This is a genomic window from Actinomadura sp. NPDC048021 (assembly GCF_040653135.1).
GTDB lineage: Bacteria > Actinomycetota > Actinomycetes > Streptosporangiales > Streptosporangiaceae > Spirillospora > Spirillospora verrucosospora.
Window position 1 is genome coordinate 73,136 of sequence record NZ_JBEZJQ010000022.1, and the last position, 54,788, is coordinate 127,923.

Here is a 54,788-nt window from a genome sequence, read left to right on the forward strand (position 1 = left end):
GCGGCGCCTGCTTCGAGCTGGCGATCCGGACCCGCCCCGAGTTCGGGGTGTGGGCCGGTTTCACCGCCGCCGAACTCGTTATCCTCGCTGACCTGATCGACGGCACCGACTTCAACCTGGCCGACCTCGACCTGAACGAGGTGGCCTGACCATGACGACCAGCACCCTGACCACAACGCGCTCCGGCCCGGTGGCCCTGTCGATCTACCTGCCCGCGGGCGACATCCGCGTCATCGCCGACCCGTCCCGCACGCTAGCCGAGATCACCGTGACCGCCCACGGCCAAGACCCCGCTGTTCACGACGCCGTCCGAGACGCTGACCTGCGGTCGGAGGACTCGACCGGTGCCCTGACCGTCGCGGTTCACCCGCCCGCCGGTGGCGCCATCATCGTGGGCGGCACTCAGACCATCACCGGCAACACCGCGTCCACCATCGTCCAGTCGTTCGGAGACATCCCCGCTGGCGTGACCGTGACCGGTGCCGTGCTCAACGGCAACGGCATGGTCAGCATTGGTGGCGGGCGCGTCACCGTCAACGGTGTGGAGGTCACCGGCGGCACGGTGCCGGGTGGCCGTGTCCAGATCACCGCCCGCGTCCCCGAGGGGACCACGGTGGCCGCGCACACCCGATCGGCGTCGCTGGAGTGCGCTGGCGAGGTCGCCGCGGTCGACTTCACCTCGACGTCCGGTGACCTGTACGTCGGTGGCGTCGGCGCGTTGCGTGCCACCACGACCTCCGGCGACATCCGTGCCGCTGTCGTGGACGGCGCCGCGGTGGCGCGGTCGGTGTCGGGAGACGTCTACCTCGGCCGCGCCGACGACGTCACCGCCTCGACCACGTCCGGTGACGTGACGGTGAACGACTTCGCCGGCCGCGCCGAGGTGGCGACCGTGTCGGGTGACGTGCGGGTGCGCGCCGCCGAGGGCGGCGCCGTCACGGCCCGGTCGGTGTCCGGAGACGTCACGGTGACCGCGACCGGTACGGCGCTGGCCGAGGGACTGGCCGTCAGCGCCACCTCGCGCGCCGGGCGCGTCACCACGCCCACCGACAACCCGCTCGGTACCGCGCCCGCGGCCCGCGCCCGCCGGCCGCGCCGCACGAACGGGGTTGCGTGATGACCGCCGTGATTCTCGTCCTGGCCGTACTCGCCGTGGCGGGGTGGCTGTGTCTGTCCCCGGTCCGCCTCGCCGTCGCCGGCGCGGTGCTGCTGATCACGCACCCCGTGCCGACGGTCGCCCTCACCGCGGTGGCGGCGCTTGGGGTGACGGTGGCCGGCGTGCGGCTGGTCTACCGGTCGCTGAGTGAGGGCGGTTGGTACCTGGTCACCGTGCAGCGGCCCGCCTACGCGACGAGCCGTGCGGGGGGTATCGCGTCATGACCCGCCGCCGTAGCTCCGCACGGTTCTTCGACCCGACCGGCGCCCGGTACGGGATCCCCACGTGGCCGTGGCAGATGGCGCCGCGGCACCTGCTGACCCTCCGCCAGCTCGCCGCCGAGGGACTGCGCCCGGGCGGTCAGCCGGTGGTCGGTCAGGTGCTGTGGAACTCGCGCCGGTACAACGCGCCCGGTGGGGTGCGGGCCGCTTACCTGTACGACGTGCGCCTGGCGCTGCCCAAGCGCGTCCCGACCGACCGGCAGCGCGCCGCCCTCGGCAAGGCACTGGCGGCCCGCCGGCAGTGCCCCGATTGCGAGCGGGACGCCGGTTACGTCCTGCCTCGCCACCTCGGCACCTGTCTGGACTGTGCCGACGGCGTGACCTCGACCCGTACCGCCCTGGAAGGAAGGCACGCAGCATGACCGCTACGCCGCTTCACATCCCGGCGGCCCTCGGCGCACAGGCCACCAACCCGCACGCCGCCGAGTCGACCGCCGTGCTCCGACCGATCACGAACCCCAACGACATCCCACCCACTACGCAGACGACCGCGCCCGACCGCGCCGAGGGCGCCGAGAGCCGCACGTCGCAGGGGCGTGCGCTCTCCAGCAACGAGTTCACCGCGGTTGCAGTGGTCGCCGCGCTGGTGGGCGTGCTCGGACTGCTCGGTTTCGTCAACAGCTTCGCCGCGGTCGCCGACGCCGCCCGCCCGTCGTTTGGCGGGTTGGCGTGGTCGGTGCCGCTCGGTATCGACCTGGGCATTGGCATCTTCGCCGCGCTCGACATCGTTCTTGCTCGGCTGGACATGCGGGTTCGGTGGCTGCGGTTCATCCCGTGGGCGTTGACCGCCGCGACCGTCTATCTGAACGTGGCCGAGGAGTCGACGGTGTTCGGCCGAATCGCGCACGCGGTGCTGCCGGCGCTGTGGGTGTGCGCGGTGGAGATTGCCGCGCACGTGATCCGGATCCGCGCTGGCATCGCCGCCGGAACCCGCATGGACGGGATCCGCGCCTCGCGGTGGATCCTCGCCCCTTGGCCCACCATGAAGCTGTGGCGCCGGATGGTGCTGTGGGAGATCCGCTCCTACCCCGACGCCCTGAGCCGCGAGCGCGCCCGCGTGCTCGCCCTGACCGACCTACAGGACACCTACGGCCGGTGGGCATGGCGCCGCAACGCACCCCGCCGCGTCCGCGCCCTGTACCGCCTCGGCGACCTCGCCCCCGCCCCCGAGACGAGTGGACCGGCCGCCGAGGTGACCGCCGCCCCGTCCGCCGGACCGGCGGCGGACCGTCCGGGAGTCGCCGAGGTGGACCGCCCGGCGCTGGAGTCCGGACCGCGCACCCCGCCGACCGCCGGACCGTCCAACGCGCCGTCCACGCCGCGCAAGCGGACCCGCGCGGCCCGGTCCACCACCGAAAAGGGTGGACGGTCCCGCGCCCGTAAGGCCGCCAAGACCCCGCCGTCGGACGTGGACGACCTCATGCCGCTGGGCTGGCGCATTGCCGCCGACCTCGACGCCGCTGACGAACCCCTGACCCGCAACACCCTGGCCGCTCGACTGCGCGCCGCCGGACAGACCGCCGGCAATGCCCGCGTCGGCGCCCTGCTGGCCCGCCTCAAGACCGAAGCCCCCACCGACAGTCCGCCCGCCGCGACGCCGTCCGCCGAGGGAGAGAACGCATCATGAGCTTCACCAAGGCCATGGGCGAGGTCGTCCGCCTGCCCGTCCAGCACGCCGACCACACCGCCGACCTGGCGCCCGCCCTCGACACCCCGCCCACCGCGCCCGGCGGCACCGGCGCCGGTGTCCCGCCGACCGACCCGCCGCGCCCCATGCCGTTCGGCGACCCCGGCGACGGGGACGGGGACGACGGCGAGGCGATCGAGGGCCGCGTGCTTGTCGACAGTTCGGACACCTACCGCCCGGACGCGCGCGCCCGCCGGCTGGCCGGCGAGAGCGCCAAGCGTCGCCCGATCATCGCGCCGTGGCTGCGTGACCGTGGCGAGGCTGAGGCGACGATCCGGTGGGCGGTCGGGTACGCCGGTCACATCACCAGCTACCACGCCGCCCGGATCCCGCTGTACTCGCTGCGGCTGGCGCTGCGGTCGCCGCGTGGGCTGTACCGAGTGGCGGCGGGCACGTGGCGGTGGACCTACGACATTGAGTCGCGCCCGCTGCGCACGCACGCCATCGACCGCAACAAGGACGAGATGTTCCTGAAGTTGATGAGCGAGCGCAACGACCGCGTCCGGTCCCGGCTGTTCGTCACCGGCGCTGGTTTGGCCGGTACGGGGTTGGCCGCCGCCGCGGTATCGGCCGCCGGTGGGCTGACGCAAACCGTGGTGCTGGCCGCGCTGGTGGCGGTGCTGGGGTGGATCGGTACCCCCAAGGACAAGCGCATCCTCGACACCGCGGTGACAGCGAACAAGGCCCCCAAGCTCACGAGCGAGGTGGTCGTGCGGGCGCTGGCGTCGCTGGGCATCGCCGAGATCAACCGCGCGATCGGCAAGGGTGGCGAGGGCATCGCTTTCCCGGCGCCGATCACCCGCGACGGCCCCGGCTGGCGCTCCGACATCGACCTTCCGCACGGCGTCACCGCCGACGCCATCATGGAGAAGCGCAAGGAACTGGCGTCTGGGCTGCGGCGCCCGATCGGGTGCGTGTGGCCGGAAGCCGGCGAGGAGGAAGAGCACGCCGGCCGCCTGGTGCTGTGGGTCGGTGACCGACCCATGGCCAAGGCCAAGCAACCCGCGTGGCCGCTGGCCAAAGCCGGCAAGGTCGACCTGTTCGCCCCCGCCCCGTTCGGCACCGACCAGCGCGGCCGGTTCATGGACGTCACCCTGATGTTCGTTTCGGTGATCATTGGCGCGATCCCGCGCATGGGCAAGACGTTCATCCTCCGGCTGCTGGCCCTGATCGCCGCCCTTGACGTACGCGCCGAACTGCACCTGTACGACCTGAAGGGCACCGGCGACCTGTCGGCCCTGGAACCGGTGGCGCACGCCTACCGCGCCGGCGACGACGACGAAGACATCACCTATGCGCTGACCGACATGCGCGGGTTGCGCAAGGAGATGCGGCGCCGCACCAAGGTCATTCGGGAGCTGCCCAAGGACCGCTGCCCGGAAAACAAGGTCACCACCGAACTGGCGTCGGACAAGTCACTTGGGCTGCACCCGATCGTCATCGCGGTGGACGAGTGCCAAGTGTGGTTCGAGCACAAGAAGCACGGCGCCGAGTTCGAGGAGATCTGCACCGACCTGGCCAAGCGCGGCCCGGCGACCGGCATCGTGCTGATCCTGGCCACCCAGCGGCCCGACAAGGCCGCCATCCCCACCCCCATCTCCGGCGTCGCTGGCATGCGGATCTGCCTGAAGGTCATGGACCACACCGCCAACGACCTGATCCTGGGCACCTCGGCGCACAAGACGGGGTTGAAGGCCACCATGTTCAGCCTCAACGACAAGGGCATCTGCTACCTACGCGGCGAGGGCGACGCCGCCCGCATCGTCCGGTCGATGTACATCGACGCGCCCGCCGCCGAGACCATCGCGCTTCGCGCCCGCGCGATGCGCACCGCGACCGGCTACCTGACCGGCTACGCCGCCGGCGTCGACCTCGACACCGCCGACACCACTGACGACGGCGCCACTCTGCTGACCGACATCGCCAGTGTCACGACCGACGCCGAAGACAAGATCTGGTCCCACGTCATCGTGGATCGCCTCGCCGAGCTGCGTCCTGCGGCGTACGGCCCGTGGGCCGCCCGGCCCGAGGGCGCCAGCGACGCCGAACACAAGACCGCCAAGGCCACCACGCTGGCCGCCGCGCTCAAGCCGCACGGCATCCGCACCGTCCAAGTGAATCGGACAGCACCAAACGGCGAGCGTGAGAACAGCCGCGGCATCGTCCGCGCACACATCCTCGACGCCCTCGACAACGCCGCCGACCCCGGCCGCTGACCGCCCGCCGGCGCCGCCGAACCCGGTCTACGGGTAGCCGGTCACCCCGCTACCCGTAGACCCCCCTTGTAGACCCTCAAACCGATCATGACCAGCGCCGTAGCGCGTAGACCCCGCACGCCCTAAACCCGCAGCACAGTGCCCTAGGAGGGCTGTCGTGCCCCTGCTGACCGCCGCTGCTACCCACACCGCCAACCCGTCCGGCATGTGGCTGCTGCTCGCCATCCTCGCCGCCGTCGGCTACCTGCTCCACTGCGTGATCTGGCCGTATCGGGCGTGCCGCAAATGCGACGGCGCCGGCCGGTTCCGCTCCCCGTCCGGCCGCGCCTGGCGCTACTGCAACCGCTGCGGAGGCCGCGGTGCGCAACTACGCGCCGGCCGCCGTATCTGGACCCACCTCAAGAACATCGACCGCAACCGCAAATAGTCAGCCAGCTCATCAGGAGGGCGCAAAGCGGCCCCCGGCGCACAAGCCACCAAGCACGCCGCCGAGGGCCGCCCCTCCGACCGATCACGGACCTCAACGAGGTCCCTAGAAGGAGGTAGAACCATCATGACGCACGCGGCGCCGGGCGTCCTGCCACCGCCCAACCCGGCCACACTGTTCTATCTCGGTGCTCACCAGCCGCATTTGGCTGTGGAACGTGCGATTCCCCCTGTTTGTCTCCCACCGCCAGCTCGCACGCAAGGCCCGGTTGCGTCGCGCGGTGTGCCGGTGGGCGCTGGACTCGGGCGGATTCACCGAACTGTCGCTCAACGGCCGATGGACCATCACGCCCAGCCAGTACGCCGAGGCCGCCGCCCGCTACGCAGAGCACCTCGGCGTGCCCGACTTCCTGTCGCAACAGGACTGGATGTGCGAGCCGTTCATGATCGAGCGGACCGGCCTGAGCGTCCGCGAGCATCAGGAACGCACCGTGGCGAACTACCTCGACCTGCGGGCGCTCGCGCCGGCGCTGCCGTGGCTGCCGGTCGTGCAGGGCTGGACGCTGCCGGACTACCTGCGGTGCGTCGAGCTGTACGCCGCCGCCGGCGTGGACCTGGCCGCGCTGCCGCGGGTTGGGCTCGGGTCGGTGTGCCGCCGCCAGTCGACCGGCGAGATCGGCCACATCGTGGCCACGCTCGCCGGACTCGGCCTCAAGATCCACGGGTTCGGCGTCAAGACCGGCGGGTTGCAGCGCTACGGCCAGCACCTCGCATCCGCCGACTCCATGGCATGGAGCTACAACGCCCGCCGACTCCCGCCCCTGCTCGGCTGCCAAGGGCACAAGAACTGCGCCAACTGCCTCACCTACGCCACCCAGTGGCGCACCCGTCTACTGGGAAGCCTCGCCGCCCGCGGTCACCAAACCACCCTGTTCAACCCGCTCCCACTTCAGACAGGAGAGGCCGCATGACCGACGCACCTGGACTGATGGTGACTGCGCTCGCCCACGCTGGCCGCGGCTGGCGAGTGTTCCCGCTGCGGGCCGGCGATAAGCGGCCCGCGCTCCGCAACGACTGGGAAGGCCGCGCCACCTCGACCGACCGCGCACGCATCTGGCAGTGCTGGCACCACGCCCCCTACAACATCGGGATTGCGTGCGGCCCGTCGAATCTGGTCGTGGTCGACCTCGACCAGCCCAAGCCCGGCGAGACCCCGCCGCCCGATTGGGACATGCCAGGGATCAACGACGGCGCCGACGTGCTCGCCGCGCTCTGCGAGCGGCACGGCCAGCCCTTCCCATGGGAGACGCACACCGTGCGTACGGCGTCCGGCGGGATGCATCTGTACTTCACCGCCCCGCCCGGCGTCCGGCTGCGCAACACCGCCGGCCGGTTGGGATGGCTGGTCGACACCCGCGCGCACGGTGGCTACGTGGTGGCCGCGGGCAGCACCCTCGCCGCCGGCGGCGCCTACGTGACGGTGTACGACACGGCGCCGGCGCCATTGCCCGGATGGCTGGCCGACGTGCTCACCGTGCCCGACCGCCCTGCCGCGCCGGTGCCGAAGATGCCCGACCTCGACCACCGGCACGCCGCCGGATACGTCGGCGCCGCTCTGCGCGCCGAGGTGCAACACGTCCTCGACTCCCGCCCCGGTGCCCGCAACCACACACTCAACGCCGCCGCGTTCGCCCTCGGCCAGCTCGCCGCCGGCGGGATGCTGCCCTCCACGCTTGTGGTCGACTGCCTGACCGCCGCGGGACTCACGGTCGGACTGACCGCGCACGAGTGCGAGGCGACCATTGCCAGCGGGATGCGCGCCGGCGCCCACACACCCCGCGGGAGGGCCGCGTGACCGCCGCTGACAGCATCCTCGCCGCCGCGGGCGCCGGCGCCCGGCTGGCCGAACTCCACGGCCAGCCCTCCACGCCCGAGTGGGAGGCACCCGTGCCCCTCGGCGCCCGGCAACGCCTGCCCACCTTCCCCGCCGACACGCTTCCCGACTGGGTCGGTGCACAGGCGACCGCGGTCGCCGAGTTCACCCAAACCCCCATCGACCTCGCCGGCTGCCTCGCGCTGGCCGCGCTGTCGACCGCCGCCGGTGGCCGCGCCATCGTCAACGTCCGCGGCACCTGGGTCGAGCCGGTGAACATCTTCACCGTGGTGGCGATGCCGCCCGGATCCCGCAAATCCGCTGTCTTTCGCGCCATGACCCAACCCCTACTCAACGCCGAACGCCACCTGGCCGAACGCACCCAACCCCGGATCGTTGAAGCTGAGCTGGCGCGACGCGTGGCCAAGGCCGCTGCGGAGAAGGCCGCCGGCGTCGCCGCCGGATCGGGCACGCCCGGCGGCGACCCGGACAAGCTCGCCGACGCCACCGACGCCGCCATGGCGGTAGAGGCCATCAAGGTGCCGGTCCTGCCGCGCCTCGTCGCCGACGACATCACCCCGGAAAAGGCCGCGTCCCTGCTGGCCGAACAGGGCGGCCGGCTGGCCGTGCTGTCCGCCGAGGGCGGCATCTTCGCCACCGTCGCCGGCCGCTACTCCTCGACCCCCAACATGGAGGTGTTCCTCAAAGGCCACGCCGGCGACATGCTGCGAGTCGACCGGCAAGGCCGCCCGACCGAACACGTCGAACACGCCGCCCTCACCCTCGGACTAGCCATCCAGCCCGAGGTCATCACCGACATCGCCAAGATGCCGGGATTCCGCGGCAAGGGCCTGCTCGGACGGCTGCTGTACGCCCTCCCAGAAAGCAACATCGGCCGCCGCCGCATCAACCCGCCCGCCCCGTCCGCCGAGGTCGTCTCCCGCTACGACACCCAGCTGCAGAACCTCGTTAACGCCTTGTACGACTGGGACGACCCCGCCCGGCTGCAACTCACCCCGGACGCCCACGCCGAATTCCTCGCCCTCGAAACCCGCACCGAACCCCGGCTGCACCCTGAGACCGGCGACCTCGGCCACCTCGGCGACTGGGCCGGCAAATACGTCGGCGCCGTCGCCCGCATCGCTGGACTCCTCCACCTCGCCGCGCACGTTGACGACGGATGGCGGACCCCGATCGAGGCCGACACCATGCGCGCCGCCATCCGACTGGGGGAGTACTTCACCGCCCACGCCGTCGCCACATTCGACGCCATGGGCAGCGACCCCGACCAGCACGCCGCCCGCGACATTCACGCCTGGATCGAACGCACCAAGCCCGAACGATTCACCGTCCGCCAACTGTTCAGCAAACTGCCCCGCACCAAGTTCCCCAAAGTCGCCGACCTGGAGACACCCCTAGACCTCCTGGAACAACACGGCTGGATCCGCCGCCTACCCGCCCCCGAACGCACTGGCCCCGGCCGCCGCCCCTCACCCACCTACCTCGTGCACCCCGACCTTTGTGGGACCGGCGCATAGCCACCAAGCACGCCGCTGGAAACCCACTGACTGTCCGACCGATCATCCATCAAAATGAGGTCGCATGATGAGCACAGTTACCCGTACCGATGAAAAGCTCACTGTTCGGGAAATCTGTACCGAACTGCGAATCAGTCGACGCACCTTCTACGAATGGCGTGCCAAGGGGCGGGCGCCCCGCTGCATCCCCCTGCCCAACGGTGCTCTTCTCGTCCGCCGCAGCGAGCTCGACCGCTGGCTCGCCGAGCGAGAGGACGCCGCCTGATGGAGCAAATGACCTACAGTGTGCGCGTCTTCAAGACCGAAGTACGGCGGAACAAGGCCGGCGAAGCCACGTCCTACCGGGTGCTTTGGAAGACGGCCAACAAGGCGCCGTGGAAGCGGTCCTTTAAACGAGAAGCGCAAGCGGACGCCTATCGGAGCGCTCTCGTGACCGCCGCGCGCAACGGCGAGGCGTTCAGCCTCACTACCGGCGAACCCGTTTCCTGGAGCCGGGCCGCCAGCTCAGAAATGAGCTGGTACGACTTCGCATGCACGTACGTCGATATGAAATGGAAGGGTGCCGCGGCGAAGTACCGGCAAGACATCGCCCGCGCTCTAACCGCCGCGACCCCGGCCATGTTCGCCAGCGAACGCGGGAAGCCCACTGATCGCGAGTTGCGGTCCGCCATGCATCGATGGGGCTTCAACAGCAAAGACAGGGACAACGCCCCGGAACACGTCGCCTGCGCTCTCCGATGGCTCGCCCAGAACACAAAGCCCGTCTCGGCGCTGGCCGAGCCCGCAAATGTCCGCGCGCTGGTCGACTCCGGAACCTCGCTCTTGAACGGAAAGAGGGCCGCAGCCAGCACAGTGAGGAAGCATCGAATGCTGCTGTCCAATGCCATGGACTACGCAGTCGAAATGAACCTCCTAGCAGAGAATCCGATCCGAACGCTCAAGTGGCCAAAGATTCTCAGCACAGCCGAGGTCGACCGGCGTAGCGTAGTCAACCACGCCCAAGCCCGCGCCCTGCTGGCTGCAATCGCTGAACAGGAACCCAGCGGAAGACGACTCGTGGCGTTCTTCGGCCTCATGTACTACGCCGCGCTCCGTCCCGAGGAAGCGAACAACATTCGGGCAAATAACGTAACGCTGCCCGATCTCGACTGGAACCAGGAGGACGAAGAATCGGAGGAGCCAGCTGAAGAGTGGGGAGAACTCCACCTCGGCAAAGCAGCTCCCTACGCTGGCCGGGCATGGACGGACGATGGCTCTCTTTACGAGGAACGAGCCCTAAAACATCGCGCCAACGGCCACACTCGCACAGTGCCCTGTCCGCCCGCACTGGTTAGCATCCTGCGCGTTCATCTCACCGAGTTCACGGAGGGGCTCGACGGCAGGCTGTTCTATGGCGTCCGCGGTGGCGAGCTGCCCAGTATCACTTACCGGCGCGCCTGGAGGGCTGCCCGCAAACGAGCTCTTACCGCGAGCGAGTTGGCTTCGCCGCTGGCCGCACGCCCGTACGATCTCAGGCATGCATGTGTTTCAACCTGGCTCAACGCCGGGGTTCCCGCTCCTCAGGTCGCTGAGTGGGCAGGCCACAGCGTCGAAGTACTCTTGAGGGTCTACGCCAAATGCATCGTCGGGCAGGACGAAGCGGCGAGACGCCGTATCTCTGACGCTCTTCGTCTGGACTGAGACAGAAGGGCGCCTGTCGCCAGATGCTCCCGCCTCCGCCTACGGGAGGCGGGAGCATCTTTTCGTTACCTAAGATTCAACTGATATTTATCATCTAGGAAATAAATTCCGACATCAACAATATTAACGAAATATCAAAATAGTGAATTAGAAAATTATCATCAGAACGTAAATGACGAATGAAATTTCATAAGCTATATGAAGTAATCGCATGACGTCCATCACCTCCTTTCTTTGGACAAGTCTAAGCGTATCACGAGATCATCACGGCCGCACCCTCTTTGGAAGGGCGGTCAATCTTGTTCCGTAGGACAGGTGTCGGCGAGTACCGGCGACCGCGGGAGTGGGAGGTGTGGCCGCACGCCTCTTACTTCCGTCGCAGGAGGCTTCGTCGTCTGGGCCCGTGGGAACGCACTGGGAACAGTCAGCCGCATAGGGGCGTACGCGGCCGCACACAACCGCACATTGGGTGAAGCCTCTGACCGGCGTTGATGCTGGTCAGAGGCTTGTTCTTGCTGGTCAGGAGAGCGCCTCCGGCAGGATTCGAACCTGCGGCACCCGCTTTAGGAGAGCGGTGCTCTATCCCCTGAGCTACGGAGGCGTGTCGTCGCTCGCGGTAGAGCGTAGCGGACGGCACCTACAGGGTAGGGGAAGGGGAGTGGTGGGCGCTCCCTGTTATGCGCCGGACCCTAGGCCGCGCGGGGGCGGTGTGGGTACGCTTCCGTTCCGTGACGGGACGGCATCGAGGGCAGCCGAAGGACCTGGACGCCCGGGAATCGGCGGGCGAGGAGTCGCCGCGCGGTAGGCGGATCACGGTCGTCGCCGCGGCATTCGCGGTGCCCGTGCTGGTGGCGTCGGCGATCGCGTTCGGGCTGCGGGACGAGCCCGCGCGGGAGAGGCCGGAGTCGGCGGGCGGGCCCGCGCGGAGCGTGGCGCCGGCGCCTGAGGGCGAGCCGACGTTCGGGACGTACGTGCCGCCGGAGACGGAGCCGCAGGTGGCGACCAAGCCGCCGAGGCGGGCGCCCAGGCCGGCGGTGACGCCGCGGAGGGCGAGCCCCGCGCCCGCGCCCACCCCCTCCCCGTCCGCGCGTGGGCGGCGGCCGTGCCCTGCCGGCTGGGAGGACGTCTGGTGGATGCGCCGGTGGTGCGAACATCACCGAAGTCGCTGAACCGATTACGGACAGGTCATCGTAGATCCTGTAGTAGCGTTCTGGCGCTGTTCCGCTTTTGGGCATCAGGAGGAAAACCACCGTGCCGAACCCCCGGTCGGCGGCGCTGACCGCGGTCTTCCTGGTGATGGCGACGCTCTCACCGCACGGCGCCGCGAACGCGGCCGCGGGGGCCGACTCGCTCGAGTCGCTGCGCCGCGAGGCGACGAAGGCGCGCACCGAGCTAGAGAAGGCCACGAAGCAGATGGAGACCCGGAAGAAGGACCTTGCCGGGTCCCAGGTGAAGCTGCGCGCCACGCTGAAGGACCTCGCCGGGGCCGAGGCCGAGCTGAACCGGATACGCGAGCCGCTGGCCCGGCTCGCGAACACCTCCTACCAGCAGAGCGGCGCGGCCGGTTCCATGGCGATCTTCGGGGGCGGTGATCCGAGCACGGCGCTGCGCTCGACGGCGGACGTGACGCTCATGGCGAGGTCGCAGCAGGCGCTCGTGGACCGTGCCGACGAGCTGCAGGACCGGCGGCAGCGGCTCGCCTCCACGGCGCAGGAGCTGCAGTCGCGCAACGCGGTCGAGCAGACCCGCCTCCAGCAGGAGGTGGAGGGGTTGAAGAACCGGTCGGCGCAGTTGACCAAGCAGCTCAACGCGATGCTCGACAAGCTGGCGGTGACGCGGCAGAAGCGGCTCGAACTCGGGTGCGACAAGTCCCTGGCGAGGGATGCGAGGAAGTTCCCCAACGGGCTCATCCCGTCGAAGTACCTGTGCCCTCTGCCGCAGAAGAACGGGCACATGCTGCGGGCGGACGCGGCGCTCGCCTTCTACAAGCTGAACGAGGCGTACAAGCGCAGTTTCGGGCGCGACATGTGCGTGACGGACGCCTACCGCAGCCTGGCGGACCAGCACCGTGTCTACGCGCAGCGGCCCGGCTTCGCGGCCGTTCCCGGGACGAGCAACCACGGCAAGGGGCAGGCGCTCGACCTGTGCGGTGGTGTGCAGAGCTCGGGTTCCGTCCAGTTCAACTGGATGGAGGCCCACGCCGGGAAGTACGGATGGATCCACCCGGCCTGGGCCTACAGCAACCCGTTCGAGCCCTGGCACTGGGAGTTCGGGACGGAGAACGGATGAGCCGGGCCGCCCGGCGTCAGCGGGGGGACGGCACCTCGTCGGCGGGGACGACCTCCGCCGTGCAGTAGCGGCAGCGGCGCGCCTTCACCGGGATGTCGCTGAGGCACTGCGGGCACTCGCGCTCGGTGGCCTCCTTGCCGCGGTCCATCCGCTCGATCAGCTTGGTCGTCGGGAGCACGACCAGGAAGTAGACGATCAGGGCCGTGATGAAGAACGCGATCGCCGATGTCACGAAGACCCCGTAGGGGAACGTGGTGCCGTCGATGCTGACGGCCAGGCGCGTGTAGTCGGGCTTGCCGCCGAGAAGGGCGATCAGCGGGGTGATGAAGGAGTTCGCGAAGTCCTTCACGAGCCCGGCGAACGCCGCTCCGACGACGAACGCCACCGCGAGTTCGACAAGGTTCCCGCGGAAGAGGAACTTCTTGAATCCGCTCATGTCGGCTCCAGGGGTTGTGGGGGTCGCGCCCCCGGCTGGCGGGGCGCGTGAAACGGCTACGGATCGTAATGAAGTCATGCCTGATTCGCCAAGTCGACCCCTCTCACCTGCGCGGGGTCAGGGGGCGGTGATCGTCAGGGCGAGGGGGCCGGCGGCGCCGGCCAGGGCGACGGCCTGGGGGCGGTCGGTCGCCAGGACGACCAGGGCGCCCTCCTCGGGGCCGTTCTCGTCCGGGGGCGGGATCGCTATGACCGGCACTTCTGACACCACCACGCGGGCGGCGGGCCAGCGGGGGCGCGGGCCGTTCGCGGGGGCGCCCTCGGACGGGACGGTCAGGACGTCCACGCGGTCGCCGGGGCGGACGAGGCGGGCGGCGCCCGCGTCGGCCAGGCGGACCGGTGCGGCGACCGTGCCGGGGCCGTAGCCGCGCAGGAGCCCGGCGCCGACGACGCGGGCGTCGGTGAGGGGTTCGCCGCGGCGCATGGGGCCGGCGAGGACGCGGCCGGCGCCGCCCGCGCGGAGCGCGCCCGCCGGGACGGCGGACGGCGGCAGGTCGAGGGGGCGGAGGTCGGCCGGGGCGAGGGGCGTTCCGGCGGGCAGATCGCGGGCGGCGCCGAGGACGCGGACGGACGCCGGCGGGCCGGGGCGCAGCGCCGGCAGCGCCAGGCCCGCGGCGGCCGCGGCGAACAGCGCCGCCAGCGGCCGCCGCAGGCGGGATAAGCGGGGGCTCACGGCAGTTCCAGGGGGAGCTTGATGCCGTCGAGGGCGGTGGCGCAGGCGCAGGTGCGCTCGGCGGGCAGCGCCTTGACGACGTCGGCGACGACGCCGCGGAGCCGGTCGATGTTCTCGCCGAAGACACGCAGGACCTCGTCCATCGTGACGCCCTCGCCCTCCTCGATGCCCGCGTCGAGGTCGGTCACCAGGCAGAGCGAGGTGTAGCAGAGCGCCAGCTCGCGGGCGAGGACGGCCTCCGGGTGGCCGGTCATCCCGATCAGCGTCCACCCCTGCGAGGCGAACCACCGGGACTCGGCCCGGGTCGAGAAGCGGGGGCCCTCGATGACGACGAGCGTGCCGCGGTCGACCGGGGGCCATCCCGAGGCCCGCGCGGACTCGACGGCGGCGCGGCGGCCGGTCGGGCAGTACGGGTCGGAGAACGAGACGTGGACGGCGGCGCCGTGCTCGTAGTAGGTCTGGTCGCGCCCCGACGTCCGGTCGGCGAGCTGGTCGGGGACGGCCAGGGTGCCGGGCCCGAGGTCGGGGGTGAGGGAGCCGACCGCGCACGGCGCCAGCACCTGGCGGACGCCGAGGGACCGCAGCGCCCACAGGTTGGCCCGGTAGGGGATCTTGTGCGGGGGGAAGCGGTGGTCGCGGCCGTGCCGGGGGACGAAGGCGACGCGGCGGCCCGCCAGCTCGCCGATCGCGATGGGGTCGCTGGGCGGGCCGTAGGGGGTGTCGACCCGCACCTCCTCGATGTCGTCGAGGAACGAGTAGAAGCCGGAGCCGCCGATGACCCCGATCTCGGCGACGGGCTGGGACGCGGAAGCCTGAGTGGACATGCCGCCGACCCTAGCCACCCGGCCGCCGTCCCCGGCAGGCCGTCCGCCGATTGTGGATAACTCAGCCGCCGCGCGACGAAGGGCCCGGCCGAAGCCGGGCCCTTGCGCGTTCCCCGGGACGTCAGCCGACCGGGTCCAGGACCTTGCTCTCGGGGGCGGGCGCCTCCTTGGCGAGCCGTCCCGGCGTCCAGATCCGGCGCCCGATGTCGTAGGACAGGGCGGGCAGCAGCAGCGACCGGACGACGAGGGTGTCGAGCAGGACGCCGAACGCCACCGCGAAGCCCATCTCGACCATGAACACCAGCGGCAGCGTGACCATGGACGCGAACGTGGCCGCGAGGACGAGCCCGGCCGAGGTGATCACACCGCCGGTGACGGTGAGGCCCCGCTGGATGCCGCGCCGCGTGCCGAGGGCCTGCGACTCCTCCCGGACGCGGTGCATCAGGAAGATGTTGTAGTCGACCCCCAGCGCGACCAGGAAGATGAAGGCCAGCAGCGGGAAGCCGGAGTCGGTCCCCTCGAACCCGAAGACGTGCTCGAAGACGACCGCGCAGGCGCCGAGCGAGGCGAGGAACGACAGCACCACGGTGCCCATCATCAGCAGCGGCGCGACGACGGCGCGCAGCAATGCGATGAGGATGAGCAGCACCACGGCCAGCACGATCGGGATGATGACCTTGTTGTCGCGGGTGGAGGCGCGCTTGATGTCCAGGTACGTCGCGGTCGTCCCGCCGACCTTGGCGTCCGCGGACGGGACGGCGTGCACCGCGGTCCGCAGCCGGTCGATGGTCGCGCGGGCGGCCGGGCTGTCGGCGGCGTCCTTCAGCGTCGCCTCGTACCTGACCAGGCCGCCCGTGGTGACGGGGGCGCCGACTTCGGCGACGCCCGGCGTCCCGCGCACGGCCTCGGCGATCCGGTCGGAGGCCGGGGCCTTGCCGATCACGAGGGCGGGGGAGCCCGACCCGGCGGCGTAGTGCCGCGCGACGGCCTCCGAGCCCTTCACCGAGTCGGGCTTGCCGGTGAACTGGCCGGCGTCCGACAGGCCGTCCGCCTTGAGCGAGCCCAGCCCGAGCGTGAGGACGATGAGGCCGAGCATGGTCACGGCCCAGAGCGCGCGCGGGCGCTTGCCCACGATCCCCGCGACGCGGCTCCAGACGCCGTGCTCGGCCTCGTACGCCTCGGGCTTGAGGTACTTGGCGTCGTAGCGGGGGATCAGCGGCCAGAACAGCCAGCGGCCGCAGATCACCAGGAGGGCGGGCAGGAGGGTCGTCATGGCGGCGAGCGCGGTGAGGACGCCCGCGGCGGCCACGGGGCCCATGCCGGCGGTGGAGTTCATGTCGGCGAGCAGCAGGCACAGCAGGCCGACGGCCACGGTGGCGGCGGAGGCGATGACGGCGGGCGCGGCGCGGTGCAGGGCGTACGCCATGGCCTCGTGCCGGTCCTCGTGCCGGTGCAGTTCCTCCCTGTAGCGGGCGACGAGCAGCAAGGCGTAGTCGGTGGCGACGCCGAAGACGAGGACGGTGAGGATGCCGGCGCTCTGGCCGTTGACGGTGAGGTCCGCGTACTTGGCGAGCAGGTAGACGGTCGACTGGGCGAGCCCCAGGGCGAAGACGGCGCTCAGCACGGGGACGAACCACAGGACGGGGCTGCGGTAGATGAACAGCAGCAGGACGATGACGACGAGACCGGCGGCCATGAGCAGGAAGCCGTCCAGGCTCTGGAAGACCTCGAACTGGTCGGCGCCGCCGCCGGCGGGGCCGGTGACGTGCGAGGCCAGTCCGGGCGGCCCGCGCTCGGCGAGTTCGCGCGCCTGGTCGACGGCGGCGGTGAGGTCCTCGTCCGTGAGGGGCACGAGGGTCTGCAGGGCCTTGCCGTCCTTGGACGGGAACGGCCCCTGCGCCTTCTGCGCTCCGGGCAGCTTCTGGAACGCGGCGACGTCGGACTCGGCCTTGGCCTTGTCGGCCGCGGTGATTCCGCCGGACCGCTCGTAGACGATGACGGCGAGCATCGTCTCGTCCTTGCGGAACCGGTCCTCCAGCTCCACGACCCGGGTGGACTCGGCCCCGGCGGGCAGCCAGGACGCGGCGTCGTTCTTCTCGACGTCGCCGAGCTTGCCGGCGAGGGGGCCGAGAGCGGCCAGCAGGACGACCCACAGGGCCAGGACGGCCCATTTGGTGCGCCTTCCGGCGATCAGTCCGGCCAGGCGGTGGGTCCGCGGCCTCGGGGGTGCCGGGCTAGGTGCGCTCATGGTTCCTCTCCTGTGTGCACCGGGCGAATCAAGATATGTCGCGTTAGCGGCAAGAGTCTCTCGTTGAGCGAGAGAAGTCAAGTAATAACTCGAAAATCGGAGGCGTCGCGGAACCGCTAGCCTCTCGACCCAAGAGTCTCTCTAAAAAAGAGCTAAGTCAAACCGTGCGACGGGGAGGCCTCGCAGGGCCGGAATCGCGGGGTCGCGGGGGTGCTCCCTGTCTTCTCCATGGTCGCGAAGGGCGGGGGGATGCGCCTCCGGCGTCAGTACCGACTTGAGGTACGTCGCCCGGCGCAAAGGAAAGCCGCCGCCTACCTCTGAAGGTGTAGGCGGCGGCTTCCGGACACGGCGAAGACCGGGGGATCCGGCCGGATCCCCCGGTGCGAGCGGAGATGCTTAGGAGGTCAGGCGACCTTTTCGGACGACGACTTGCCGGTCGACGAGGACGACGACGAGTCGGAGGACGACGTGGACGAACTCGTCTTGGCGGAGTCGCCCGAGGAGCCGCCCGAGTCGCCGGAGGAGCCGTTGGACGACCCGCTGGACGAGCCGTTCGACGAGGCCCCCGCGGTGGAGGGCGACTTGCCGGAGCCGCGGCTGTCGGTGCGGTAGAAGCCCGAGCCCTTGAAGATGATCCCCGCGGCGGAGAAGACCTTGCGGAGCCTGCCGGTGCACGCCGGGCACTCGGTCAGCGCGTCGTCGCTGAACTTCTGCACGACCTCTAGAGGCTCGCCGCACTCGGTGCAAACGTACTGATACGTCGGCACGGTTCCTCCTCGCTGACTCAGACCGGCGCTGGCCGGACTGGCACTCACTCTAGACGACTGCTAATGGTACCCATGCGTGGAACAGGATTCGCCCCCGGGATGTTCCCCGGCGGCGCGTCGCGCGCCAAGGGAGCGCCGTGGAGCCCCGCCGCCGCGGGGCCCCAGGTCACTGGCCCTTCTCGCCGAACCAGCCCGCCAGCCTGCCCTTGCGGCTGACCGCGCGGAGCCTGCGCTCGGTGGCCTCGCGCACCTCGGCGGTGGTCACGACCAGCAGGGTGTCGCCCGCCTGGAGGGGCGTGGTGGGCTCGGGCACGAAGCTCGCGCCGTCCCGCACGACGAGGGTGATGGACGCGCCGGGCGGCAGCCGCAGCTCGAAGATCTCCACGCCGCTCATCAGCGAGTCGCCGGGGATCCGCACCTCCAGCAGGTCGGCGTGCAGTTCCTCCAGGGGCGCGGCCTCGACGTCCAGCTCGCGGGTCTGCTCGTCGCTCCTGAGGCGGCACAGCCGCGAGGCCAGCGGCAGCGTCGGCCCCTGGAGCAGGGTGAACAGGACGACGATGTTGAACACGATCGCGAAGAGCCGGTCGGCGTGCTCCACCTCCGCGACCATCGGGATGGTGGCCAGGACGATCGGGACGGCGCCCCGCAGTCCCGCCCAGGACGCGAACACCTTCTCGCCCCACGACAGCCGGAACCCGATCGTGGAGAGCACGACCGACAGGGGACGGGCCACCAGCAGCAGGACGAAGCCGATGACGAGCGCCGGCAGGATCTGGCCGGGGAGGTCGCCGGGATCGGCCAGCAGGCCGAGCATCACGAACAGCCCGATCTGGGCGAGCCAGCCGACGCCCTCGGCGAAGCCCCGCGTGGCGGGCCGGTGCGGCAGCCGCGCGTTCCCGAGGACGAGGGCGCTGACGTAGACGGCGAGGAACCCGCTGGCGTGCATCAGTGAGGCGGCCCCGTAGGAGCCGATGGAAAGCGACAGCACGGCGATGGGGTAGAGGCCGGACGCGGGCAGCGCGACGCGGCGCAGCGCCTGGGCGCCCAGCCAGCCGATGGCGACGCCGACGATGCCGCCCGCGACCAGCTCGTAGACCATGACGCCGAGCAGTTCGGCCATGTTGGGGACGGCGGTGTGGGCGCTCAGCGTGACCACGATGATCACGACCGGGGCGTCGTTGAAGCCGGACTCGGCCTCCAGCAGGCCGGTCAGCCGGGACGGCAGGGGCAGCCGCCGCAGCACCGAGAACACCGCGGCCGCGTCGGTGGGGGCGAGCACGGCGGCCAGCAGGAACGCCGGGCGCCACTCCAGGCCGACGAGCCACATGGCGGCGAGCGCGACGACGACGATGCTGATCAGGGTGCCGAGGGTGGAGACGCTGAGCGCGGCCGGCACCGAGGGCCGCACGCGCCGCCAGCTGGTGGTGATTCCGCCCTCGGCGAGGATGAGCACGAGGGCGGCGAGGCCGAGCGTCTCGGCCAGTTCCGCGTTGTCGAACCGGATGTGGAGGGGGCCGGACTCGCCGATGAGAAGGCCGAGGCCCATGTACGCCAGCAGCGTGGGAAGGCCCGCCTGGTGCGACAGCCGGACCGCGATGATGGCGCTGAGTACGAGCGTGGCCCCGAGGAGTAGCCAGATGTCGAGGTGCACATCCCACCCTTCGGGGTCGTCAAAGTTGATCGTTTAGGAATCCTACAGATTCGCGGACGAATCGCATATTTACGATTGAGGGATGGCGTGTCCGGCGTGGCCGCTATCGCCGGTTGACCTGTGGTTTGATCCCGTTCACCACGTTCAGTACGTCTCGTCCCTGAACGGCCGCGGTGACGTTGTCGCGCACCATGCCCAGCAGGTTCAGCTGCGACTGGACGGACGCCCCCGCCGCGTGCGGCGAGAGCAGGACGTCCTCACGGGAACGCAGCGGATGCCCCTGCGGAAGCGGCTCCTGCTCGAACACGTCCAGGGCCGCCCCGGCCAGACGTCCCGACTCCAGCGCGGCGAGGACGGCGTCGTCCGGCGCGATGCCCCCGCGCGCCACGTTCACCAGCAGCGCCTTGTCCGGGAGCAGGGCGAGACGCTCCGGGCCGATCAGCCCCTTGGTCTCCTCGGTCAGCGGCAGGGCGATGACGAGGACGTCGGACATCGCCATGAGCTCGTCCAGCTCCCGGTACGTCGCCGCGGCCTGGGGACGCCGCCGCCTCGTCCAGTACGACACCGTGCAGCCCAGGGCCGCGAACAGCCGCGCGGCCTCGGCGCCGATCGCGCCGAACCCGACGATGCCGACCCGCTGCGTGTGGATCTCGCGCGGGCCGAGCGCCGCCATCTCCATCTGCGGCCATCCGCCCGCGCGGACGGCCCGGTCGCCCCTCGCGAGGTTGCGGCACAGCGCGAACGCCGCGCCGACCGCCCACTCGGCGACCCCGCGCGCGTTGAAGCCCGCCGCGTTCGCCACCGGCACGCCCGCGGCCGCCCACGCCGCGACGTCGATGCTGTCGGTCCCGACCGCGGGCATCTGGACGAACGACACCCGCGGCGCCGCCGCCGCGGCCTCGGCGTCCAGCGCCAGCCGGCCGGTGAAGTCGCCGATCACCACGTCGGCGCCGGCGAGCGCGGCGAGCAGGCCCGCCCGGTCTCTGGCCTGCGGGAACGCCACCTCGGCGGCGTCTCCCAGCGGCGCGAACAACCCTCGGACGATCTCGTCCGCGATCGGGGGCAGGGAAAGGATCCGCCACGGCGCCGTCATCTCTTACCTCCCGTCAGGCCGTGCCCGACCGCGTCCCCCGTCCGCGATCTCGGCCCTCTCACTCTACGAGCAGGGCGCCGCCGCCGAGCAGGTCAGCCCAGGCGGACCAGCCCCCGCGCCGGGGTCACCACGGCCCGGACGCGCTGGTCGTGCGGCTCGGCGGGCACGCTTTCCACCAGCTCGCCGTCGTACAGCAGCGCGGCGGTGAGGATCGCCGGGCCCACGCGCGCGAGCGCCCGGTCGTAGGAGCCGCCGCCGCGGCCGAGGCGCACGCCCGACCGGTCGACCGCCACCGCGGGCACCAGCACGACGTCCGCGCTGGCCACGGCGCCGGGGCCGCGCGGCGGCTCGGACGACTCCAGGCACCCGCGGGCCCCCGGGACGAGCGAGTCGGGCCCCTCGTAGGACGCCCAGTCGAGGTCGCCGTCCGGGAGCAGCCGGGGGACGAGCACGTACGTCCCGCGCTTCCACAGCGCGAACAGCAGGCTCCGCGTGTCCGGCTCGTCGCCTATGGAGACGTAGGCCGCGATCGTCCCGGCCATCTCCACCTCCGGGACCGACAGCAGCGCGTCCCGGATCGGGCGCGCCGCGCCGGAGCGCGTCTCGGGCGGCATCGCCGCACGTCGTGCGAGTAGTTCGGCCCGGAGGCCGGTCTTCGTGGCGGTGGGGTGCACGCTGTGGTCCTCGCGGATGGCTAGGGTCGTGTATATGGCCGACATTGCACCAGTGCTCAAAGCGGTCGTCCCGGCGGCCGGCCTCGGTACCCGATTCTTGCCCGCGACCAAGGCGACTCCCAAGGAAATGCTGCCCATCGTCGACAAACCGGCGATCCAGTATGTCGTCGAGGAGGCGGTCGACGCCGGGCTGTCCGACGTCCTCATGATCACCGGGCGCAGCAAACGGTCCATCGAGGACCACTTCGACCGAGCCTACGAGCTGGAGGAGGCGCTGCGCGCCAAGGGCGACGACGAGCGCCTGGAGGCCGTGCACGAGTCCAGCGACCTGGCGATCATGCACTACGTCCGGCAGGGCGAGCCGCGCGGCCTCGGGCACGCGGTGCACTGCGCCCGCCAGCACGTCGGCCGCGAGCCGTTCGCGGTGCTGCTCGGCGACGACATGATCGACGCCCGCGACAAGCTGCTGCAGCGGATGATCGAGGTGCGCGGCCAGTACGGCGGCAGCGTCATCGCGCTGATGGAGGTCGAGCCCGACCAGGTGTCGGCGTACGGGTGCGCGGCCATCGAGGCGACGGACGAGGACGACGTCGTCCGCATCTCCGACCTCGTGGAGAAGCCCGCCGCCGAGGAGGCCCCCAGCAACTGGATCATCATCGGCCGCTACGTCTGCGACCCCGCGGTGTTCGACGTCCTGGAGAAGACCCCGCCCGGCCGCGGCGGCGAGATCCAGCTGACCGACGCGCTGCGCACCCTCGCCGACATGCCCGCCGACCAGGGCGGCGGCGTCTACGGCGTCAAGTTCCGCGGCCGCCGCTACGACACCGGCAACAAGCTGGAGTACCTCCGGACGGTCGTCCAGTTCGCGGCGGACCGTCCGGATCTGGCGCCGGAGTTCCTGCCGTGGCTGCGGGAATTCGTCCGGACGCAGGACGGCGTGGGCGACACCTCGGATTCGTGACGAGGCGTCAGACTGGGGCCGTGGCTATGAGAACGGTCGACGAGCATCTGACGGAGATCCTCGGCAGCGTGGCGCCGCTGCCGCCGCTTGACCTGGCACTGCTGGAGGCGCAGGGCACGGTGCTCGCCGAGGCCGTCGCCGCGCCGGTGCCGCTGCCGCCGTTCGACAACTCCGCGATGGACGGCTACGCCGTGGTCGCGGCCGACATCGCGGCGGCCACCGAGGCGAGCCCCGTCGCGCTGCCCGTCGTCGGCGACATCGTCGCGGGCGACTCCGGCCTGTCGGCGATCCGGCCCGGGCTGACCGCACGGATCATGACGGGCGCCCCGCTGCCGGCCGGCGCCGACGCCGTCATCCCCGTCGAGTGGACGGACGGCGGCAACGCCACCGTCCGGATCTCGCGCGCCGCGCCGCCGGGCAACTACATCCGCCGGGCGGGGGAGGACGTCCTCGCCGGGCAGGTCGTCGCCGAGGCAGGCACCCGGCTCGCCGCCCCGCAGATCGGCATGCTCGCGGCGGTCGGGCGGTCCCGGGTGACCGTCCGGCCGAGGCCGCGCATCGTGGTGGTCTCGACGGGCGACGAACTGCGCGAGCCGGGCAGCCCGCTGGCGCCCGGCCAGATCTGGGAGTCCAACAGCTTCATGCTCACCGCCGCCGTGGTCGAGGCGGGCGGAACGGGCTACCGGCAGGCCACGGTGCAGGACGAGCCCGCCAAGGTCCTGGAGATGCTTCACGACCAGCTCGTCCGGGCCGACGCCATCGTCACCACCGGGGGCGTCTCCATGGGCACCAGGGACGTCGTCAAAGAAGTCCTCGCCGGTACCGGAACTGTGAACTTCCACAAGGTGCGGATGCGTCCGGGCAAGCCGCAGGGGTTCGGCCTCCTGGAAGGCACTCCGGTCTTCACGCTTCCTGGCAACCCCGTGAGCGCGTACGTGTCGTTCCAGGTGTTCGTCCGTCCCGCCCTACGCGTCATGCAAGGGCTGCCCCCAGAACCGCTTCCCACAGTGAGCGCCGTCGTCGCCGAGGACATCAAGTCCCCCGCGGGGCTGCGCCACTTCCTGCGAGGCAGACTCTCGTTCACTCGGGGCTTCTACACCGTCACAGCGGCGGGCGTGCAGGGCTCGCACCAGCTCGGGTCCCTGTCGTCCGCGAACGCGCTCATCGAGATCCCGGAGGACGCCGAAGCCATGCCGGCCGGTTCGCACGTCGAGGTCATGAGGTTGCCGTCATGAGCGCCATGGGGTCCGAGTTCACCCATCTGGACGACCAGGGATCGGCCCGCATGGTCGACGTGTCGTCGAAGGACGTCTCGTCCCGGACGGCCACGGCCACGGGGTTCGTCCGACTGTCGCCCGAATGCGTCGCCCTCCTGCGCGCCGGTGACATCCCCAAGGGCGACGCCCTGTCCGTCGCCCGGATCGCGGGGATCATGGGGGCCAAGCGCGTGCCCGACCTCGTCCCGCTGTGCCACCCGATCGCGCTGCACGGCGTCACCGTCGACCTCGCCGTCGACGACGACGGCGTCGCGATCACGGCCGTCACCCGCACCGCCGACCGCACCGGCGTGGAGATGGAGGCGCTCACCTCCGTCACCGTCGCCGCGCTCGCGCTGGTCGACATGGTGAAGGCCGTCGACCCCGCCGCCGTGATAACCGAGGTCCGGGTCGAGGAGAAGACCGGCGGCAAGACCGGGGTGTGGCGCCGGTGATCCGGGCGATGGCGGTCACCGTCTCCAACCGCGCCGCGGCGGGCCTCTACGAGGACAGGTCCGGCCCGGTGCTGGTCGAGATGCTGGAGGACCTCGGCTGCCAGGTGGACGGCCCCGTCGTCGTCCCGGACGGCGAACCCGTCACCGGCGTCCTGCGCGACGCGGTCGCCGCCGGGTACGACGTCGTCGTCACCTCCGGCGGGACCGGCCTCACCCCCACCGACCAGACCCCCGAGATGACCCGGCCGGTCATCGAATGGGAGGTCCCGGGGATCGCCGAGGCCATCCGGCTGGAGGGACGCGAGAAGGTCCCCGCCGCGATCCTGTCGCGCGGCCTCGCCGGCGTCGCGGGCCGCACCCTCATCGTCAACCTGCCCGGCTCGACCGGCGGCGTCCGCGACGGCATGACCGTCCTGGCCCGCGTCCTGCCCCACGCGGTGGACCAGATCAACGGCGGCGACCACCCACGCCCGCAGGTCTAGCCCGCCTCCCCCCGGCCGCGCCCGTCGGAGGCTAGGCCTGGATGACGCGGACGCCGGCGTCGGTGAACGCGGCGAGTTCGGACTCGGGCGCCGCCGCGTCCGTCACCAGGACGTCGATCTCGTCGGTGCCGCAGATGCGGGCGAACGCGCGGTGGCCGATCTTGGAGCCGTCCGCGACCACGACCACCCGGTCGGCGCGCTCGGCCATCAGCCGGTTCACCACGGCCTCGCCCTCGTTGTGGCAGGTCGCGCCGTGCCTCGCGGTCACGCCGTTCACCCCGATGACCGCCACGTCCAGCGTCACGTGGTCGAAGATGCCGGTGGCGAGCGGCCCGGTCAGCTCGTAGGACTGCGGCCGCGGCACCCCGCCCGTCAGGACGATCTTCACATGCGGGCGGACGGCCAGCTCGTTGCCGATGTTCAGCGCGTTCGTCACGATCGTGATCGCCGGGGTGGGCCCCTCGGCGTGCAGGTCGGCGCGGGTGGCGAGCACCCGGGCGACCTCCGAGGTCGTCGTGCCGCCGTTCAGCCCGATGATCGACCCGGGCTCGGCCAGCTCCGCGGTCGCCGCCGCGATCCGCTGCTTCTCCGACGCGTGCCGCGCCGCCTTGTACCGCAGCGGCAGGTCGTAGCTGACGCTCTCCGCGACGGCGCCGCCGCGGGTGCGGGTCAGCATCTGCTGCTGCGCGAGCTGGTCGAAGTCGCGGCGGATCGTCGCGGCCGACACCCCCATGCGCACGGACGCCTCCTCGACGGTCAGCCGTCCGGCGTCCGCGAGCAGTTCGAGCAGCGCGTTCCAGCGCTCGTGCCGGGTCACGCCGGTCGCCTTTCCCGCGGGTGGACGGGAGTCCGGAAAGGTGGTCACCCGCGGATTCTAGCCCTGCGCGCCCCTGGTCTTACCTGAGCGCATGGGCCGTGGAACAATCAACAACGATCAAATGCGTGCATTGGGGGGTTCCATGGCGAGGCCGGTCGGCGACGGCGCCGTTTCCTTGACCAACGCGCGGATCGTCCTTCCGGACGGTGTCCGCGACGGCGCCCTCCACATCGCCGGCGGCACGATCGCGGACGGCCCCGCCCCCGGCGAAGTGATCGACCTCGCCGGCCGGCACGTGGTGCCCGGCTTCGTCGACATGCACGTCCACGGCGGCGCGGGAGCCTCCTACCAGCTCGGGAACCCGGACGAGGCCCAGCGGGCCGCCTCCTTCCACCTCGCCCACGGCACCACCACCACGATCGCGAGCCTCGTCACCGGCGACCCGGACGAACTGGCCGCCGCCGTCGAGGGCCTGGCCGGACTCGCCGCCGACGGCGTGATCGCGGGCGTCCACCTGGAGGGCCCCTACCTGGCCCGCTCGCGCTGCGGCGCGCACGACCCGGCGCTCCTGCGCGACCCGGACCCCGCCGAGTTCCGCCGCCTCGTCCGCCTCGGCCGCGGGCACCTCCGCATGATCACTCTCGCGCCCGAGCTGCCGGGCGCCCTCGACCTCGTCCGGGAGGCGGTGGACGCGGGCGTGATCGCGGCGGTCGGCCACACCGACGGCACCGGCGAGGCGGCCCGGGCGGCGTTCGACGCGGGAGCGCGCGTGGCGACGCACCTGTTCAACGCGATGCGCCCCCTGCACCACCGCGAGGGCGGGCCGGTCGCCGCCGCTCTGAACGACCCCCGGGTCACCGTGGAACTGATCAATGACGGCATCCACGTGGAGCCCGCCGTGGCCCGCCTCGTGTTCGCCGCCACGCCCCGCGTCGCGCTCATCACCGACGCGATGGCCGCCGCCGGCATGGGCGACGGCGACTACCGTCTCGGCGTGATGGACGTCGAGGTCCGCGGCGGCCGCGCCACCCTCGCGGGCGGGACGTCCATCGCGGGCAGCACGATCACCATGGCGGACGCGTTCCGCCGCGCCGTCACCGACGCCGGCCAGCCGATCGAGCGCGCCGCCGAGGCCGCGTCCCTCACCCCGGCGCGCGCCCTCGGCATCGACGCGCGCGTCGGGTCACTGGAGCCCGGCAAGGACGCCGACCTGGTCGTCCTGGACGACGACCTGCGCGTCGACTGGGTCATGAAACGGGGCCGACGGGTGTGACGACGGTGGCCGAACGTCCCGCGTGCCCGATTTCTCGGGGACAATATGGCGTTCAGACATCCGACCAGGGAATCATGGAACCGTGGAACGTTTGCGGGGATGGCCGGTCACCCTGACCGAGGGCCCTGTAGGGCTGCGCCCGCTGCGGCACCGCGACGCCGCCGTCTGGCGCGAGCTGCGGGTCCGCAACGCCGACTGGCTCCGCCCCTGGGAGCCGACCAATCCCGAGACGCCGTTGTTCCGCAGCGGCCTCGGCCCCTACATCAGCATGGTCCACACCATGCGCCGCGAAGCCCGCCACGGCCTCGCCCTTCCCTGGGTCGTCACCCATGAGGACGATTTCGCCGGGCAGCTCACCATCGGCGCGATCGTCTGGGGTTCGGCGAGGTCCGCGCAGATCGGCTACTGGGTCGACCGGCGCGTCGCCGGCCGCGGCGTCATTCCCACCGCCGTCGCCCTCGCCGTCGACCACTGTTTCTTCACCGTCGGCCTGCACCGGCTCGAAGCCAATATCCGTCCGGAGAACACCGCGAGCCGCCGCGTCGTCGAAAAACTCGGATTCCGCGAAGAGGGAATTCGCCGCCGCCATCTCCACATCGACGGCGCCTGGCGCGACCACATCTGCTACGCCCTCACCGTCGAGGACGTGCCCGGTGGCCTGCGCGCCCGCTGGCTGGCAGACCGGAAACAGGCATTTCCCCGGCGCTCCTGAGCGGCCCATGACTTTCCCGCCGTAAGAATCCTGCGATCGAGAAGTCCCGGCAAACGGAGAGTAACGGCGAGATCGATCTCGCGACACACCGCCCCTTATGCTCGTCAACCTCTGACAGCCCCTCGTACCGTGCGGGGCGTGACCCTGCTCCCATTGCACGTTCGCGCGCCGAAAGTCGGCCCGCCTCGCGAGCGTGCCCTGGAACGGTGGGGCCGATGAGCAGCGCCGTCCTTTACCTCGCGATCGTCGCCGTCTGGGCCGTCGTCCTGGTACCCATGTGGCTGCGCCGCGACACCGAGACCACGGGAATCTCCCGCCTCCTGCACAAGCGTCCCGACGAGCAGGCCGCCGAGGACGACGCCGACGACCAGGAGACGCTCCACGAGGAGGAGACCCTCCGCGAGGAGGGCCTCCCCGCGCCGCGCCGCCCGGGCGGCCGCGCCGCCGTCATCGCCCGGCGCCGCCGCCGCACCAGCGGCCTCGCCGCGCTGCTCCTCACCTCTGTGGCGATCTCCGCCTCCGGCCTCACGCCCTGGTGGATCGTCGCGCCCCCGGTCCTGCTGCTCGCCGGCCACCTGGCGCTCCTGCGCGTCGCCGTGGGCATGGACACCGCCCGCCGCCGCGCCGCCGCCCAGGCCCGCGCCGCGGCCCGCGCCCGCGCCCTGCAGGCCCGCAGAGCCGCCGAGGCCGCCGAGACCGCCGAGGTCATCGAGCTCGTCACCCCCGACGAGGTCTTCGACCAGTACGCCGACGACCGCCGCGCCGTCGGCGAATAACCGGTGCGCGAGCAGTCCCCGATGTTTGCTAACCTTACGGAGTCCTCGGGGCTGTGGCGCAGTCCGGTAGCGCACCTCGTTCGCATCGAGGGGGTCAGGGGTTCAAATCCCCTCAGCTCCACCCAGGTCAAAGGCCGGTTCTCCGAAGAGACACCGGCCTTTTTGGTGCCCGTACGGCAGTGAAGTACAGCTACGTCGCCTCACGCTTCGCGTCCGACGAGTTGGCACAGGCGGGCGCGCGCCACCCGTTTAGAGGTCGCGGGGGCGCTGTGGCCGGCCGACTTCACTGCTGACCGATCAGGTTGGGTGCTGCCTAGACTCGGGGTCATGCTCAGACTCGGCTTTCCTGTGATCGGCGTGAACGACATTCCCCGGGCCGTGGCCTTCTGGACGTCCGCGCTGGACCTGGTGCCCGTGTCCGAGTGGGAGAGCCCACGTTGGCGGACACTGGAATACGCGGATGGGTCGGGCCGGGCGCTCGCTCTGATGCACAGCAGTTCGCCCGCCGAAGCGCACCCGCGCATCCACCTCGACCTGTTGACGGACACCACAGACGAGCAGGAGGCCGAGGTCGCGCGTCTGGTCGAGTTGGGAGCCACCAGAGTCGACTGGGACCTGTATCCCCCAGACGCTGACTTCGTGGTCCTCTCCGACCCGGACGGCAACATCTTCTGCGTCGTGGATCTGAGCCGGGCCCCGTCCGGTTCGTCCTGACCTCCGGCGGGACGAGCACCCCGGACCCGGCCCGGCAGACGGCGACCCTTGGATCGGGTCAGGGGACGGTCTCCGGGAGCAGCTTTCCGGCGCGGACGGCGTTCAGGCGGTGACGGATGAAGCGGTCCTGGTGCTCGCCCCATGTGTCGGGCTTTGTGGGGTGGGTGCTCTGGTCGGGGTGCTTTCGGTAGAGCCAGGTCACCGAGGGTTCCTGGTAGCCGTCGAAGACTTCGCTGAGGGCGATGAACAGGGCCACGTCCTGCGCGCGGGGGAGGGCGCCCCAGCCGCCGAAGGCGCGGATCAGGTCGGCGGGGGCGACCAGGCCGGCGCAGGCCGCCTGGCAGAGGCCCGTCTCTTCGTACAGGCGGCCGATCGTTCCGGCGGGCACCAGGCCGCAGGGGTAGGCCAGGGGGTAGGGGACGCGGCGTCCGTCGATCAGATCGTCGGCCTGGCCGATCGTCCAGCCGATGCCGGGATGCTCCTCGAAGGCGGGGATGAGCGTCGCGAGGCCGTCGGGGAGAAGGACGTCGTCATAGTCGAGCACCGCGACCAGTTCGCCGCGTGCCCGGCTCAGGGCGAAGTTCCTCGTCGTACCGGTGCCGAGCTGGGCGCCGTTCGCCTCGTAGAGCGCGCCCGAGCACAGGTCGCGGGCGGTCGGGGCGTCCCCGTCCTCCTGGACGAGCCATTCGAGGTCCCAGCCAGGGGGGAGGCGTTGCGCCGCGACGCCGGCGGCGGCCTGCCGCAGGTAGCCGGGGATCGGCCTCCGTACGGCGGTGATGATCGAGATCAGGGGCATGGCACTCCTCCTCGTCCGGGCGCACGGCCTTGATGATCACATGGTCCGGGGCGGGGGCGGGACGGCGGCAGCCTTTACAGTGCTCAGATGGACGTGAGCGCGATGCTGGAGCAGTACGCCTATCCGGAGACGACGCCGTGGCTGCGGGCGAACATGATCGCGTCGCTCGACGGGGGGATCCAGTACCAGGGGAGCACCAGCGCACTCGGGTACGCGGGGGACTGGGCCCTCATGCAGCGGCTCAGGACGCTGGCCGACGTCGTGATCATGGGGGCCACGACCGTCCGGGAGTACGGGGCGTATCCGAAGGAGGCGCGGAAGCTGGCGATCGTGTCGCGGAGCCTGCGGTTCGACTTCGACGGGCCGCTGTTCGCGGAGGCGCCCGCGCCGCCGATCGTCATCACGTGCGGGGCGGCCCCGGCCGACCGGCTTCGCGAGGCCGAGAAGCACGCCGAGGTCCTGGTGTGCGGGACCGACTCCACGGACATGGGCATGGCGTTGCGGCGGTTGGCCGACAAGGGGTACGAGCGCCAGCTCTGCGAGGGAGGGCCGGTCCTGCTCGCCCAGATCGCCGCCGCGGGTTGGCTGCACGAGCTGTGCCTGACGTTGAGTCCGGTCGTCACCGCCGGCGACGCCGCGCGCGTCCTCGACGGCCCGGCCATCGACCTGCAGCGCATGGAACTGTGCCACGCGATCCCGGACGAGAACTACCTCTACCTGCGGTACCGCAGGGCCCAGGGCTAGACGACGTTGTGGCGGACGTAGGCGGGCGGGCGCCAGCCGAGGATGCTCTCGACCATGTTCACCGCCTGCCTCGCCTCCGCGACGTCGTGGACCCGGACGATGCGCGCGCCGCTCAGGATGGAGACGACGAGGGTGGCGATGGTGCCCTCGACGCGGTCGTGCTGGTCCCGCTCCAGGGTCTCGCCGATGAAGTCCTTGTTCGAGACGGCGACGAGCAGCGGGTAGCCGAGCTGTGCGATCTCCGGGAGGCGGCGGGTCAGTTCGAGCGAGTGGTGGGTGTTCTTGTTCAGGTCGTGGCCGGGGTCGATGATGATCCGGTCCGCCGGCACGCCGTGCTTCTCGGCCAGGGCCGCCCGCAGGCGGAGGAACTCGGCGACCTCGGTGACCACGTCGTCGTACTGCGGGCGAGGGTAGGGCGTCCGGGGGTCGGCGAGGCTGTGCGTGACGATGAGGGTCGCGCCGGCCTCCGCGACCACGTCGGCGAGGGCGGGGTCGTGCAGGCCGCTCGTGTTGTTCAGGACGTCGGCGCCGGCGGCGAAGGCGGCGCGGGCGACCTCGGGCCGGTACGTCTCGACGGAGATCACCGCGTCGGTGCGGGATCGGGCGCCCTCGATGACCGGGACCACGCGGTCGATCTCCTCTTCGACGCTCACCGGAGGCCCGGGAGCGAAAGGGACGCCGCCGATGTCCAGCCAGTCGGCTTCGTGGACGAGCGCGTTCTCTACTGCGACCAATGCCTTGTCCAAGGCGAAAGTGCGGCCCCGGTCGTGGAATGAATCGGGAGTGCGGTTGATTATCGCCATCACGGCGACCTGCCGCGAGAAATCGAACGTGCGCCGCCCGATCGTCCGTTCGGGGCAAATAATCTCGGGGTGGTAGAAAGCGTTCTTTTCGCTCACAATAGCCGCCTAAGTTGAACTTGGCGCCAGCATAGCAAGGGGGCCGGAGGCTACCTCTCCGCTCGCACCCGCCGCCGTCCCACGGTGGTGACGAGCCGCAGGAGAGTGAAGAAGACCAAAGCCCCGCCGACCACCAGGAGCATGGAGAGCGCCCGCTCCTGGAGGCCCTGCGATTTGATCACCACTGCTCCGGACCCGGCGATGAAACCGACGAGGGCGACGAAGAGCCCGAGGATCTCCACCATCTTGAGCAGGCCGGACGAGACCATCTCCTGCGCCGCGTCGACGCGCTGGGCGAGCCTCAGCGACGCTTCGTCGAGTCGTTGTTCGAGCTCGGCCGACGCCGCGGCGATTCTCTCGTCCACCTGGGCGGCGATGGAGTCCGCGATGGCCTGGGTGTTGCGCTCCATCTGGTTCTGCAGATCCTGGGCCAGGATGATCGAGCGCCGCTCCTGCGTGAACTGTTCGTGCACCAGAACGTCGCCGGGGCCGAGGGCGTCTATCGCCCGGTCTATCTCGTGGAGCCCGTCAGCGAACCGGCCCAGTTTCCGATATGCCGACGCGCGCCGGTAGTAGACAATGGCGTTCTCCTGGCCGCGCGCCATCATCTCGTCGGAGAGGTCCAGCATCATCTGCGGCTGTTCCGGCAAGTGGTCGGCGAAATTGATGCCCGTCAGGAGCACCTGGTTGCTCTTGTCGTCCGCGTCGGGAGCGTCGACCGCCCGCCGGAACAGGCCGGGCGCGTTCGAAGCGCGGGTGCCGAGTGCGGAGAAGGCCGCGAAGCTCAGGACGAGGGCGTCGTCGTCGAACTCGGCCAGCCAGCCGATACAGAGCCGGTGGAGCTGCGCGAACTTGAAGTCGAAGCGCAGCCGCTGGCCATGGATGTAGACGAGGCAGAGCCGCGCGGTACGGGTGTTGTTCGCCGCCAGGATGCGCGCCCGGTCGGTCTCGTCCAGGTAGCCCTGACCGTTCTTGCGAGCCAGCCAGGCGAGGTCTGTGGCCGCTCGCCGGATCTGCAGTACGGAGAGCCCGAACTCTTCGACCCGGGCGACGAACTCGTCCGTCCACGCCGAGGGAGGTCCGGCGGTGGCCGCCGCGTAGTGGTCGACGAGGATGGACGCCTTCTCCGCGTCCGACGCCGCCTCCATGCGCTCCGCGAGCCGGTCGCTCTCCGGACTCTGCCGTTGAGGCGGGACGCCGTTGCCCATGAGACCCCTTGCCGTGAAGCGACCTGATCCGGCCCAGCAGTCTAGGCCGCCGGTCGGTGCGGAGGCGCGGGGGAGCGCATCATCGGAGGTCAGAGGGGAAGGTAAGCCCGCATGATCGCTGGCAGCAGTCCCGAGCCCGACGAGGCGACCGTGAAAGCCGTGGGCAAGCTGAGCGAGGCCCTGGAGAGCGTCGAGCGCGCCCGGGGCCATCTCTACTCGTGGCACCAGCTCACCGGCAAGGCCGACTTCGAGTTGGGCGACGCGGCCGAGCTGCTCGCCAAGGCCGGGCACCAGGAACTCGCGGACGAGCTGTCGCGCGAACTCGTGGGCCGCAACGTCCTCCCGGACCGTTGGAGCTTCCAGGCGGTCGAGGAGTACGAAGACACCTACTACGAACCGCTCCGACGTTATGAGGCGCGCGTACGGGAGTCGTTGACCGCTGGTCGACGGCACCTCTACGAGGCACGGCTCAAGGAGGAGCGGCGCACCCACGGGCACCCCCACCACACGGCCGCGCCAGGCGATCCGTAGCGGCCGGTGCGGAGGAACGCCGTGGAACGCGGGGCGCCGAGGTTCGGAGTTCCTGGAGCGCCGGTGCGCTCCAGGAACTCCGGTCAATCGGCGCCTATCCCTTGCACGCCTTCTGCGCGTAGGAGTAGGTGCTGCCGTGGTCGCACTTGTCGCCCACGGCCTTGGGCAGGTTGACCGTTCCGCCGTCCTTCAGGAAGACCTTCCAGTCTCCGGTCTGCATCTGCCAGAGGCGGGAGGTCACCTGCGTCTCCCCGCTGTGGGGAGCGGCCGGAGCGGCCGGGGCGGCAGGGCCGCCGGAGCCACCCGAGGAGGAACCGGACCCGGGGAGTCCGGTCGTCCCCGTTCCGCCGACGATCAGAAGGAGGATCGCTCCCGCGACCCACCCGGTTGTCTTGTTCTGCATTGTTCCGACTGGCAGCCGGCCCCGCCCCCGCGGGGCTCACCTTGGCACCAGTCCTCCTGTGTGGACGACCGTCCCCAGCGGTCCGGGACCAGCAAGCCTTCGGTGCCGCGGAAGGCGGGGCGAGTGAGGGTGGCGGCGCGGGATCGCGGTCGGGCCGTTGGCGCACGGGGAGGCGGCGGAGTTGGCTAATCTATCGACTTGGTAGGATTTCCACTCTCGTACCACCCATCCCTTCCGTTTCATGAGGTCGCCCATGCCGCAAAGTCGTCCGTTCGTCAGCCTGGCGACCGACTTCGGCGCGGCGTACACGGCGATCTGCGCCGGGGTGGTGTACGGGATCGCCCCGGACGCGAACGTGCTGGTGCTCAGCGACGAGATCACGCCGTTCGACGTGCGGGAGGGGGCGATGCTGCTGCGGCAGGCGCTGCCGTACCTGCCGGTGGGCGTGCACGTCGGGATCGTGGATCCGGGCGTGGGCACCTCGCGCCGGCCGCTGGCGATCGCGACCGGGCGCGGCGATGTGCTGGTCGGGCCGGACAACGGGCTGCTGGTGCCGGCGGCGGAGGCGCTGGGCGGGATCGTCCGGGCGCACGCGCTGGAGAACCCGGCCTACCGGCTGCCCCAGGTCTCGACCTCGTTCCACGGACGTGACGTCTTCTCTCCCGCCGCCGCCCACGTCGCGGCAGGGGTGGACGCGGCGGATCTCGGTGCGGCCGTCGACCCGCTGCCGCTGGACGTCCCGCCCCCGGTGGTCCGGCCAGGGGAGCTGACCGTTCCCGTGCTGTACACCGACCGGTTCGGCAGCCAGGTGCTGGGCGCCGAGCCCGGCGATCTGGCGGAGGCGTTCGGCACGCTGGAGCCGGGCACCCCCCTTGACGTGGAGTGGAACGTTGCAGGCGGTCCGTCCCGGACGGTCCGCGTCCCGTTCCAGCTCACCTTCGGCAGCGTCGCGGTCGGGGAGCCGCTGCTGTGGACCGATTCGTCCGGATGGCTCGCCCTGGGCGTCAACCAGGGACGTGCCGCCGACGCCCTCGGCCTGGCCGGCGCGCAGACCCTCACTCTGCGCGCGGTGCCGCGTCCATGACCCTTACCCCCTCTCACCGCCGGAGGAATCTCCTGTGATCCGCCGTCCCCTCGTGGCAACGCTCGCCGGCGCCGCCGCGCTCGCCCTCGCCGTCAGCGCCTGCGCCCCGCAGGACGAGGACTCCGGTGCCTCGGCGAGCAAGAGCCCCGCCTCCTGCGCCAAGGACAAGCTGCCGCTGAAGTCGCCCGGCAAGCTCACCATCGCGACCGACAAGCCGGCGTTCGAGCCGTGGTTCAAGGACGACGACCCGTCCAACGGGCAGGGCTACGAGGGCGCCGTCGCCTACGCGGTCGCCGGCCGGCTCGGCTTCACCAAGGACCAGGTGGTCTGGAAGACCCAGTCGTTCGAGTCGTCGTACGCGCCGGGGCCCAAGACCTTCGACTTCGACATCAACCAGATCTCGGTCACCCCCGCGCGCGAGAAGGCGGTCGCGTTCAGCGACGGCTACTACGACGTGCAGCAGGGCGTCGTGACGCTCAAGGGCGGCAAGTTCGAGAACGCCAAGACCGTCGCGGAGCTGAGCAAGGCGCGCATCGCGGTCCAGGTCGGGACGACGTCGCTGCAGGCGGTGAAGAACCAGCTCAAGCCCGCCGACGAGCCGAAGATCTTCAACACGCAGATCGACGCGGTGAACGCGCTGAAGAACAAGCAGGTGGACGTGCTGGTGGTGGACCTGCCGACCGCCTTCTACGTCACCGCCGCGCAGATCGACGACTCGAAGATCGTCGGTCAGCTGCCGCAGTCGCAGGGCGGCGCCACCGAGCACTTCGGGCTGCTGATGGAGCGGGGCAGCGGGCTCGCCGGCTGCCTCGACCAGGCGATCGGGCAGCTGAAGTCGTCCGGTGAGCTGGCGAAGATCCAGCAGCAGTGGCTGACCGCGTCGGCCGGCGCACCCGTCCTGAAGTGACCGCGCAGGCGGGCGGGCAGACCGCCTGGGTCAAGAGCGAGCGGCAGCGCGAACGCGAGCGCCGGCGCCGCCGCGCCGACGTCCGGTCCGGATCGGTGGCCGCGGCCTCGACGGTGCTGTGCGCCGCGGTCGTGGTGGTCGTCGTGGTGGGGTCGCCGGGCTGGCCCCGCGTGCACGAGACGTTCTTCAACTGGGGCGAGTTCACCGGCGCGTTCCCCGACGTGCTGCGCGGCTTCTGGCTGAACGTACGGATCTTCCTGATCGCCGAGGTGGCGATCCTGGTGCTGGGGCTGCTGGTCGCGCTCGCGCGGGGGATGCGGACTCCGCTGCTGTTCCCGGTGCGGGCGCTGGCCGTCGCCTACACCGACGTGTTCCGCGGCATCCCGACGATCCTGCTGGTGTACCTGGTCGGATTCGGGCTTCCCGCGCTGCGGTTGCAGGGCGTGCCCGAGAGCCCGGCGGTGCTGGGCGGGTTCGCGCTCGTCCTGTCCTACGGGGCGTACGTCGCGGAGGTGTTCCGGGCCGGCATCGACTCCATCCACCCGAGCCAGCGCGCCGCGGCCCGGTCGCTGGGCCTCAGCAAGGCCCAGAGCCTGCGGTACGTGGTGCTGCCGCAGGCGGTGCGCCGGGTCGTCCCGCCGCTGCTCAACGACTTCGCCTCGCTGCAGAAGGACACCGCGCTCGTCGCGGTGCTCGGTCCGCTGGAGGCGCTGCGGCAGGCGCAGATCCACTCGGCCGACACGTTCAACTACACCCCCTACCTGGCCACGGCGGTGCTGTTCATCGCGCTGACGGTGCCGATGGCCCGGTTCACCGACCATCTCGCGGCGCGCGCCGAACGCCGCCGCGCCCCCGGAGGCGGCCGATGAGCACCCCGCTGCTGCGCATCGAGGGCGTCTGGAAGACCTACCACGCCCACCCGGTGCTGCGCGGCGTCGACCTGGACGTCGCGCCGCACGAGGTCGTCTGCCTCATCGGGGCCTCCGGATCGGGCAAGTCGACGCTGCTGCGCTGCGTGAACGTCCTGGAGACCGTCGACGACGGCGCGATCTTCCTGGAGGACGACGACATCACCGACCCCCGCGCGGACCCCGACAAGGTCCGCAAGCGGATCGGGATGGTGTTCCAGTCCTACAACCTGTTCCCGCACATGTCGGTGCTGGACAACATCACCCTCGCCCCTCTCCGCGTCCACAAGCGCTCGAAGGCGGAGGCCGCGGAACAGGCGCACGAGCTGCTCGAACGGTTCGGCCTGGCCGACAAGGCCGGGGAGTACCCCGACCGGCTGTCGGGCGGCCAGCAGCAGCGCGTCGCGATCATCCGGGCCATGGCCACCCGGCCGAGCCTGCTCCTGCTGGACGAGGTGACCTCCGCGCTCGACCCCGAACTGGTCACCGAGGTCATGGGCATCATCCGGGAGCTCAAGGACTCCGGCATGACGATGATCCTGGCGACGCACGAGATGGGGTTCGCCCGCGACATCGCCGACACCGTCTGCTTCCTCCATGACGGCGTCCTGCTGGAACGCGGCCCGGCCGAGCAGATCTTCGAAGAGCCCACCGAACCGCGCACCCGCGAGTTCCTGAGCCGCGTCCTGGAGTCCCGCCGCCTCTGAACCGGGCGCCCGGGACGGGCGGCGGATCCGGGCGACCGGCCGCGGAGAAGTGTTCGTCTGAACGGCGGCACCCTCGTGTGAACGAGGGTGCCGCCGTTCGCGTTCACGCCCTCGCCAAGCCCGCGACCGACCGTGTGATCTGCGTCTTTTCTTCGCCGACCGCACTGCGCCCGCCGCTCTTGCCCACACTGTCTTCACTGTTCCGGCCATCCGCCGGGACATGTCCGGATTCTGCGGAATCCCGGCGTGTCCTGGCTCGAACGGCCAGAACACGCCGTGGTCCCAGGGATCACAGCCAACTCCGCCCTAGGGGCGGAGGCAGTCTCAAAGGAGAGACCCGTGTACGGCGTTGTCGTACTCATCGAATTGCTGATCCAACAAATCGGCTGGGCCTTCAACACCCTGGCCGACCCATTGGCGAGCGGGCTGGTCACGGGTGTGACCGGTGCCCTCGTGATCTGGGGCGGCACGGTCTGGCTCACCAGGAAGGCCCTTCCGTTCCGGTCGCTCACGCCGTACGACCGAGTGGTCGTCGGTCGCCTCGCGTTCGGCCTCGCAGTGATCAACGTGGGCTACCCCTACGGCTCCCAGCTGGTGGGCATGGGGGCGATCATCACGATGTCCGCTCTGGGGCCGCTCTGCTCCAACGGCCGCGTACTGTGGACGATCTTCCGGCATCCGGCGGAGGCGCCGGCCGGCGTTCTTCGGGGCGCCGTCTGGAGCGTCGTGTTCCGCGTGGCCGCGTTCGCGGGAGTCGTGGTGGTCAACGAGCCCTGGAACGGGTTCGAGCACTCTCCCTGGGAGACGGGGATCGGGATCGTCTGCGGACTTCTCGGTGCCTGGAGTTTCTGGAACTACCTCCACTGCCTGTACGACGAGGAGCACTATCCGAAGGCCGTGGACCGGCTGAGGATCCTGGCGGTGGCGGATCTCGTCGCGATTCCCCTCACCGCCCTCGCGGTGTGGGGGGCGAGCCTCGGCCTCGGCGGAGGGTTCTCGGAGCTGTCGTCGGGGAAGGTGCTCCTGCTGGGCACCGGCGCCGGCATCCTGTCCTTCGCGGTGCCGACGTTCATCGGTGCCTGGGTGAGCGGCAAGGTCTCGCTGCACGTGTCGAGCCTGCTCTACCTGCTCGACAGTCCGATGGGGTGCTTGATCGGCTTCGTCGGTGCCGCTCTCGGGGTCCTGGGCGCGGTGCAGGCCCCCGGACCTCTGGTCTGGGTCGGGATGGGCGTGGTCTTCCTCGCTGCGCTCGCCGCCGCCAGGCGCCCGATCCCGAAGGTGCAGTGGTCGAAGGACGAGCACTGCTTCATCTCGCCGAAGGGCGCTCCCGCCTGACGGTCGCATCGGCCGGGCGGGCCGCGGCATGTGCCGCGGCCTGTCCGGAGCAGTCACCACGAGTGGGGAGGGGCGGCCGCCCCTCCCTACACTCGTCCGCGCGCGGCACGCTCTAGGCTCACCAGCGTGAAACTGGACGAAGCGGTACGAATGTGGGACCCGGAGCCGGGCTGGCTGAACACCGCGAGCTACGGCATACCGCCGGAGCCGGCGTTCGAGGCGCTGCAGGGCGCGCTGGCCGAGTGGCGCCGCGGGGCCAACGGCTGGGACAGGTGGGACCGGTCCACCGGTCGCGCGCGCGGCGCGTTCGCGCGCCTGGTCGGCGTCGCGGCCGAGGACGTGGCCGTGGGCGCCTCCGCCTCGCAGGTGCTGGCCCCGGTCGCCGCCTCGCTTCCGCCGGGCTCGCGCGTCCTCGTCCCCGACATCGAGCAGACGTCGAACCTGTTCCCCTGGCTCGTGCAGGATCTCGACGTGCGGACGGTGCCGCCCGCCGAGCTGCCCGGCGCGATCGACGAGCGCACGGACGCGGTCGCCTTCAGCCTGGTCCAGTCCGCGACGGGCGAGGTCGCCGCCGTCGACGAGGTCGTCGCGGCGGCGCGGGCGCACGGCGCGCTCGTCGTCGGCGACGCCACCCAGGCGGTCGGCTGGCTCCCGGTCGACGCGACGCCCTTCGACGTCCTCGCCGTCTCGGCGTACAAGTGGCTGATGTGCCCGCGCGGCACCGCCTTCTGCTACGTGAGCCCGGCCGTGCGCGACCGCATACGGCCGCTCGCCGCCAACTGGTACGCCGGTGACGGCGACGCCTCCTACGGCCCGCCGCTGCGGCTGGCGAAGGACGCCCGCCGGTTCGACATCGCGGCTCCGTGGTTCTCCTACGTCGCGGCCGCCCCCACGCTGGAGCTGCTCCTGGAGATCGGCATCGGGCAGATCCACGAGCATGACGTGCGGATGGCCGACCGGTTCCGGGCCGGCCTCGGCATGCCGGCGGGTGACAGCGCGATCGTCAGCGTCGCCCGGCCGGGCGCGGCTGAACGGCTCGCGGCGGCCGGTATCCGGGCATCCGTCCGCAAGGGCGCGGCGCGCCTGGCCTTCCACCTCTACACGACCGAGGCCGACGTCGACGCCGCCATCGCTGCCCTGGCCTGAGCCAGGCCCCGCACGAGCGCGGTCTCATCGGCGGGGCGGGACGTTCTGGTCGCGCACGGACGCTCGGCTTCTGCCCATTCCGGCGGGCGGACGCAGCCGGCGCGCTTCGAGTGCCAGGAAGGCGGAGAGGACGACGACGACGCCGGACTCCAGGCCGAGCGCGAGCATGACGGTCGTCCGGTAGCCGTATTCGTGGAACCCGAACAGCGCGCTCTGCTCACTGATCAGAAGACCGATGAGGGTTCCGAGCGAGAAGACGATCGCTCCGAGCGCCACGGGCGCGTGGGGGGCGCGACCGACGACCGGCACGGAGGACAGGCCGGGCAGGGACCTCAGCGGGGCGGCCAGGGCGAGCGCCAGCACCACCGCGCCGACGAAGTTGAGCAGGAACAGCACGCCGATGATCGGGATGACGCGGTAGTGGTCCGCGAGGTACTCGTAGAGATGGACCGCGCCGATGCCGAACAGCAGCAGGACGCCCAGATAGCGCAGCACATTGCTCATGGCGATGCGCTCGTTCCGCTCTCGACCTGTTGGCCCTGGGGTGAGACGGCGTACCATTCGGCGCCGAACTGGGTGAGGGCCTCGCCGCGGGTGTCGCCGCGTCCGGTGTCGGCCTGGTAGTAGTACAGCGGGTGGCCCCCGTAGACGATCTGCGGGGGGCCGTCGGAGCGGCTGATCGTGGCGATCTGGGACCGCTGGGCGCTTCCGGCCGTGGTCGGGGCGCCCTCGGTGGTCACCGGAGGCCAGATGCTCGCGCAGGCTCCCGAGCAGGTCGACTGGTTCGGCGGGTCGGCGACGAACAGGTACAGCGTTCGTCCCTTCTCGTTCACCAGGATCTGCCCGAGGTGCGGCGCCTCCGCCGTGCTGATCTGCGTCCGGCCGGGATTCTGCGAGTTGGTCGCGGTCGCGCACCCGGCGAGCGCCGACGCCGCGAGGGAGGCGGCGACGAGCCTGCCGCCGAACAGGGCCGTCCGGGGACGGCCCGTCTCAGTAGCCACCACCGCCGCCGCCCGACGGCTGCTTCGTCACCGCAGAACCGGACGGGGACAGCACGTACCACTTGGCGCCGAACTGGTTGAGCCCCTGTCCCTTGGCGCTGCCGCTCGCGGTGCCGTCGGGCGCGTAGTAGTAAAGAGGGTGCCCGCTGTAGGTGACCTCGGTCGTGCCGTCGCTCCGCTTGGTGGTGCCCAGCTTCGCCGCGTCCGCTCCCGAACCGGCCTGAGGCTTCCCGCTGGTCGTGACGGGCGGCCACACCGCGGCGCATGATCCGGAGCAGGACGACGTGGTCCCCGTGTCCTTCTGGAACAGGTACACCGTCCGGGACTGGCCGTCGACCACGATCTGCCCCAGCTGGCCCACGGTCGCCGTCTTGATCGTGCCGCCGGGCGCCCCGCCGGCGCCGCCGGTGGGGGTGGCCGAGGTCGGGGGCGCGGTCGTCGGGGAGGACGGGGGCGACGTCGTCGGTGGCGAGGTCGGGGGCGACGTCGTCGGTTGGGACGAGGTGCTCGACCCGCCGCCGCATCCGGCGACGGCGGACGCGACCACGGCGGCCGCGCCGACGGCCAGCGGCGCGATCCGTGCCCGGCGGCGGCGCCGGACGACGGCCGGATCGGATGAACGGCCGCCGGCCGGATAGTGATCGAACATGCGTGGCCTCCCCTCGGAGCGCGGTACCGGACGGCCGGTACCTTCCTCCGCGCCGCATACCCGCCCCGGAAGGGGGGCGAACTGCCCCATCACGGCCATGAACTGGTCTTTTCCGCTGCTGAACGACCGTTGGCGTGCCCATGGCGGCAGGGGAGCCCGGGGCCGGGGAAGTTGGGACTCGGCTGCCGGGGCGTTAGGCGGCGCCGGGGGTCAGTCCGGGACGCCCGCGGCGAGCATGGGGGTGAGGGTGAGGTCGGGGTGTTCGCGTTCGATCGCGCGCACCCGCCACTTGTCGACGAAGACCGCGATGTACGAGCCGTCGAGGCTGCGGGTGAGCACCTCGACGCCGCGGCGCCCGTCGAGCGTCTCGGCGGACTCCTTGTCGGTGATGCGGGCGGTCGTGTAGTCGAGGCGGGACAGCTCGACCGGGGCGCCGAACTCGTCGGCCATCCGCGCGGTGAACACCTCGAACTGGAGGGGGCCGACCGCGGCAAGGACGGGGGCCTGGTCGCCGCGCAGGTCGCTGCGCAGCACCTGCACGACGCCCTCGCCGTCGAGCTGGTCGATGCCGCGGCGGAACTGCTTGGCCCGGCTGTTGTCCTTGACCCGCGCCACCATGAAGTGCTCGGGCGCGAACGCCGGGATCGGCGGGAACGTCACGGGGGTCTTGGTGTACAGGGTGTCGCCGACGGTCAGGCCGGACGCGTTGGGCAGACCGATCACGTCTCCCGGGTAGGCGGCGTCCAGGGTGGAGCGGTCGCGGCCGAAGACGGTCTGGGCGTACTTGGTCGCCAGCGGGCGCCCGGTCGGGGCGTGGGTGAGGGTCGCGCCGCGCTCGAAGCGGCCCGAGCAGACGCGGATGAAGGCCAGCCGGTCGCGGTGCGCCCGGTCCATGCCCGCCTGCACCTTGAACACCTGCCCGGAGAACGGCGCCGTCACCGGGCGCGCGCGGCCCGCGGCGTCGGTGCGCGCGGACGGCGCGGGCGCCAGCCGGCGCACGGTGTCGAGCAGCGCGCCGACGCCGAAGTTGGGCAGCGCGGCGCCGAACAGGACGGGGGTGCTGGAGCCGGCGGCGAAGGCGTCCATGTCGAGGACGGCGCCGATCTCCTCCAGCAGCGCCAGCTCCTCGTTCGCGGTCACCCAGGCCTGGCCCTCCTCGGCGGCGGCCCGGTCGGCCGGGACGCGCTCGGCGGCCGCGCGGGTGGCGCCGCCGGGGGTGCGGCGGAACCGGGTGTAGGAGCCGTCGGCGCGGTCGATCAGGCCGCGGAAGTCACCGGCGATGCCGACCGGCCAGTTCAGCGGCGCCGGGTGCAGGCCGATGCGCTGCTCGACCTCGTCCAGCAGCTCCAGCGGCTCGCGGCCCGGCCGGTCCCACTTGTTGACGAACGTGATGACGGGGATGCCGCGGTGCCGGCAGACGTCGAACAGCTTGAGCGTCTGCGCCTCCAGGCCCTTGGCCGAGTCGAGCAGCATGATCGCCCCGTCGACGGCGGCCAGCACCCGGTAGGTGTCCTCGGAGAAGTCCGCGTGGCCGGGGGTGTCGAGGAGGTTCAGCAGGGCGTCCCCGAACTCGAACCGCAGCACCGAGGAGGTGATGGAGATGCCGCGGGAGCGCTCCATGTCCATCCAGTCCGAGCGGACGCCGCGCCGCCCGGCCTTGCCGTGCACCGCGCCGGCCTGCTCGATCGCCTGCGCGTGCAGGGCGAGCGCCTCGGTGAGCGTGGACTTGCCGGCGTCCGGGTGACTGATCACCGCGAACGTCCGGCGCCGCGCCGCCTCCGCCGCAACGTCCTCCGCAGTGCCGATTCCGGCGCTCACCGCGCTCCCCTCTCCGCCGACCGTCCCCCATACTCTAGGGTCGATTTCCCCCTGGAAGAGATGCGCGAGGCGCCGACCGTTCCGGACCGGCTCCGCCCCGGTGCCGCTAACCGGCGGGGAGGTGGGGGGCGGTCGCGGCGTGCAGGGCCAGGGAGAGCTCGACGGCGCTGTCGACCACGGCGTCGAGATCGTCGCCCAGGCGTCCGTCGGCCCACTGCCGGGCCAGCTCGGTCATCGCGCCGGTGAACATCGTCGCGGCGACGACGACGGGGAGCGGCGGGCTCTCGGCGCGGCTCATCGCGAGGACGCCCTCCAGCAGGGCGGTCTGCGCGGCGCGGCGGCGCTCGGCCAGGAACTCGTTGCCGCGCGCCTCGGCGAACAGGACACGGCCCCGGCGGGGGTCGTCGCTGATGAAGCTCAGCACCCCGCGGATGCCGGCGCGCGTGCGGACGTCGGGGCGGGGGCCCGCCCCGTCCAGGGCGCGGGCGAGGACCTCGCCGAGGGCGGCGGCCTCCCGGTCGTAGACGGCGGCGAGCAGTTCGCCGGTGTCGGCGAAGTTCTCGTAGAAGTAGCGCGTGTGGAGCTCGGCCTCGCGGCACACGGCGCGGACGGTGAGGGCGGCCTCGCCCTCCTCGCCGAACAGCCGGAACGCGGCCCGCAGGAGCATGGCGCGCCGCTCGTCGCGGCGCCGGCCCGCGGGGACGCCGGCCCACCGCGTGGACGCGGCCGTGCGCGTGCTCGCCATGCCGGCCACCCTACCCCGCCGGGCCGGAGCGGCCCCCGAAGTCTGGACACGCGTGTACCCAGACACTTACTCTGGATACACCTGTCACCAGACTGGCCGGGAGTGCGGCATGCCATCGAGGAACACCATCATCGCGGCGCGGTTCGAGCGGGCCTTCGACGCCGAGATCCGCTCCAGGTTCTTCCGCGGGCTGGAGTTCGCCGGACCGGAGGGCGACCCCGGCTGGTTCGGGCCCGGCAGCGCGGTCTGGTACGTCCACTCGCACCTGCCGACCCTGCTGCTCGGGCTGGTCGGGGCGGCCTACATCGAGGGCCTGGACCCGAGCATCAGCTGGATGGCCTACGACCACTCCCGCATCCCCGAGCGCGTCGACGGCGTCCCGACCGGCGGCATCGACCCCGAGGGCGCGGCCGTGCGGCTCGGGCACTCCCTCTCGTTCTTCATCGGGACGGCCTACGGCTCCACCGCGACGGCCGAGCGCCTCGCCCGGACCGTCCGCGCCATGCACCACACGGTGAAGGGCACCCGCCCGGACGGGCTGGCCTACGACGCCGACGACCCCGACTGGCTGCGCTGGAACTACGCGACCGTGGTGTGGGGGCTGGCGACCGCGCACGAGCGCTACCACCGCCGCCCGCTCAAGGGTGACGACCTGGAGCGCTACTACCGCGAGTTCGTCCGCGTCGGCGAGGCCCTCGGCGGGACGGACCTGCCCGCCACCAAGGCGGACGTCGCCGAGTGCCTGGAGTCCTACCTGCCGCGCCTCGCGATCACTCCGATCAAGGCGTTCGGGACCGGGCCCAACCTGCGCGGCAGCAAGACGAGGCCGTGGGAGCCCGGCAGCCCGTTCATGGACTGGGCGGCCCGCGACATGCTGCCGGAATGGGCGCGCAAGCTCGCCCTCTACCAGCCGCCCAACCCGGTGACGCTACGGCTGCGCAGGACGACGCTCTGGGTCGTCCTCAACGCGCTGCACGACGCCACCGGGCCACTGCCGGAGTTCCGCCAGGCGCAGGCCCGCGTCGCGGCGGGCGTGTCGGCGCCGGTCGCCTCCACCGCGCCGGACGCGCCCGACCCGGTGCTGTCCCGCGCGGAGGTGGAGGCCACCGCCTGACCCCGGTTCTCCGGGCGCGGTGTGCGGGACACCGTCGATCGGGTCTCCCCCTCGCCCCGGAGGGTAACCGAATGCCATTCTGGTGTTCTGGCCGGGACGGAAGCTTGGAGGGGCCATGGCGATCGCCATCAGCGACGAACACCGCGAGCTGGCACGGACGGCGCGCTCGTTCCTGCGCGACCAGGAGGCGCGGGCGGCGAACCGCGCGCTGCTGGACGCCGAGAAGGAGCCCCTGCCCGCCTTCTGGGGGGAGTTCGCCGCGCTGGGGCTGCTCGGCCTGCACCTTCCCGAGGAGCACGGCGGCGGGGGAGCGGGCCTGCCGGAGCTGGTCGTGGTCGCCGAGGAGCTCGGCCGCGCCGCCGCGCCCGGCCCGATGCTGCCGACGATGATCGCGTCCGCCGTGCTCGCCGCGTCGGGGGACGGGGAGCAGCGGGCCCGGCTCCTGCCCGGCCTCGCGTCCGGCGCGACCCCGGCGGCCCTCGGGCTGGACGGCGCGCTCACCGTGACCGGCGGCGCCGCCACCGGGGACGCGGGCGTCGTGCTGGGCGGCGGCCTCGCGGAACTGCTCGTCCTGCCCGCCGGCGACGACATGGTCGTCGTGCGGGCGGGCGCGCCGGGCGTCGCGGTCGAGGTGCCCGGCAACCTGGACCCGTCCCGCCGCTCCGCCCGCGTGCGGCTGGACGGCGCCGCCGTGGAGGTCCTCGCCGGGGCCCGCGCGCACGCGACCGCCGTCGCCCGGACGCTGATGTCCGCGGAGGCGGTCGGCGGCGCGCTGGAATGCGTCGACACCGCCACCGCGTACGCCAAGGTGCGGCAGCAGTTCGGGCGGCCGATCGCGACGTTCCAGGCCGTCAAGCACCACTGCGCGAACATGCTCGTCGCCGCGGAGCTCGCCACCGCCGCGGTGTGGGACGCGGCGCGGGCCGCGTCCGGCCCGTCCGACCAGTTCGAGCTGGCCGCGGCCGTGGCGGCGGCGCTCGCCCTGCCCGCCTTCACCTCCAACGCGGGCCTGAACATCCAGGTGCACGGCGGCATCGGCTTCACCTGGGAGCACGACGCGCACCTGCTGCTGCGCCGCGCCGCGACGCTGGAGGCCGTCGCCGGCCCGCACGCCGCGGAGCGGGACGTGACCCGGCTGCGGGCGGCCGGGGTCGTCCGGGAGGCGAGCCTCGACCTGCCGCCCGAGGCCGAGGCGCGCCGCGCGGAGATCCGCGGGCTGGCCCGGGAGATCGCCGCGCTGCCCCCGGCCGAGCAGCGCGAGAGGCTCATCGAGACCGGCTACGTCCAGCCGCACTGGCCGCGCCCCTGGGGCGTGGAGGCGAGCGCCGGGCTGCAACTGGTCATCGAGGACGAGTTCCGCGCCGCGGGCGTGAAGCGCCCCCAGCTCGGCATCACCGGCTGGGTGATCCTCACGCTCGTCCAGCACGGCACCCAGGACCAGATCGACCGGTGGGTGCGTCCGGCGCTCACCGGCGAGGAGGTCTGGTGCCAGCTGTTCAGCGAGCCCGAAGCCGGGTCGGACGCGGCGGCGGTCAGGACCCGCGCCGTCAGGGTGGACGGCGGCTGGCTCGTCAACGGCCAGAAGGTGTGGACGAGCGGCGCCCAGTACTGCCGCTGGGGCTTCGCCACCGTCCGCACCGACCCCGACGCGCCGAAGCACTCCGGCGTCACGATGGTCGTCGTCGACATGCACCACCCCGGCGTGGAGGTCCGGCCGCTGCGCCAGACGACCGGCACCTCCGACTTCAACGAGGTGTTCTTCTCCGACGTCTTCGTCCCCGACGCCGACGTCGTCGGTGAACCGAACAAGGGCTGGACCGTCGCCCGCGCCACCCTCGGCAACGAGCGGGTCAGCATCGGCGGCGGCGTCGGCGGCCCGCCGGGACCCGACGTGTTCCGGCTCTACGCCGAGCGCGGCGACCGCGTCCCGGCCGCGGCCGAGCGCGTCGGCGCGTACGCCGCCGAGGAGCAGGCCCTGCGCCTGCTCAACCTGCGGTCCGCCGAGCGCGCGGTCGCGGGCGGGGAGCCGGGTCCCGAGGGCAACATCACCAAGCTCGTCCTCGCCGAGCACGGCCACGCCACCGCCGCCCTCCTCGCCGAGTTCGCCGGGCCCGAGACCGCGTTCACCGAGGGCCTCGGCCAGTTCGCGGGCCTGATGCGCCTCGGGTCCCGCGGCATGTCCATCGCGGGCGGCACCTCCGAGATCACCCGCAACCAGATCGCCGAGCGCATCCTCGGCCTGCCCCGCGACCCGCTGATCCGCTAGGACGGCCGGGCCCCGGCACGGCGGCGCCGGGGCCGTGGCCTTCGTCAGGACCGGCGGCGGTGCCCCGCGTCCAGGGACGGGTTGCCGGTCAGGTGCCTGATGCCGGCCATGTCGGTGCCGGGCGGGACGACCTCGTCGATGGCGTCGAGGGTGGCGGCGTCGAGCCGGACCTCGGCGGCGGCGAGCAGGTCCTCCAGCTGGTCCATCGTCTTCGGCCCGATGATGGTCGAGGTGATGGCGGGGTGCTCGGCGACGAAGCCGAGCGCCAGGTGGGTCAGCGAGAGGCCCGCCTGCTCGGCGATCTTGGTGAGGCGCTCCACGGCGTCGTAGCGGGCCGACACGCTGGGGTCGGTGTCGATGGTGCGGCCCCGCCACGCCGGGTTGTCCGACGGCGCGAAGCGGGCGCCCTCGGGGGCCTGCTCGCCGCGCCGGTACTTGCCGGTGAGCCAGCCGCCGGCGAGCGGGCTCCACGGGATCACGCCCATGCCGTGGCGCCGCGCCGCGGGCAGCATGGACTCCTCGATCGACCGGGCGAAGATCGAGTACTGGGGCTGCTCGCAGACGAACCGGACGCCGCCCCGGCGCTCGGCGGCCCACTGCGCCTCGACGATCCAGTCGGCGGGGAAGGACGACGACCCGACGTAGAGGACCTTGCCCTGGCGGACGAGGTCGGTCAGCGCGTCGAGGGTCTCCTCGAGGTCGGTCTCCCAGTCGCGGCGGTGCATCTGGTACAGGTCGATGCGGTCGGTGCCGAGGCGGCGCAGGCTGTCCTCCACGGCGCGGACGATGTAGCGCCGCGACCCGCCCCGCGCGTTGCGCTCGTCGCCGAGCGGGAAGAAGAACTTCGACGCCAGGACGACGTCGTCCCGGCGGCCCTTGAGGGCCTTCCCGACGATCTCCTCGCTCTCGCCGGCCGAGTACATGTCGGCGGTGTCGATGAAGTTGATCCCGGCGTCCAGGGCCCGGTGGACGATGCGCTCGGACTCGCCGTGGTCGGGGTTGCCGACCGCGCCGAACATCATCGCGCCGAGGGTCTGGGTGCTGACCTCGACGCCGGTACGGCCGAGCTTGCGGTACTGCATGCGTGCTCCTCGTCAGTCGCTCGCGCAGAACGCTAGGTGCTGGAGCGCGCTCCAGGTCAAGGCCCGGCCGTCGCCTCGGCGAGCCAGTCGTACCAGGCGTCCAGGCCGTCGCCGCGGGTCGCCGAGACGGGCAGCACGCGCAGCCCGGGGCACAGCCGGCGCGCCGCGGCCCGGCAGGCGTCCACGTCGAAGTCGACGTGCGGCAGCAGGTCGGTCTTGTTGAGCAGCAGGACGTCCGCGCCGCGGAACATGTGCGGGTACTTCAGCGGCTTGTCGTCGCCCTCGGTGACGGACATGAGCACGACGCGGGCCCGCTCGCCGAGGTCGAACAGCGCCGGGCAGACGAGGTTGCCGACGTTCTCCACGAACACCGTGGAGCCGTCCGGCGGCGCCAGCGCGGCCAGCGCCCCGGCCACCATCGCGGCGTCCAGGTGGCAGCCGGCGCCCGTGTTGACCTGGACGGTCCGGGCCCCGGCCGCGGCGAGCCGCCGGGCGTCCAGCAGCGTCTCCTGGTCGCCCTCGATCACCGAGATCGGCCGGTCCGGGCTCAGGTCGGCGACGGTGCGCTCCAGCAGCGTCGTCTTCCCCGAACCGGGGGAGCTCATCACGTTGAGCGCCGCGATGCCGCGTTCGGCCAGCCACGCCCGGTTCCGGCCGGCCAGGTCGTCGTTGCGGGCCAGCACCTTCTGGCCCAGCGTCATGACGTGCCCGTCCTCATGCCCGTGCCCGTGTCCGTGCCCGTACCCGGGGACGGGGACGGGATCGTGGACGTGGATGTGCCCGGCGGGGTGGCCGGGGCCGTCCCCGGGGGCCGTCAGGGTCGTCAGGCGCGCGGCGTCCCCGCCGTCGCAGCCGCAGGTCTCACACATCGTCGGCGACCTCCACCGCCTTGATCGTCAGGTCGGCGCCGCCGCTGATCACCACGTCGGCGCTGCCGCACGGGCACAGCGCGAGCGGGTCGCGCGCGGGGAACGAGGCCCCGCAGGCGGCGCACTCGCCGACGCCCTCCGGCTCGGTGATGTCGAGCCGCGCGCCCTCGACGCACGTCCCCTCGCCGGCCAGTTCGAAGCAGAAGCGCACCGCGTCCGGCATGACTCCGGAAAGTCTCCCTATTTCGAGGTGCACCACCACCACCCGCGAATCGGGCAATTGGGTAGAAATTGCCGCGATGACGCTCTCCGTCACGGCCAATTCGTGCACGCGCCCTCCCGGCCCGCTTCCATTGTCCCAGCGCCGTTCTGCTGCCCGGATCTTCCCAGCTCAAACGGTGTGTTTACCGAATCGGGGAAATGGCTTGAGGGGCTTTTCGGGCGGTGTTTCGCGCTGTTCCCGCAGGGCAACCGCATGGTGTTGGCCGCAGTCGGTCGAGGGGGGAAGCGATGACGAGCGTCGCTCCGGCGCAACCGCTGACGGACGAGATCCACATTCTGTGGACGTCCGAGGGAATGAGCTGCGACGGGGACACGGTCTCGGTGACCGCGGCCTCGCTGCCGAGCATCGAGGACGTCGTCCTCGGCGCGATACCGGGCCTGCCGAAGGTCCACCTGCACAACAAGGTGCTCGCCTACGAGAACGGCGACGAGTTCATGGAGGCGTTCCGGCAGGCCGCGCGCGGCGAGCTGGCGCCCTTCGTCCTCGTCGTCGAGGGTTCGATCCCCAACGAGAACATCAACGGGGACGGCTACTGGACGTCGATGGGCAACGACCCGGAGACCGGCGACCCGATCACGGTGAACGAGTGGATCGACCGGCTCGCGCCGAAGGCGTGGGCGGTCGTGGCGATCGGCACGTGCGCGACCTACGGCGGCATCCACGCCATGGCGGGCAACCCGACGGGCTGCATGGGCCTCGCCGACTACCTCGGCTGGGACTTCCGCTCCGCGGGCGGGCTGCCGATCGTGAACGTGCCGGGCTGCCCCGTGCAGCCGGACAACTTCATGGAGACGCTGCTCTGGGTGCTGCACCAGGCCGCCGGGCAGGCGCCGGTCATCCCGCTGGACGACAAGCTGCGCCCGACGTGGCTGTTCGGCAAGACCGTCCACGAGGGATGCGACCGCGCCGCCTACTACGAGCAGGCCGACTTCGCGCGCGACTACAACTCGCCGAAGTGCCAGGTGAAGATCGGGTGCTGGGGCCCGGTCGTGAACTGCAACGTCACCAAGCGCGGCTGGATGGACGGCGTCGGCGGCTGCCCCAACGTGGGCGGCATCTGCATCGGCTGCACGATGCCCGGCTTCCCGGACAAGTTCATGCCGTTCATGGACGAGCCGCCGGGGGCGAGCCTCTCCACGACGCTGCTGCGGTCCTACGGGCCGTTCATCCGGAAGATGCGGTCGATCACCAACAAGGGCGCCAACCGGGAGCCGAAGTGGCGCCACAACCGGGAGAGGCTGACCAGCGGCTACCAGCCCCGCTGGCCGCACCAGTGAGCGGCGGCCGCGCCGGTGGGGTCCCCACCGGCGCGGCACGGCCTGACCGGCGAGGACACGAACGCAGGACGGCCGCGCCGACGGACGGCGGCGGGCGAGGGAACAGGGGCGAGTTCATGGAGCGGGGCGAGTCATGAAGCAGGGGACGCAGACGCGCGGCGAACGGGCCGCCACGCAGGCGGGGCTCGTCGAGGTGGCGTTCGACCCGATCACCCGGATCGTCGGCAACCTCGGCATCTACACCAAGATCGACTTTGCGAACGGGCAGGTGGCCGAGTGCCGGAGCACCTCGTCCATCTTCCGCGGCTACAGCGTGTTCATGAAGGGGAAGGACCCGCGCGACGCGCACTTCATCACCAGCCGGATCTGCGGCATCTGCGGCGACAACCACGCGACCTGCTCGGTCTACGCCCAGAACATGGCGTACGGGATCAAACCGCCGCCGCTCGCCGACTGGATCATCAACCTCGGCGAGGCCGCCGAGTTCATGTTCGACCACACGCTGTTCCAGGACAACCTGGTCTTCGTCGACTTCTGCGAGCGGATGGTCGCGGAGACGAACCCGAGCCTGCTGGCCACGGCGAAGAACACCGAGGCGCCGCGCGGCTCCGTCCACGGGTTCCGCACGATCGCCGACATCATGACGGCGTTCAACCCGTTCGAGGGCTCGGTCTACAAGGAGGCCCTCCAGCTCAGCCGCATCACCCGCGAGATGATCTGCCTGATGGAGGGGCGCCACGTCCACCCGTCGACCCTGTACCCGGGCGGAGTGGGGACGGTCGCGACGCCGCAGGTGTTCACCGACTACCTCGTCCGGCTGACGCGCTGCCTCGACTTCATCAAGCGGGCCGTCGCGATGAACGACGACATCTTCGACTTCTTCCTGGAGGCGCTGCCCGGCTACGACCAGGTGGGCCGGCGGCGGACGCTGCTCGGCTGCTGGGGCGCCTTCCAGAACCCGGACGTCGTCGACTACGACTACCGGCACATGTCCGAGTGGGGGCGGGCCGCCTACGTCACCCCGGGCGTCGTCGTGGACGGGCAGCTCGTCACGACGGACCTGGTCGAGATCAACCTCGGCATGCGGATCCTGCTCGGCAGCTCCTACTACGACGACTGGGCCAACGAGGAGACCTTCGTCAAGGAGGACCCGCTCGGCAACCCGATCGACCAGCGGCACCCGTGGAACCAGACGACGCTGCCGAACCCGCAGAAGCGCGACCTCAACGACGGTGGCAAGTACAGCTGGGTGATGAGCCCGCGCTGGCGCCACCCGGAGACCGGCGACCACCTCGCGCTCGACACCGGCGGCGGGCCGCTCGCCCGCCTGTGGTCGACCGCGCTGGCGGGGGAGGTGGACACCCCGTACGTCCGCTCCACCGGGCACAGCGTCCAGATCGACCTGCCGAAGACCCCCGGCATGCCGGAGGTCAACCTGGAGTGGACGCCGCCGCAGTACGCCAACACCATCGAGCGCGACCGGGCTCGCGTGTACTTCATCGCGTACGCGGCGGGGATGGCGCTGTACTTCGCCGAGAAGGCCCTCGACGAGGTCCGTTCCGGGCGCACGAAGGTGTTCACCGACTTCGACGTCCCGGACGAGGCGATCGGCTGCGGGTTCCACGAGGCGGTCCGCGGCGTGCTCTCGCACCACCTCGTCATCCGCGACGGCAAGATCGCCAACTACCACCCGTACCCGCCGACGCCGTGGAACGCCAGCCCGCGCGACTCCTACGGCACGCCCGGCCCGTACGAGGACGCCGTCCAGGGGCAGCCGATCTTCGAGGAGAACGGCCCGGACGACTTCAAGGGCATCGACATCATGCGGACCGTCCGCAGCTTCGACCCGTGCCTGCCCTGCGGCGTGCACATGTACGTCGGCAACGGCCGGACGATCGAGAAGCGGCACTCGCCGATGTTCGGCGCCCAGGAGGGCCACTGATGGGCTGGGACGACGAGCGCGTCCGCGAGCACGTCCAGCGCCTCGAAGGGCTGCTCGACGGGCTCGACCCCGGGGCGCACCAGGCCGTCCAGGCGCTGGTGGAGCTGTACGGGGAGGCCCTCGACCGGATCGTGCGGCGCTGCGCGGACGCCTCGGACCTGACCGGCGACGAGCTGGTCTGCCACCTGCTGGCCATGCACGGCCTGCACCCGGAGACGCCGGAGGCGCGGGTCCGGCGGGCCCTCGCCGCGCTGGAGGGGTTCCTGGCCAAGCACCGCACGTCCGTGGAGCTGACCGGGGTGGACGGGGACACGGTGCGGCTGAGGGCCGCGACCGAGGGGCGCGCCGCCGCGCCGCGCCCGGTGCTGGACGCCGTGGAGCGGGCGGCCCTCGCCGCGGCGCCGGAACTGGAGCGGGTCGAGATCGAGGCGCCCGCGCCGGAGAAGGTGCTGATCACCCTGGATCAGGTGCGGAGCCGCGCATGACGCAGCGGCTCTCCACGCCGAGGCTGGCGGCGCTGGCCTCGGCTCCGCCGCGCCCGGCGCCGCCGCCGGGCGAGGCCGTGGAGCGGTGCGAGCTGTGCGCCGAACCCGTGCACGGCGCGCACCGGCACCTGCTCGACCTGGAGAAGGGCGAGCTGATGTGCGCGTGCGGAGCGTGCACCGTCCTGTTCGACGGGCAGGCGGCGGGCGGGCGGCACTACCGGCTCGTCCCGGACCGGCGGCGCGAGCTGACCGGCTTCCACCTGGACGGCCCGCTGTGGGCGGGTCTCGGCGTCCCGGTCGACCTGGCCTTCTTCTCCGTCTCCGGGACGGGCGAGGTCACCGCCCGCTATCCGAGCCCGGCGGGGGCGCTGCACGCGGCCGTCCACGCCGGGAGCTGGCGGCGCCTGGTCGACGCCAACCCCGTCCTGGCGGAGCTGCGCCCGGACGTGGAGGCGCTGGTCGTGCACCGGGCGCGGGAGGCGGCCGAGCACTGGATCCTCCCGATCGACGACTGCTACCGGCTCACCGCCCTGCTGCGCGAGCACTGGACGGGCTTCAGCGGCGGCGGGGCGGTCTGGCAGCACCTCGGCGAGTTCTTCACGGAGTTGAGGGCGGCCCGGGCGGCCGCCGGGGAGAAGAGGGGAACACGATGATCAGAGTGGGGAAGCCCGACGTCAGTCCCGACAAGCCCTCGCACACGCGGGGCGTCCGCGAGGGCAACCGGACGGGCAACTACGACAAGCAGGTCGGGCACCTGCCCGACGGGACGTCCACCGCGGCCCGCTCGACGGGGATCAACCCGGAGACGCACGGCCCGATCCTCGACTCCATGCCGAATCTGTCACCGGCATGAGCGAGGCGGACCGGGGGGCGTGGGGGGCCGTCCCCCCGCAGGGAGACACAGCATGATGAGCGAGACACCGGAGCTCGGGCTCGACCTGCTCGGGATCGAGCCGGAGAGGTTCGCGGCGACGCCGACGCTGAGCCTGCGGATCGGGCTGCGGCGGCTGGACGGCGGGCCCGTCCAGTGCGTCCTGCTCACCACGACGGTGACGATCGCGGCGGCGCGCCGCGGCTACGACGACGCGGAGCGCGACCGGCTCGCCGGGGTGTTCGGCCCGCCGGAGATGTGGGACCGGTCGCTGCGCGGCCTGACCTGGGCGCGCGTCGGCGCCACCGTGCCGACGTTCCGGGGCGGGACGGAGGCGGCGCTGTCACTGCCGTGCGGGCACGACATGCAGGTCGCGGCCGACCGGTACCTGCACGCGCTCGGCGGCGGCGACGTCCCGCTCGACCTGGCCTTCAACGGCACGGTCTTCTACCCGGGCGAGGACGGCGCGCTGCGCACCGGGCAGATCCCGTGGCATCACGAGGCCACCGGCGACCTGCCCCTCCAGGTGTGGCGGGACCTGATGGGCCGCTACTACGGCACCGCCCGCTGGCTGCGGCTGGACGACGACTGCTTCGGCCGCCTGTCGGCGTACCGGGCCCGGCGCGCGCACTCCTCGTTCGACGACACGGTCGACGAGCTGCTGCGCCACGCCGAGAAGCGACGCGAGGAGGAAGAGTGGA

60 protein-coding genes and 2 tRNA genes (3 of these 62 only partly in view) are annotated in these 54,788 nt (G+C 71.7%); 40 read left to right on the plus strand and 22 right to left on the minus strand.

Annotated elements, in window-relative coordinates:
• The 12 genes from AB0C87_RS30710 to AB0C87_RS30765 form a co-directional block, all read left to right on the plus strand.
• A protein-coding gene (locus AB0C87_RS30710; protein ID WP_360580724.1) for a WhiB family transcriptional regulator crosses the window boundary here: on the plus strand, positions 1-149 show its 3' portion. The gene continues 184 nt to the left of window position 1, outside the view; only the last 149 of its 333 coding nucleotides appear in the window; the start codon falls outside the window, past its left edge; its stop codon occupies positions 147-149.
• Positions 150-151: 2 nt separating this feature from the next.
• Complete coding sequence (locus AB0C87_RS30715) at positions 152-1,117, plus strand: DUF4097 family beta strand repeat-containing protein (RefSeq protein ID WP_360580726.1); 966 nt, start codon at positions 152-154, stop codon at positions 1,115-1,117.
• A complete protein-coding gene (locus tag AB0C87_RS30720; RefSeq protein ID WP_360580728.1) occupies positions 1,117-1,380 on the plus strand; it encodes a hypothetical protein in 264 nt (87 codons plus the stop codon). Before AB0C87_RS30715 ends, AB0C87_RS30720 begins: the two co-directional genes overlap by 1 nt.
• Entirely contained in the window at positions 1,377-1,799 is a 423-nt protein-coding gene (locus AB0C87_RS30725) for an RRQRL motif-containing zinc-binding protein (RefSeq protein ID WP_360580730.1), read from the plus strand. The genes AB0C87_RS30720 and AB0C87_RS30725 overlap by 4 nt, the downstream gene beginning before the upstream one ends.
• The gene (locus AB0C87_RS30730; RefSeq protein WP_360580732.1) at positions 1,796-3,064 is read left to right on the plus strand and encodes a DUF2637 domain-containing protein; all 1,269 of its coding nucleotides are present in this window, start codon (positions 1,796-1,798) and stop codon (positions 3,062-3,064) included. Before AB0C87_RS30725 ends, AB0C87_RS30730 begins: the two co-directional genes overlap by 4 nt.
• Positions 3,065-3,210: 146 nt before the next feature.
• Complete coding sequence (locus AB0C87_RS30735; RefSeq protein ID WP_360580733.1) at positions 3,211-5,340, plus strand: cell division protein FtsK; 2,130 nt, start codon at positions 3,211-3,213, stop codon at positions 5,338-5,340.
• Between the two features lie 157 nt (positions 5,341-5,497).
• Complete coding sequence (locus tag AB0C87_RS30740) at positions 5,498-5,767, plus strand: hypothetical protein (protein ID WP_360580735.1); 270 nt, start codon at positions 5,498-5,500, stop codon at positions 5,765-5,767.
• 217 nt (positions 5,768-5,984) lie between these two features.
• Positions 5,985-6,737 (plus strand): hypothetical protein, encoded by a 753-nt coding sequence (locus AB0C87_RS30745; protein WP_360580737.1) that lies wholly within the window; start codon positions 5,985-5,987, stop codon positions 6,735-6,737.
• Positions 6,734-7,621 (plus strand): bifunctional DNA primase/polymerase, encoded by an 888-nt coding sequence (locus tag AB0C87_RS30750; RefSeq protein WP_360580739.1) that lies wholly within the window; start codon positions 6,734-6,736, stop codon positions 7,619-7,621. Before AB0C87_RS30745 ends, AB0C87_RS30750 begins: the two co-directional genes overlap by 4 nt.
• Positions 7,622-7,713: 92 nt before the next feature.
• Positions 7,714-9,177 (plus strand): YfjI family protein, encoded by a 1,464-nt coding sequence (locus AB0C87_RS30755; RefSeq protein WP_360580741.1) that lies wholly within the window; start codon positions 7,714-7,716, stop codon positions 9,175-9,177.
• Positions 9,178-9,241: 64 nt separating this feature from the next.
• Entirely contained in the window at positions 9,242-9,442 is a 201-nt protein-coding gene (locus AB0C87_RS30760) for a helix-turn-helix domain-containing protein (protein ID WP_360580743.1), read from the plus strand.
• Positions 9,442-10,857, plus strand: coding sequence for a tyrosine-type recombinase/integrase (locus AB0C87_RS30765; RefSeq protein WP_360580745.1), 1,416 nt, complete (start codon positions 9,442-9,444; stop codon positions 10,855-10,857). The genes AB0C87_RS30760 and AB0C87_RS30765 overlap by 1 nt, the downstream gene beginning before the upstream one ends.
• Before the next feature lie 528 nt (positions 10,858-11,385).
• Here the strand turns inward: AB0C87_RS30765 and AB0C87_RS30770 are convergent.
• Positions 11,386-11,458 (minus strand) — tRNA-Arg (locus AB0C87_RS30770).
• 127 nt (positions 11,459-11,585) lie between these two features.
• Between AB0C87_RS30770 and AB0C87_RS30775 the strand changes: the two genes are divergently transcribed.
• Both AB0C87_RS30775 and AB0C87_RS30780 read left to right on the plus strand, forming a co-directional pair.
• Positions 11,586-12,026 carry a hypothetical protein gene (locus AB0C87_RS30775; protein WP_345173381.1) on the plus strand — a complete coding sequence of 147 codons (441 nt, stop codon included), beginning with the start codon at positions 11,586-11,588 and terminating at the stop codon, positions 12,024-12,026.
• Between the two features lie 82 nt (positions 12,027-12,108).
• Positions 12,109-13,146, plus strand: a complete 1,038-nt coding sequence (locus AB0C87_RS30780) for a D-alanyl-D-alanine carboxypeptidase family protein (protein ID WP_345173383.1) — start codon at positions 12,109-12,111, stop codon at positions 13,144-13,146.
• Positions 13,147-13,162: 16 nt separating this feature from the next.
• Here the strand turns inward: AB0C87_RS30780 and AB0C87_RS30785 are convergent, their stop codons facing one another.
• The 8 genes from AB0C87_RS30785 to AB0C87_RS30820 all read right to left on the minus strand — a co-directional run bounded on the left by AB0C87_RS30785 (position 13,163) and on the right by AB0C87_RS30820 (position 21,571).
• Positions 13,163-13,582: an MscL family protein gene (locus AB0C87_RS30785; protein ID WP_345173384.1), complete on the minus strand. Its 420-nt coding sequence runs from the start codon at positions 13,580-13,582 to the stop codon at positions 13,163-13,165.
• A gap of 117 nt (positions 13,583-13,699) precedes the next feature.
• A complete protein-coding gene (gene cpaB, locus AB0C87_RS30790; RefSeq protein WP_360580747.1) occupies positions 13,700-14,314 on the minus strand; it encodes a Flp pilus assembly protein CpaB in 615 nt (204 codons plus the stop codon).
• Positions 14,311-15,138 carry an S-methyl-5'-thioadenosine phosphorylase gene (locus AB0C87_RS30795; protein WP_345173388.1) on the minus strand — a complete coding sequence of 276 codons (828 nt, stop codon included), beginning with the start codon at positions 15,136-15,138 and terminating at the stop codon, positions 14,311-14,313. The genes cpaB and AB0C87_RS30795 overlap by 4 nt, the downstream gene beginning before the upstream one ends.
• Before the next feature lie 121 nt (positions 15,139-15,259).
• Positions 15,260-17,386, minus strand: coding sequence for an MMPL family transporter (locus AB0C87_RS30800; protein WP_353833957.1), 2,127 nt, complete (start codon positions 17,384-17,386; stop codon positions 15,260-15,262).
• A 404-nt stretch (positions 17,387-17,790) separates the two neighbouring features.
• Positions 17,791-18,153, minus strand: a complete 363-nt coding sequence (locus AB0C87_RS30805; protein ID WP_345173390.1) for an FmdB family zinc ribbon protein — start codon at positions 18,151-18,153, stop codon at positions 17,791-17,793.
• 166 nt (positions 18,154-18,319) lie between these two features.
• Positions 18,320-19,804, minus strand: coding sequence for a potassium/proton antiporter (locus AB0C87_RS30810; RefSeq protein WP_345173392.1), 1,485 nt, complete (start codon positions 19,802-19,804; stop codon positions 18,320-18,322).
• Positions 19,805-19,907: 103 nt separating this feature from the next.
• Positions 19,908-20,897 (minus strand): NAD(P)-dependent oxidoreductase, encoded by a 990-nt coding sequence (locus tag AB0C87_RS30815; RefSeq protein ID WP_360580749.1) that lies wholly within the window; start codon positions 20,895-20,897, stop codon positions 19,908-19,910.
• Positions 20,898-20,989: 92 nt separating this feature from the next.
• Positions 20,990-21,571, minus strand: coding sequence for a 5-formyltetrahydrofolate cyclo-ligase (locus AB0C87_RS30820; RefSeq protein WP_345173396.1), 582 nt, complete (start codon positions 21,569-21,571; stop codon positions 20,990-20,992).
• 34 nt (positions 21,572-21,605) lie between these two features.
• On the opposite strand from AB0C87_RS30820, the gene galU reads away from it, so the two are divergent.
• The 4 genes from galU to AB0C87_RS30840 are packed head-to-tail and all read left to right on the plus strand — an operon-like array spanning position 21,606 to position 24,725.
• Positions 21,606-22,532 carry a UTP--glucose-1-phosphate uridylyltransferase GalU gene (gene galU, locus AB0C87_RS30825; protein WP_345173397.1) on the plus strand — a complete coding sequence of 309 codons (927 nt, stop codon included), beginning with the start codon at positions 21,606-21,608 and terminating at the stop codon, positions 22,530-22,532.
• Positions 22,533-22,558: 26 nt separating this feature from the next.
• A complete protein-coding gene (gene glp, locus AB0C87_RS30830) occupies positions 22,559-23,767 on the plus strand; it encodes a gephyrin-like molybdotransferase Glp (RefSeq protein ID WP_360580788.1) in 1,209 nt (402 codons plus the stop codon).
• A gap of 5 nt (positions 23,768-23,772) precedes the next feature.
• On the plus strand, positions 23,773-24,243 hold the full coding sequence (gene moaC, locus AB0C87_RS30835) for a cyclic pyranopterin monophosphate synthase MoaC (RefSeq protein ID WP_345173610.1): 471 nt from the start codon (positions 23,773-23,775) through the stop codon (positions 24,241-24,243).
• 8 nt (positions 24,244-24,251) lie between these two features.
• Positions 24,252-24,725 carry a MogA/MoaB family molybdenum cofactor biosynthesis protein gene (locus AB0C87_RS30840; RefSeq protein WP_360580790.1) on the plus strand — a complete coding sequence of 158 codons (474 nt, stop codon included), beginning with the start codon at positions 24,252-24,254 and terminating at the stop codon, positions 24,723-24,725.
• A gap of 31 nt (positions 24,726-24,756) precedes the next feature.
• Here the strand turns inward: AB0C87_RS30840 and AB0C87_RS30845 are convergent, their stop codons facing one another.
• A complete protein-coding gene (locus AB0C87_RS30845) occupies positions 24,757-25,590 on the minus strand; it encodes a DeoR/GlpR family DNA-binding transcription regulator (protein WP_345173399.1) in 834 nt (277 codons plus the stop codon).
• Between the two features lie 94 nt (positions 25,591-25,684).
• Here AB0C87_RS30845 and nagA point away from each other — a divergent pair, with 94 nt between their 5' ends.
• From nagA to AB0C87_RS30870, 5 genes are all read left to right on the plus strand, one after another.
• A complete protein-coding gene (gene nagA, locus AB0C87_RS30850; RefSeq protein WP_345173400.1) occupies positions 25,685-26,815 on the plus strand; it encodes an N-acetylglucosamine-6-phosphate deacetylase in 1,131 nt (376 codons plus the stop codon).
• Positions 26,816-26,906: 91 nt separating this feature from the next.
• On the plus strand, positions 26,907-27,527 hold the full coding sequence (locus tag AB0C87_RS30855) for a GNAT family protein (RefSeq protein WP_345173614.1): 621 nt from the start codon (positions 26,907-26,909) through the stop codon (positions 27,525-27,527).
• A gap of 215 nt (positions 27,528-27,742) precedes the next feature.
• The gene (locus tag AB0C87_RS30860; protein WP_360580752.1) at positions 27,743-28,303 is read left to right on the plus strand and encodes a hypothetical protein; all 561 of its coding nucleotides are present in this window, start codon (positions 27,743-27,745) and stop codon (positions 28,301-28,303) included.
• Between the two features lie 47 nt (positions 28,304-28,350).
• Positions 28,351-28,424: transfer RNA gene (locus AB0C87_RS30865), tRNA-Ala, on the plus strand.
• Positions 28,425-28,630: 206 nt separating this feature from the next.
• Entirely contained in the window at positions 28,631-29,017 is a 387-nt protein-coding gene (locus AB0C87_RS30870) for a VOC family protein (protein ID WP_360580754.1), read from the plus strand.
• Between the two features lie 58 nt (positions 29,018-29,075).
• On the opposite strand, the gene AB0C87_RS30875 is transcribed toward AB0C87_RS30870, so the two are convergent.
• The gene (locus AB0C87_RS30875) at positions 29,076-29,813 is read right to left on the minus strand and encodes a glycosyltransferase (protein ID WP_360580756.1); all 738 of its coding nucleotides are present in this window, start codon (positions 29,811-29,813) and stop codon (positions 29,076-29,078) included.
• An 87-nt stretch (positions 29,814-29,900) separates the two neighbouring features.
• Between AB0C87_RS30875 and AB0C87_RS30880 the strand changes: the two genes are divergently transcribed.
• Positions 29,901-30,557, plus strand: a complete 657-nt coding sequence (locus AB0C87_RS30880; RefSeq protein ID WP_353833952.1) for a dihydrofolate reductase family protein — start codon at positions 29,901-29,903, stop codon at positions 30,555-30,557.
• Here the strand turns inward: AB0C87_RS30880 and folP are convergent.
• Together folP and AB0C87_RS30890 are read right to left on the minus strand one after the other, a co-directional pair.
• Positions 30,554-31,360 (minus strand): dihydropteroate synthase, encoded by an 807-nt coding sequence (gene folP / locus AB0C87_RS30885; protein WP_345173616.1) that lies wholly within the window; start codon positions 31,358-31,360, stop codon positions 30,554-30,556. The two genes, AB0C87_RS30880 and folP, sit on opposite strands and share 4 nt — an antisense overlap.
• Before the next feature lie 146 nt (positions 31,361-31,506).
• On the minus strand, positions 31,507-32,664 hold the full coding sequence (locus AB0C87_RS30890; RefSeq protein WP_360580758.1) for a hypothetical protein: 1,158 nt from the start codon (positions 32,662-32,664) through the stop codon (positions 31,507-31,509).
• A 111-nt stretch (positions 32,665-32,775) separates the two neighbouring features.
• Here AB0C87_RS30890 and AB0C87_RS30895 point away from each other — a divergent pair, with 111 nt between their 5' ends.
• Complete coding sequence (locus AB0C87_RS30895; protein WP_345173409.1) at positions 32,776-33,195, plus strand: hypothetical protein; 420 nt, start codon at positions 32,776-32,778, stop codon at positions 33,193-33,195.
• A gap of 94 nt (positions 33,196-33,289) precedes the next feature.
• Here the strand turns inward: AB0C87_RS30895 and AB0C87_RS30900 are convergent, their stop codons facing one another.
• A complete protein-coding gene (locus AB0C87_RS30900; RefSeq protein ID WP_345173411.1) occupies positions 33,290-33,436 on the minus strand; it encodes a hypothetical protein in 147 nt (48 codons plus the stop codon).
• Positions 33,437-33,851: 415 nt separating this feature from the next.
• Between AB0C87_RS30900 and AB0C87_RS30905 the strand changes: the two genes are divergently transcribed.
• From AB0C87_RS30905 to AB0C87_RS30930, 6 genes are all read left to right on the plus strand, one after another.
• Complete coding sequence (locus AB0C87_RS30905) at positions 33,852-34,682, plus strand: SAM-dependent chlorinase/fluorinase (RefSeq protein WP_345173412.1); 831 nt, start codon at positions 33,852-33,854, stop codon at positions 34,680-34,682.
• 34 nt (positions 34,683-34,716) lie between these two features.
• Entirely contained in the window at positions 34,717-35,589 is an 873-nt protein-coding gene (locus tag AB0C87_RS30910) for an ABC transporter substrate-binding protein (RefSeq protein ID WP_345173414.1), read from the plus strand.
• Positions 35,550-36,458, plus strand: a complete 909-nt coding sequence (locus AB0C87_RS30915) for an amino acid ABC transporter permease (RefSeq protein WP_345173415.1) — start codon at positions 35,550-35,552, stop codon at positions 36,456-36,458. The genes AB0C87_RS30910 and AB0C87_RS30915 overlap by 40 nt, the downstream gene beginning before the upstream one ends.
• Positions 36,455-37,204 (plus strand): amino acid ABC transporter ATP-binding protein, encoded by a 750-nt coding sequence (locus tag AB0C87_RS30920; RefSeq protein WP_345173417.1) that lies wholly within the window; start codon positions 36,455-36,457, stop codon positions 37,202-37,204. The genes AB0C87_RS30915 and AB0C87_RS30920 overlap by 4 nt, the downstream gene beginning before the upstream one ends.
• A gap of 339 nt (positions 37,205-37,543) precedes the next feature.
• The gene (locus AB0C87_RS30925; RefSeq protein WP_360580761.1) at positions 37,544-38,539 is read left to right on the plus strand and encodes a hypothetical protein; all 996 of its coding nucleotides are present in this window, start codon (positions 37,544-37,546) and stop codon (positions 38,537-38,539) included.
• A 126-nt stretch (positions 38,540-38,665) separates the two neighbouring features.
• A complete protein-coding gene (locus AB0C87_RS30930; protein ID WP_345173420.1) occupies positions 38,666-39,685 on the plus strand; it encodes an aminotransferase class V-fold PLP-dependent enzyme in 1,020 nt (339 codons plus the stop codon).
• A 24-nt stretch (positions 39,686-39,709) separates the two neighbouring features.
• Here AB0C87_RS30930 and AB0C87_RS30935 read toward each other — a convergent pair whose 3' ends face one another.
• The 5 genes from AB0C87_RS30935 to AB0C87_RS30955 all read right to left on the minus strand — a co-directional run bounded on the left by AB0C87_RS30935 (position 39,710) and on the right by AB0C87_RS30955 (position 43,898).
• Positions 39,710-40,189 carry a hypothetical protein gene (locus tag AB0C87_RS30935; protein ID WP_353833949.1) on the minus strand — a complete coding sequence of 160 codons (480 nt, stop codon included), beginning with the start codon at positions 40,187-40,189 and terminating at the stop codon, positions 39,710-39,712.
• A complete protein-coding gene (locus tag AB0C87_RS30940; protein ID WP_345173423.1) occupies positions 40,186-40,686 on the minus strand; it encodes a hypothetical protein in 501 nt (166 codons plus the stop codon). The genes AB0C87_RS30935 and AB0C87_RS30940 overlap by 4 nt, the downstream gene beginning before the upstream one ends.
• A complete protein-coding gene (locus tag AB0C87_RS30945; RefSeq protein WP_345173425.1) occupies positions 40,676-41,335 on the minus strand; it encodes a hypothetical protein in 660 nt (219 codons plus the stop codon). The genes AB0C87_RS30940 and AB0C87_RS30945 overlap by 11 nt, the downstream gene beginning before the upstream one ends.
• A 210-nt stretch (positions 41,336-41,545) precedes the next feature.
• The gene (locus AB0C87_RS30950) at positions 41,546-43,153 is read right to left on the minus strand and encodes a peptide chain release factor 3 (RefSeq protein ID WP_345173426.1); all 1,608 of its coding nucleotides are present in this window, start codon (positions 43,151-43,153) and stop codon (positions 41,546-41,548) included.
• Positions 43,154-43,259: 106 nt separating this feature from the next.
• Positions 43,260-43,898, minus strand: coding sequence for a TetR family transcriptional regulator (locus tag AB0C87_RS30955; protein ID WP_345173428.1), 639 nt, complete (start codon positions 43,896-43,898; stop codon positions 43,260-43,262).
• 109 nt (positions 43,899-44,007) lie between these two features.
• Between AB0C87_RS30955 and AB0C87_RS30960 the strand changes: the two genes are divergently transcribed.
• Together AB0C87_RS30960 and AB0C87_RS30965 are read left to right on the plus strand one after the other, a co-directional pair.
• Entirely contained in the window at positions 44,008-45,012 is a 1,005-nt protein-coding gene (locus AB0C87_RS30960; RefSeq protein ID WP_345173430.1) for an oxygenase MpaB family protein, read from the plus strand.
• A 115-nt stretch (positions 45,013-45,127) separates the two neighbouring features.
• Positions 45,128-47,278, plus strand: coding sequence for an acyl-CoA dehydrogenase (locus AB0C87_RS30965; RefSeq protein ID WP_360580764.1), 2,151 nt, complete (start codon positions 45,128-45,130; stop codon positions 47,276-47,278).
• A gap of 44 nt (positions 47,279-47,322) precedes the next feature.
• Here the strand turns inward: AB0C87_RS30965 and AB0C87_RS30970 are convergent, their stop codons facing one another.
• Genes AB0C87_RS30970 through AB0C87_RS30980 form a run of 3 tightly spaced genes read right to left on the minus strand, consistent with a single transcriptional unit; the run spans position 47,323 to position 49,560 of the window.
• Positions 47,323-48,360, minus strand: coding sequence for an aldo/keto reductase (locus tag AB0C87_RS30970; protein WP_345173433.1), 1,038 nt, complete (start codon positions 48,358-48,360; stop codon positions 47,323-47,325).
• 56 nt (positions 48,361-48,416) lie between these two features.
• On the minus strand, positions 48,417-49,229 hold the full coding sequence (gene hypB, locus AB0C87_RS30975; protein WP_360580766.1) for a hydrogenase nickel incorporation protein HypB: 813 nt from the start codon (positions 49,227-49,229) through the stop codon (positions 48,417-48,419).
• Positions 49,222-49,560: a hydrogenase maturation nickel metallochaperone HypA gene (locus tag AB0C87_RS30980; protein WP_345173436.1), complete on the minus strand. Its 339-nt coding sequence runs from the start codon at positions 49,558-49,560 to the stop codon at positions 49,222-49,224. Before AB0C87_RS30980 ends, hypB begins: the two co-directional genes overlap by 8 nt.
• Positions 49,561-49,739: 179 nt before the next feature.
• On the opposite strand from AB0C87_RS30980, the gene AB0C87_RS30985 reads away from it, so the two are divergent.
• Positions 49,740-50,789, plus strand: coding sequence for a hydrogenase expression protein HypE (locus AB0C87_RS30985; protein ID WP_353833944.1), 1,050 nt, complete (start codon positions 49,740-49,742; stop codon positions 50,787-50,789).
• Between the two features lie 133 nt (positions 50,790-50,922).
• Positions 50,923-52,731: a nickel-dependent hydrogenase large subunit gene (locus AB0C87_RS30990; protein WP_345173439.1), complete on the plus strand. Its 1,809-nt coding sequence runs from the start codon at positions 50,923-50,925 to the stop codon at positions 52,729-52,731.
• A complete protein-coding gene (locus tag AB0C87_RS30995) occupies positions 52,731-53,216 on the plus strand; it encodes a hypothetical protein (RefSeq protein WP_345173441.1) in 486 nt (161 codons plus the stop codon). The genes AB0C87_RS30990 and AB0C87_RS30995 overlap by 1 nt, the downstream gene beginning before the upstream one ends.
• Positions 53,213-53,869 carry a DUF5947 family protein gene (locus tag AB0C87_RS31000; protein WP_360580768.1) on the plus strand — a complete coding sequence of 219 codons (657 nt, stop codon included), beginning with the start codon at positions 53,213-53,215 and terminating at the stop codon, positions 53,867-53,869. Before AB0C87_RS30995 ends, AB0C87_RS31000 begins: the two co-directional genes overlap by 4 nt.
• A complete protein-coding gene (locus AB0C87_RS31005; RefSeq protein ID WP_345173444.1) occupies positions 53,866-54,069 on the plus strand; it encodes a hypothetical protein in 204 nt (67 codons plus the stop codon). Before AB0C87_RS31000 ends, AB0C87_RS31005 begins: the two co-directional genes overlap by 4 nt.
• A 52-nt stretch (positions 54,070-54,121) precedes the next feature.
• Positions 54,122-54,788: the 5' portion of a DUF6084 family protein gene (locus tag AB0C87_RS31010; RefSeq protein WP_353834673.1), read on the plus strand. Its footprint extends 8 nt past the window's final position; only the first 667 of its 675 coding nucleotides appear in the window; its start codon is at positions 54,122-54,124; the stop codon falls past the right edge of the window.
• On the plus strand, positions 54,784-54,788 hold the 5' portion of the coding sequence (locus AB0C87_RS31015; protein WP_360580770.1) for a hypothetical protein. The gene runs 988 nt beyond the window's last position; 5 of the gene's 993 nt are visible here — the first part of the coding sequence; its start codon is at positions 54,784-54,786; its stop codon lies beyond the right edge, outside the window. Before AB0C87_RS31010 ends, AB0C87_RS31015 begins: the two co-directional genes overlap by 13 nt.

Bases quoted from the DNA above. Each gene is read 5' to 3' on its own strand.
- moaC (WP_345173610.1), top strand. From the start codon at position 23,773: ATGGGGTCCGAGTTCACCCATCTGGACGACCAGGGATCGGCCCGCATG.
- AB0C87_RS30725 (WP_360580730.1), top strand. From the start codon at position 1,377: ATGACCCGCCGCCGTAGCTCCGCACGGTTCTTCGACCCGACCGGCGCC.
- AB0C87_RS30880 (WP_353833952.1), top strand. From the start codon at position 29,901: ATGGACGTGAGCGCGATGCTGGAGCAGTACGCCTATCCGGAGACGACG.
- AB0C87_RS31000 (WP_360580768.1), top strand. From the start codon at position 53,213: ATGACGCAGCGGCTCTCCACGCCGAGGCTGGCGGCGCTGGCCTCGGCT.
- AB0C87_RS31005 (WP_345173444.1), top strand. From the start codon at position 53,866: ATGATCAGAGTGGGGAAGCCCGACGTCAGTCCCGACAAGCCCTCGCAC.
- AB0C87_RS30860 (WP_360580752.1), top strand. From the start codon at position 27,743: ATGAGCAGCGCCGTCCTTTACCTCGCGATCGTCGCCGTCTGGGCCGTC.
- AB0C87_RS30945 (WP_345173425.1), bottom strand. From the start codon at position 41,335: ATGTTCGATCACTATCCGGCCGGCGGCCGTTCATCCGATCCGGCCGTC.
- AB0C87_RS30955 (WP_345173428.1), bottom strand. From the start codon at position 43,898: ATGGCGAGCACGCGCACGGCCGCGTCCACGCGGTGGGCCGGCGTCCCC.
- AB0C87_RS30895 (WP_345173409.1), top strand. From the start codon at position 32,776: ATGATCGCTGGCAGCAGTCCCGAGCCCGACGAGGCGACCGTGAAAGCC.
- AB0C87_RS30970 (WP_345173433.1), bottom strand. From the start codon at position 48,360: ATGCAGTACCGCAAGCTCGGCCGTACCGGCGTCGAGGTCAGCACCCAG.
- AB0C87_RS30735 (WP_360580733.1), top strand. From the start codon at position 3,211: ATGCCGTTCGGCGACCCCGGCGACGGGGACGGGGACGACGGCGAGGCG.
- AB0C87_RS30715 (WP_360580726.1), top strand. From the start codon at position 152: ATGACGACCAGCACCCTGACCACAACGCGCTCCGGCCCGGTGGCCCTG.
- AB0C87_RS30960 (WP_345173430.1), top strand. From the start codon at position 44,008: ATGCCATCGAGGAACACCATCATCGCGGCGCGGTTCGAGCGGGCCTTC.
- AB0C87_RS30890 (WP_360580758.1), bottom strand. From the start codon at position 32,664: ATGGGCAACGGCGTCCCGCCTCAACGGCAGAGTCCGGAGAGCGACCGG.
- AB0C87_RS30785 (WP_345173384.1), bottom strand. From the start codon at position 13,582: ATGAGCGGATTCAAGAAGTTCCTCTTCCGCGGGAACCTTGTCGAACTC.
- AB0C87_RS30935 (WP_353833949.1), bottom strand. From the start codon at position 40,189: ATGAGCAATGTGCTGCGCTATCTGGGCGTCCTGCTGCTGTTCGGCATC.
- AB0C87_RS30750 (WP_360580739.1), top strand. From the start codon at position 6,734: ATGACCGACGCACCTGGACTGATGGTGACTGCGCTCGCCCACGCTGGC.
- glp (WP_360580788.1), top strand. From the start codon at position 22,559: ATGAGAACGGTCGACGAGCATCTGACGGAGATCCTCGGCAGCGTGGCG.
- nagA (WP_345173400.1), top strand. From the start codon at position 25,685: ATGGCGAGGCCGGTCGGCGACGGCGCCGTTTCCTTGACCAACGCGCGG.
- AB0C87_RS30870 (WP_360580754.1), top strand. From the start codon at position 28,631: ATGCTCAGACTCGGCTTTCCTGTGATCGGCGTGAACGACATTCCCCGG.
- AB0C87_RS30920 (WP_345173417.1), top strand. From the start codon at position 36,455: ATGAGCACCCCGCTGCTGCGCATCGAGGGCGTCTGGAAGACCTACCAC.
- AB0C87_RS30985 (WP_353833944.1), top strand. From the start codon at position 49,740: ATGACGAGCGTCGCTCCGGCGCAACCGCTGACGGACGAGATCCACATT.
- AB0C87_RS30840 (WP_360580790.1), top strand. From the start codon at position 24,252: ATGGCGGTCACCGTCTCCAACCGCGCCGCGGCGGGCCTCTACGAGGAC.
- folP (WP_345173616.1), bottom strand. From the start codon at position 31,360: ATGGCGATAATCAACCGCACTCCCGATTCATTCCACGACCGGGGCCGC.
- galU (WP_345173397.1), top strand. From the start codon at position 21,606: ATGGCCGACATTGCACCAGTGCTCAAAGCGGTCGTCCCGGCGGCCGGC.
- AB0C87_RS30965 (WP_360580764.1), top strand. From the start codon at position 45,128: ATGGCGATCGCCATCAGCGACGAACACCGCGAGCTGGCACGGACGGCG.
- AB0C87_RS30995 (WP_345173441.1), top strand. From the start codon at position 52,731: ATGGGCTGGGACGACGAGCGCGTCCGCGAGCACGTCCAGCGCCTCGAA.
- AB0C87_RS30760 (WP_360580743.1), top strand. From the start codon at position 9,242: ATGATGAGCACAGTTACCCGTACCGATGAAAAGCTCACTGTTCGGGAA.
- AB0C87_RS30795 (WP_345173388.1), bottom strand. From the start codon at position 15,138: ATGTCCACTCAGGCTTCCGCGTCCCAGCCCGTCGCCGAGATCGGGGTC.
- AB0C87_RS30730 (WP_360580732.1), top strand. From the start codon at position 1,796: ATGACCGCTACGCCGCTTCACATCCCGGCGGCCCTCGGCGCACAGGCC.
- AB0C87_RS30905 (WP_345173412.1), top strand. From the start codon at position 33,852: ATGCCGCAAAGTCGTCCGTTCGTCAGCCTGGCGACCGACTTCGGCGCG.
- AB0C87_RS30875 (WP_360580756.1), bottom strand. From the start codon at position 29,813: ATGCCCCTGATCTCGATCATCACCGCCGTACGGAGGCCGATCCCCGGC.
- AB0C87_RS30815 (WP_360580749.1), bottom strand. From the start codon at position 20,897: ATGACGGCGCCGTGGCGGATCCTTTCCCTGCCCCCGATCGCGGACGAG.
- AB0C87_RS30990 (WP_345173439.1), top strand. From the start codon at position 50,923: ATGAAGCAGGGGACGCAGACGCGCGGCGAACGGGCCGCCACGCAGGCG.
- AB0C87_RS30765 (WP_360580745.1), top strand. From the start codon at position 9,442: ATGGAGCAAATGACCTACAGTGTGCGCGTCTTCAAGACCGAAGTACGG.
- hypB (WP_360580766.1), bottom strand. From the start codon at position 49,229: ATGTGTGAGACCTGCGGCTGCGACGGCGGGGACGCCGCGCGCCTGACG.
- AB0C87_RS30800 (WP_353833957.1), bottom strand. From the start codon at position 17,386: ATGAGCGCACCTAGCCCGGCACCCCCGAGGCCGCGGACCCACCGCCTG.
- AB0C87_RS30720 (WP_360580728.1), top strand. From the start codon at position 1,117: ATGACCGCCGTGATTCTCGTCCTGGCCGTACTCGCCGTGGCGGGGTGG.